At 71.5% G+C, this 54383-nt stretch carries 58 protein-coding genes and 1 pseudogene (2 of these 59 cut by a window edge); 24 read left to right on the top strand and 35 right to left on the bottom strand.

Translation table 11 applies throughout. The features are described from left to right. Together I8D64_RS06980 and I8D64_RS06975 are read right to left on the bottom strand one after the other, a co-directional pair. Nucleotides 1-332, bottom strand: partial view of a DUF2000 domain-containing protein gene (locus tag I8D64_RS06980; RefSeq protein ID WP_200501808.1) — the 5' portion only. It extends 118 nt beyond the left edge of the window; only the first 332 of its 450 coding nucleotides appear in the window; its start codon is at nt 330-332; its stop codon lies beyond the left edge, outside the window. A 49-nt stretch (nt 333-381) separates the two neighbouring features. Beyond that, on the bottom strand, nt 382-831 hold the full coding sequence (locus tag I8D64_RS06975; protein ID WP_200501807.1) for an Lrp/AsnC family transcriptional regulator: 450 nt from the start codon (nt 829-831) through the stop codon (nt 382-384). Between the two features lie 150 nt (nt 832-981). On the opposite strand from I8D64_RS06975, the gene I8D64_RS06970 reads away from it, so the two are divergent. From I8D64_RS06970 to I8D64_RS17575, 5 genes are all read left to right on the top strand, one after another. Further along, nucleotides 982-1572: a LysE family translocator gene (locus I8D64_RS06970; RefSeq protein WP_200501806.1), complete on the top strand. Its 591-nt coding sequence runs from the start codon at nt 982-984 to the stop codon at nt 1570-1572. Between the two features lie 314 nt (nt 1573-1886). Continuing rightward, the gene (locus I8D64_RS06965; protein ID WP_200501805.1) at nt 1887-2168 is read left to right on the top strand and encodes a type II toxin-antitoxin system RelE/ParE family toxin; all 282 of its coding nucleotides are present in this window, start codon (nt 1887-1889) and stop codon (nt 2166-2168) included. Then, nucleotides 2155-2457, top strand: coding sequence for a HigA family addiction module antitoxin (locus tag I8D64_RS06960; RefSeq protein ID WP_200501804.1), 303 nt, complete (start codon nt 2155-2157; stop codon nt 2455-2457). The genes I8D64_RS06965 and I8D64_RS06960 overlap by 14 nt, the downstream gene beginning before the upstream one ends. Beyond that, nucleotides 2454-2975 carry an AAA family ATPase gene (locus I8D64_RS06955; protein ID WP_200501803.1) on the top strand — a complete coding sequence of 174 codons (522 nt, stop codon included), beginning with the start codon at nt 2454-2456 and terminating at the stop codon, nt 2973-2975. Before I8D64_RS06960 ends, I8D64_RS06955 begins: the two co-directional genes overlap by 4 nt. 394 nt (nt 2976-3369) lie before the next feature. Beyond that, complete coding sequence (locus I8D64_RS17575) at nt 3370-3501, top strand: hypothetical protein (protein WP_267061898.1); 132 nt, start codon at nt 3370-3372, stop codon at nt 3499-3501. Nucleotides 3502-3562: 61 nt separating this feature from the next. On the opposite strand, the gene I8D64_RS06950 is transcribed toward I8D64_RS17575, so the two are convergent. The 4 genes from I8D64_RS06950 to I8D64_RS06935 are packed head-to-tail and all read right to left on the bottom strand — an operon-like array spanning nt 3563 to nt 5692. Continuing rightward, on the bottom strand, nt 3563-3760 hold the full coding sequence (locus tag I8D64_RS06950) for a VOC family protein (protein WP_200501802.1): 198 nt from the start codon (nt 3758-3760) through the stop codon (nt 3563-3565). Between the two features lie 26 nt (nt 3761-3786). Beyond that, entirely contained in the window at nt 3787-4359 is a 573-nt protein-coding gene (locus I8D64_RS06945; RefSeq protein WP_200501801.1) for a DapH/DapD/GlmU-related protein, read from the bottom strand. A 41-nt stretch (nt 4360-4400) separates the two neighbouring features. Then, nucleotides 4401-5258: an aldo/keto reductase gene (locus I8D64_RS06940; protein ID WP_200501800.1), complete on the bottom strand. Its 858-nt coding sequence runs from the start codon at nt 5256-5258 to the stop codon at nt 4401-4403. Then, nucleotides 5255-5692 carry a cupin domain-containing protein gene (locus I8D64_RS06935; RefSeq protein ID WP_200501799.1) on the bottom strand — a complete coding sequence of 146 codons (438 nt, stop codon included), beginning with the start codon at nt 5690-5692 and terminating at the stop codon, nt 5255-5257. The genes I8D64_RS06940 and I8D64_RS06935 overlap by 4 nt, the downstream gene beginning before the upstream one ends. A 153-nt stretch (nt 5693-5845) precedes the next feature. Here I8D64_RS06935 and I8D64_RS06930 point away from each other — a divergent pair, with 153 nt between their 5' ends. After that, a complete protein-coding gene (locus I8D64_RS06930) occupies nt 5846-6742 on the top strand; it encodes a helix-turn-helix transcriptional regulator (protein WP_200501798.1) in 897 nt (298 codons plus the stop codon). A 5-nt stretch (nt 6743-6747) separates the two neighbouring features. Here I8D64_RS06930 and I8D64_RS06925 read toward each other — a convergent pair whose 3' ends face one another. Continuing rightward, on the bottom strand, nt 6748-7182 hold the full coding sequence (locus tag I8D64_RS06925) for a hypothetical protein (RefSeq protein ID WP_200501797.1): 435 nt from the start codon (nt 7180-7182) through the stop codon (nt 6748-6750). A gap of 235 nt (nt 7183-7417) precedes the next feature. Here I8D64_RS06925 and I8D64_RS06920 point away from each other — a divergent pair, with 235 nt between their 5' ends. Further along, entirely contained in the window at nt 7418-7816 is a 399-nt protein-coding gene (locus I8D64_RS06920) for a cupin domain-containing protein (RefSeq protein WP_200501796.1), read from the top strand. Between the two features lie 130 nt (nt 7817-7946). Here I8D64_RS06920 and I8D64_RS06915 read toward each other — a convergent pair whose 3' ends face one another. After that, a complete protein-coding gene (locus I8D64_RS06915; protein WP_200501795.1) occupies nt 7947-8693 on the bottom strand; it encodes an SDR family oxidoreductase in 747 nt (248 codons plus the stop codon). Nucleotides 8694-8940: 247 nt separating this feature from the next. On the opposite strand from I8D64_RS06915, the gene sigJ reads away from it, so the two are divergent. Next, on the top strand, nt 8941-9963 hold the full coding sequence (gene sigJ, locus I8D64_RS06910; RefSeq protein WP_200501794.1) for an RNA polymerase sigma factor SigJ: 1023 nt from the start codon (nt 8941-8943) through the stop codon (nt 9961-9963). A gap of 135 nt (nt 9964-10098) precedes the next feature. Here the strand turns inward: sigJ and I8D64_RS06905 are convergent, their stop codons facing one another. After that, a complete protein-coding gene (locus I8D64_RS06905) occupies nt 10099-10959 on the bottom strand; it encodes an NAD(P)H-binding protein (protein ID WP_200501793.1) in 861 nt (286 codons plus the stop codon). A gap of 156 nt (nt 10960-11115) precedes the next feature. Here I8D64_RS06905 and I8D64_RS06900 point away from each other — a divergent pair, with 156 nt between their 5' ends. Continuing rightward, nucleotides 11116-11766, top strand: a complete 651-nt coding sequence (locus I8D64_RS06900; RefSeq protein ID WP_200501792.1) for a TetR/AcrR family transcriptional regulator — start codon at nt 11116-11118, stop codon at nt 11764-11766. Between the two features lie 37 nt (nt 11767-11803). Here I8D64_RS06900 and I8D64_RS06895 read toward each other — a convergent pair whose 3' ends face one another. Next, the gene (locus I8D64_RS06895; RefSeq protein WP_200501791.1) at nt 11804-12736 is read right to left on the bottom strand and encodes an NAD-dependent epimerase/dehydratase family protein; all 933 of its coding nucleotides are present in this window, start codon (nt 12734-12736) and stop codon (nt 11804-11806) included. 138 nt (nt 12737-12874) lie between these two features. Here I8D64_RS06895 and I8D64_RS06890 point away from each other — a divergent pair, with 138 nt between their 5' ends. Both I8D64_RS06890 and I8D64_RS17240 read left to right on the top strand, forming a co-directional pair. Beyond that, nucleotides 12875-13636: a TetR/AcrR family transcriptional regulator gene (locus tag I8D64_RS06890; RefSeq protein ID WP_200501790.1), complete on the top strand. Its 762-nt coding sequence runs from the start codon at nt 12875-12877 to the stop codon at nt 13634-13636. A gap of 37 nt (nt 13637-13673) precedes the next feature. After that, complete coding sequence (locus I8D64_RS17240) at nt 13674-14864, top strand: alpha/beta fold hydrolase (RefSeq protein WP_343068468.1); 1191 nt, start codon at nt 13674-13676, stop codon at nt 14862-14864. On the opposite strand, the gene I8D64_RS06875 is transcribed toward I8D64_RS17240, so the two are convergent. Next, on the bottom strand, nt 14861-15283 hold the full coding sequence (locus I8D64_RS06875; RefSeq protein ID WP_200501789.1) for a hypothetical protein: 423 nt from the start codon (nt 15281-15283) through the stop codon (nt 14861-14863). The genes I8D64_RS17240 and I8D64_RS06875 overlap by 4 nt on opposite strands. 70 nt (nt 15284-15353) lie before the next feature. Beyond that, on the bottom strand, nt 15354-15596 hold the full coding sequence (locus I8D64_RS06870) for a PspC domain-containing protein (protein WP_200501788.1): 243 nt from the start codon (nt 15594-15596) through the stop codon (nt 15354-15356). 153 nt (nt 15597-15749) lie between these two features. On the opposite strand from I8D64_RS06870, the gene I8D64_RS06865 reads away from it, so the two are divergent. Beyond that, a complete protein-coding gene (locus I8D64_RS06865) occupies nt 15750-16394 on the top strand; it encodes a dihydrofolate reductase family protein (RefSeq protein WP_200501787.1) in 645 nt (214 codons plus the stop codon). On the opposite strand, the gene I8D64_RS06860 is transcribed toward I8D64_RS06865, so the two are convergent. The 3 genes from I8D64_RS06860 to I8D64_RS06850 form a co-directional block, all read right to left on the bottom strand. Next, a complete protein-coding gene (locus tag I8D64_RS06860; protein ID WP_200501786.1) occupies nt 16391-17029 on the bottom strand; it encodes a class I SAM-dependent methyltransferase in 639 nt (212 codons plus the stop codon). The two genes, I8D64_RS06865 and I8D64_RS06860, sit on opposite strands and share 4 nt — an antisense overlap. Nucleotides 17030-17109: 80 nt before the next feature. After that, nucleotides 17110-17550: an alternative ribosome rescue aminoacyl-tRNA hydrolase ArfB gene (gene arfB / locus I8D64_RS06855; RefSeq protein WP_200501785.1), complete on the bottom strand. Its 441-nt coding sequence runs from the start codon at nt 17548-17550 to the stop codon at nt 17110-17112. Further along, a complete protein-coding gene (locus tag I8D64_RS06850; RefSeq protein WP_200501784.1) occupies nt 17543-18139 on the bottom strand; it encodes a 1-acyl-sn-glycerol-3-phosphate acyltransferase in 597 nt (198 codons plus the stop codon). Before I8D64_RS06850 ends, arfB begins: the two co-directional genes overlap by 8 nt. Before the next feature lie 175 nt (nt 18140-18314). Here I8D64_RS06850 and I8D64_RS06845 point away from each other — a divergent pair, with 175 nt between their 5' ends. From I8D64_RS06845 to I8D64_RS06835, 3 genes are all read left to right on the top strand, one after another. Beyond that, nucleotides 18315-18989, top strand: a complete 675-nt coding sequence (locus I8D64_RS06845) for a phosphatase PAP2 family protein (RefSeq protein WP_200501783.1) — start codon at nt 18315-18317, stop codon at nt 18987-18989. 187 nt (nt 18990-19176) lie between these two features. After that, nucleotides 19177-19809: a dihydrofolate reductase family protein gene (locus I8D64_RS06840; protein ID WP_200501782.1), complete on the top strand. Its 633-nt coding sequence runs from the start codon at nt 19177-19179 to the stop codon at nt 19807-19809. 206 nt (nt 19810-20015) lie between these two features. After that, nucleotides 20016-20801 carry a DUF899 family protein gene (locus I8D64_RS06835; protein WP_200501781.1) on the top strand — a complete coding sequence of 262 codons (786 nt, stop codon included), beginning with the start codon at nt 20016-20018 and terminating at the stop codon, nt 20799-20801. Nucleotides 20802-20814: 13 nt separating this feature from the next. On the opposite strand, the gene I8D64_RS06830 is transcribed toward I8D64_RS06835, so the two are convergent. Both I8D64_RS06830 and I8D64_RS06825 read right to left on the bottom strand, forming a co-directional pair. Then, on the bottom strand, nt 20815-21135 hold the full coding sequence (locus tag I8D64_RS06830; RefSeq protein WP_152351887.1) for a putative quinol monooxygenase: 321 nt from the start codon (nt 21133-21135) through the stop codon (nt 20815-20817). A 186-nt stretch (nt 21136-21321) separates the two neighbouring features. After that, complete coding sequence (locus I8D64_RS06825) at nt 21322-22050, bottom strand: hypothetical protein (RefSeq protein WP_200501780.1); 729 nt, start codon at nt 22048-22050, stop codon at nt 21322-21324. A gap of 376 nt (nt 22051-22426) precedes the next feature. Between I8D64_RS06825 and I8D64_RS06820 the strand changes: the two genes are divergently transcribed. The 3 genes from I8D64_RS06820 (at nt 22427) to I8D64_RS06810 (ending at nt 25615) form a co-directional block, all read left to right on the top strand. After that, nucleotides 22427-23293 (top strand): IclR family transcriptional regulator, encoded by an 867-nt coding sequence (locus I8D64_RS06820; protein WP_343068467.1) that lies wholly within the window; start codon nt 22427-22429, stop codon nt 23291-23293. A gap of 169 nt (nt 23294-23462) precedes the next feature. Next, entirely contained in the window at nt 23463-24050 is a 588-nt protein-coding gene (locus tag I8D64_RS06815) for a hypothetical protein (RefSeq protein ID WP_152351889.1), read from the top strand. Next, nucleotides 24050-25615 (top strand): GMC family oxidoreductase, encoded by a 1566-nt coding sequence (locus I8D64_RS06810; RefSeq protein ID WP_200501779.1) that lies wholly within the window; start codon nt 24050-24052, stop codon nt 25613-25615. Before I8D64_RS06815 ends, I8D64_RS06810 begins: the two co-directional genes overlap by 1 nt. A gap of 187 nt (nt 25616-25802) precedes the next feature. On the opposite strand, the gene I8D64_RS06805 is transcribed toward I8D64_RS06810, so the two are convergent. The 3 genes from I8D64_RS06805 to I8D64_RS06795 all read right to left on the bottom strand — a co-directional run bounded on the left by I8D64_RS06805 (nt 25803) and on the right by I8D64_RS06795 (nt 28573). Continuing rightward, nucleotides 25803-26432: a stage II sporulation protein M gene (locus I8D64_RS06805; protein WP_200501778.1), complete on the bottom strand. Its 630-nt coding sequence runs from the start codon at nt 26430-26432 to the stop codon at nt 25803-25805. Nucleotides 26433-26542: 110 nt separating this feature from the next. After that, entirely contained in the window at nt 26543-27382 is an 840-nt protein-coding gene (locus tag I8D64_RS06800; RefSeq protein WP_200501777.1) for an SDR family oxidoreductase, read from the bottom strand. A 240-nt stretch (nt 27383-27622) separates the two neighbouring features. Next, nucleotides 27623-28573 carry a LysR family transcriptional regulator gene (locus I8D64_RS06795; RefSeq protein ID WP_200501776.1) on the bottom strand — a complete coding sequence of 317 codons (951 nt, stop codon included), beginning with the start codon at nt 28571-28573 and terminating at the stop codon, nt 27623-27625. Between the two features lie 87 nt (nt 28574-28660). Between I8D64_RS06795 and I8D64_RS06790 the strand changes: the two genes are divergently transcribed. Further along, nucleotides 28661-30451 (top strand): L-aspartate oxidase, encoded by a 1791-nt coding sequence (locus I8D64_RS06790; protein WP_200501775.1) that lies wholly within the window; start codon nt 28661-28663, stop codon nt 30449-30451. Between the two features lie 49 nt (nt 30452-30500). Here the strand turns inward: I8D64_RS06790 and I8D64_RS06785 are convergent, their stop codons facing one another. After that, nucleotides 30501-32078, bottom strand: coding sequence for an AMP-binding protein (locus tag I8D64_RS06785; protein ID WP_200501774.1), 1578 nt, complete (start codon nt 32076-32078; stop codon nt 30501-30503). Nucleotides 32079-32171: 93 nt separating this feature from the next. Next, nucleotides 32172-33581, bottom strand: a complete 1410-nt coding sequence (gene xylB / locus I8D64_RS06780; RefSeq protein WP_200501773.1) for a xylulokinase — start codon at nt 33579-33581, stop codon at nt 32172-32174. A gap of 219 nt (nt 33582-33800) precedes the next feature. Between xylB and htpX the strand changes: the two genes are divergently transcribed. After that, on the top strand, nt 33801-34667 hold the full coding sequence (gene htpX / locus I8D64_RS06775) for a zinc metalloprotease HtpX (RefSeq protein ID WP_425490279.1): 867 nt from the start codon (nt 33801-33803) through the stop codon (nt 34665-34667). Nucleotides 34668-34748: 81 nt separating this feature from the next. On the opposite strand, the pseudogene I8D64_RS17765 reads toward htpX, so the two are convergent. From I8D64_RS17765 to I8D64_RS17570, 6 genes and pseudogenes are all read right to left on the bottom strand, one after another. Next, a pseudogene (locus I8D64_RS17765) lies at nt 34749-35501 on the bottom strand (VOC family protein); the annotation flags it as partial. 136 nt (nt 35502-35637) lie between these two features. After that, on the bottom strand, nt 35638-36432 hold the full coding sequence (locus tag I8D64_RS06765) for a helix-turn-helix transcriptional regulator (RefSeq protein ID WP_343068466.1): 795 nt from the start codon (nt 36430-36432) through the stop codon (nt 35638-35640). A 70-nt stretch (nt 36433-36502) separates the two neighbouring features. Next, a complete protein-coding gene (locus tag I8D64_RS06760) occupies nt 36503-37351 on the bottom strand; it encodes a sugar phosphate isomerase/epimerase family protein (protein ID WP_200501772.1) in 849 nt (282 codons plus the stop codon). Nucleotides 37352-37456: 105 nt separating this feature from the next. Then, complete coding sequence (locus tag I8D64_RS06755) at nt 37457-38662, bottom strand: Gfo/Idh/MocA family protein (RefSeq protein ID WP_200501771.1); 1206 nt, start codon at nt 38660-38662, stop codon at nt 37457-37459. A gap of 502 nt (nt 38663-39164) precedes the next feature. Beyond that, nucleotides 39165-40010 (bottom strand): SurA N-terminal domain-containing protein, encoded by an 846-nt coding sequence (locus I8D64_RS06750; RefSeq protein WP_200501770.1) that lies wholly within the window; start codon nt 40008-40010, stop codon nt 39165-39167. A 274-nt stretch (nt 40011-40284) separates the two neighbouring features. Continuing rightward, nucleotides 40285-41295, bottom strand: coding sequence for a transglycosylase family protein (locus I8D64_RS17570; protein ID WP_200501769.1), 1011 nt, complete (start codon nt 41293-41295; stop codon nt 40285-40287). Between the two features lie 552 nt (nt 41296-41847). Here I8D64_RS17570 and I8D64_RS06740 point away from each other — a divergent pair. The 4 genes from I8D64_RS06740 (at nt 41848) to I8D64_RS06725 (ending at nt 46172) form a co-directional block, all read left to right on the top strand. Further along, a complete protein-coding gene (locus I8D64_RS06740; protein WP_200501768.1) occupies nt 41848-42891 on the top strand; it encodes a tripartite tricarboxylate transporter substrate binding protein in 1044 nt (347 codons plus the stop codon). Further along, on the top strand, nt 42888-43574 hold the full coding sequence (locus I8D64_RS06735) for a tripartite tricarboxylate transporter TctB family protein (protein ID WP_200501767.1): 687 nt from the start codon (nt 42888-42890) through the stop codon (nt 43572-43574). The genes I8D64_RS06740 and I8D64_RS06735 overlap by 4 nt, the downstream gene beginning before the upstream one ends. A gap of 1 nt (nt 43575) precedes the next feature. After that, complete coding sequence (locus I8D64_RS06730) at nt 43576-45114, top strand: tripartite tricarboxylate transporter permease (RefSeq protein WP_200501766.1); 1539 nt, start codon at nt 43576-43578, stop codon at nt 45112-45114. A gap of 107 nt (nt 45115-45221) precedes the next feature. Beyond that, nucleotides 45222-46172, top strand: a complete 951-nt coding sequence (locus I8D64_RS06725) for a helix-turn-helix transcriptional regulator (RefSeq protein ID WP_200501765.1) — start codon at nt 45222-45224, stop codon at nt 46170-46172. Between the two features lie 260 nt (nt 46173-46432). On the opposite strand, the gene I8D64_RS06720 is transcribed toward I8D64_RS06725, so the two are convergent. The 7 genes from I8D64_RS06720 to I8D64_RS06690 all read right to left on the bottom strand — a co-directional run. Beyond that, nucleotides 46433-47113, bottom strand: coding sequence for an N-acetylmannosamine-6-phosphate 2-epimerase (locus I8D64_RS06720; RefSeq protein WP_200501764.1), 681 nt, complete (start codon nt 47111-47113; stop codon nt 46433-46435). 122 nt (nt 47114-47235) lie between these two features. Further along, entirely contained in the window at nt 47236-48309 is a 1074-nt protein-coding gene (locus tag I8D64_RS06715; protein ID WP_200501763.1) for an ROK family protein, read from the bottom strand. Then, nucleotides 48296-49255, bottom strand: coding sequence for a dihydrodipicolinate synthase family protein (locus I8D64_RS06710; protein ID WP_200501762.1), 960 nt, complete (start codon nt 49253-49255; stop codon nt 48296-48298). Before I8D64_RS06710 ends, I8D64_RS06715 begins: the two co-directional genes overlap by 14 nt. 47 nt (nt 49256-49302) lie before the next feature. Then, nucleotides 49303-50136, bottom strand: coding sequence for an ABC transporter ATP-binding protein (locus I8D64_RS06705; protein WP_200501761.1), 834 nt, complete (start codon nt 50134-50136; stop codon nt 49303-49305). After that, nucleotides 50133-52409: a dipeptide/oligopeptide/nickel ABC transporter permease/ATP-binding protein gene (locus I8D64_RS06700; RefSeq protein ID WP_200501760.1), complete on the bottom strand. Its 2277-nt coding sequence runs from the start codon at nt 52407-52409 to the stop codon at nt 50133-50135. The genes I8D64_RS06705 and I8D64_RS06700 overlap by 4 nt, the downstream gene beginning before the upstream one ends. A gap of 1 nt (nt 52410) precedes the next feature. Next, on the bottom strand, nt 52411-53376 hold the full coding sequence (locus I8D64_RS06695; RefSeq protein ID WP_200501759.1) for an ABC transporter permease: 966 nt from the start codon (nt 53374-53376) through the stop codon (nt 52411-52413). 51 nt (nt 53377-53427) lie between these two features. Then, nucleotides 53428-54383, bottom strand: the 3' portion of a protein-coding gene (locus tag I8D64_RS06690; RefSeq protein ID WP_200501758.1) for an ABC transporter substrate-binding protein. 658 nt of this gene lie beyond the right edge of the window; 956 of the gene's 1614 nt are visible here — the last part of the coding sequence; the start codon falls outside the window, past its right edge; the stop codon is at nt 53428-53430.

The following is a 54383-nucleotide window of genomic DNA, read 5'->3' as shown; positions in this document are numbered from 1 at the left end:
GCTTCGTCGTGGCCGGTGGCGAACAGCTCGCGGGTGTAGATCGTCAGCGTCACGTCGTCCCGGGCCGAGGCCTTGGCACGGGCTTTGCTCAGCAGCTCGGCGTCGGCGCTCATCACCATTACGGGCTCGCGGAGCATGGGCGTGTACTCGGTGTCGTCAGCGTCGCGGTAGGGCTCGCCGGTCAGGCCCTCGTCGCTGGTGGCGATGCCGGACATGAGGAACGCCGTCACGTTCAGCTCCTGCCAGGCGACCAAGCCCTCGGCGAGCACAACCACCACCTTGGTGTCGAACCGCACCGTGGCGGCCCCGGGGGCCGTTGTCCCTGCTGTCATCGTCTGTGCTCCTTCTTTCCGATCGGTCGTCTCATGGGTGGTTCGCGGATCAGATGGGTGCATGGTGGGCGACAACGGTCTTCATCACGAGCGTCGAGGTCAGCCGCTGCACACCGGGCAGCTGTGAAAGCTGCTGGTCGTAGAGCTCCTGGTAGTGCTGCTTCGAGGCGGCCGCGACAAAGAGCTGGTAGTCGGGCTCCCCGAACAGGCGGTGCGCCTGCACGACGTTCGGGATCGTCGACACGGCCTCCTCGAACGCTGCGACCGCGCTGGCGTCCCCTGCCTTCATCGTCACGAACACGAGCGCCTCGAATGGGACGCCGAGCAGGTCGAGGTCGAGGTCGATGCTGAATCCACGGATCACCCCGGATGCTTCCAGTTCGCGGAAGCGGCGGTGGCAGGCCGAGAGGCTGAGTCCCACCTTGGAAGCGACGTCGGTCATCGTCGCCCGCCCGTCCTGCTGGAGGAGGGAGAGGATCTCCCGGTCAAGTGCGTCCATACTGGAAGATTATCCTCGTCACCAAGGGAACTTGCAAGTGGCAACGGAGCACATTGCGCGCTGCCCCGAATAATCTTGTCCCATTTCCGAGGAGTGTAGGAGCGACTGCTGGTGGATGCTGGGTCAACTGCCGCGTTCTGGAGCGTGTCGATGCTGTTCGTCGTCGTCCCTGGCGTGGACTGGGCGTACGCGATCGCATCGAGCGTGAAGCACCATGCTGGGGTGCTGCCCGCGGTGTCGGGCATGCTCGCCGGGCATCTGACGGCGACGCTCGTCGTGGCCGCCGGGGTTGCCGCAGTCCCCGCTGCGTCGCCCGTCGCGATGACGGTGCTCACCGTCGCCGGGGCCCTGTACCTGATCTGGCTCGGCGTCGGCGCGCTGCGGCACCCCGCGGCCCCGGACCTCACCGGCGAGGAAGCACCCGTGGGAGGGCGGAAGCTGTTCGCCAAGGGCATCGGCATCAGCTTGCTGAACCCGAAGGTGTTCCTGCTGTTTCTGGCGCTGCTCCCGCAGTTCACGAGCGCGAACGCGCCGTGGCCGGTAGCTGCACAGATGGTTCTGCTCGGGGCGCTGCACGTCGCGAACTGCGCGGTCGTCTACTTCGCCGTCGGCTTTGGGGCGGCCGCGGTGCTGACCAAGCACCCGAAGGCCGCGAAGGTCGTGGGCATAGTCTCCGGCATTGTGATGATCGGCCTCGGTGTCGCGCTTGGCGTGGAGAAGGCCCTCAGCGGTGTCCACTGACCGCGGCGGGCCGGTCGCACGCCGCGTATCGGGTGTCGAGCTCACGCGTATCTCGCTCTCTTGATATTGATCGTGGGGGACCCGCTCACCGCCTGGTGACACGTCTGATGGACGTCAGGAATGATCCGCGCTCGCGCAGCTCGTGTACTCGATACGTGTTGCCATCGTGGACACGCGCCGGAGATGCCGTTGCTTGACCGCTGGTGCCCATGGCGGCTGACTCAGCGTAGCGAGAGGTTGTTTGGCTACGGAACGTGGTGGAGTTCCGGTTTAACGTCTAGCGTTATTGACGGACTCCGTCATACACTGGTCCCGTGATCAGATCGTTCGGCAGCAAGGAGACCGAACGGCTGTGGCGTCGTGAGCGCGTGCGCTCGATCGATCCGAGGATCCATCGTGTCGCGTTGCGCAAGCTTCGTCAGGTGGGTTCCGCGGAGTCACTGGAGGACCTCCGGGTCCCACCTGGGAACCGGCTCGAAGCGCTCAAGGGTGGCCGGGCCGGCCAGCACAGCATCAGGATCAACGACCAGTGGCGGATCTGCTTCGTGTGGACCGACGCCGGACCGGAGGAGGTGCAGATCGTTGACTACCACTGACAGGATCGAGCCGATCCACCCGGGTGAGGTCCTCATGGAGGACTTCATCGAGGGCTTCGGCCTCACGCAGAACAAGCTCGCGGTCTCGATCGGGGTTCCGCCCCGACGGATCAACGAGATCGTGCACGGCAAGCGAGGCATCACGGCGGACACCGCGCTCCGGCTCGCGAAGTTCTTCGGGACGTCGGCGGAGTTCTGGATCAACCTGCAGAGCCACTACGAGCTGGACCGTGCGGAGGACCTGGCGGGAGAGCAGATCGCCTCGATCACGCCGTTGGCTGTCGCGTGACCGGTCGTCTCGTCGTGCTCTCGGGACTCCCCGGTGTGGGAAAGTCGAGCGTTGCCGAGGCCATCGCTGCACGCACGGGGTCGGTCCACCTGTCCATCGATGCGGTCGAGGAGGCGATCCTCGCCTGCGGTCTGTCTTCAGGGTGGCGCGTCGGTGTCGCTGCGTACGAGGCGACGCGTGCGATGGCAGAGCAGAATCTGCGGCTCGGCCTCGACGTCGTCGTGGATGCAGTCAACGACAGCGAGGAGGCGCGGCAAACCTGGCGCACGGCGGCCGCGCGAACTGGCGCGCATCTCGACTTCGTGCACCTGGTGATCTCCGACGTGCAGGAGCATGAGCGGCGGATCGCCGACAGGGATCGCGGTCTCTCCCACGTCGGTGAGCCGACCTGGTCCGACGTATTGCGCCGGCGCACCGACTACGCGGCGTGGTCCGACGAGGTTCTGGAGTTCGACACTTCAGAGCAGTCTGTGGACGTGGTCGCAGCCGAGATCGCCGAACGTCTCGCCTCGTCGTGAGGGGATTTCGTCCGTGATGGTCGTACGTGCCGGAACGCGGTGGAGTTGAGATCTGCGCTCTCACTTCTGCTGGCGGTGATCGTCGCTGGTTCTTCAGTGCGCGCTCGTGCGACCGCACGATGCAGAAACTCTGTAGCGCAGGCCTGAGGCAAGATGGGGTTCTTTGAATTCGCGCCAGGGCAACGTGCTGCCACCGAGAATCCGACCGCTGGGCAGATTGCAGAGTCACCTGAGTCCTCAGCGCTCCCTTCCGGGAGCCTCTGACACACGACCCGGGTGCCGACGGCGCGGGCGGTGCCCGCGCACGCCGTCCGATCGGCGCGCACGCTGGGACGGTATCGCGCTGCGGTGGGGGCGCGTAGGGTCGGGACCCCGGTTCTTGAGGAGGTTGACGATGCTGAACTGGTTGCGGAAGCTGCGACGGGTCCGCGGGGATGCCCGGGCCGTCGAGCAGGGTCCCGAAGCCGTGGGCAAGCGTGCCGGACGGCGCGCGATCAACAAGGCGGCACGGCGCGCGCTGCGCTGAGCCTCCCCAGTGAATCGGATGCGCGAGGCATCCTGCACGCGCCTGGGGCGACACCAGCCTCTCAGCCCGTGTGCGTCCCGACGTTGACCACTGACCCCGCGGAATCCCGGTAGAAGAAGCGCGTGACGCCCCAGTCCTCACGGGTCAGGGGATGGACGATCTCCACGCCGGCGGCGATCGCCGCCGTGTGCGCGGCCTCGATGTCGTCGACGAAGATCGAGCATGCGGGATTCACCGTGGCTGTCGCGTCCCGGGTCATCAGGCTCAGCTGGTGCCATGCTCGGATCACTCGGGTTCGATCGCCCGGATCACCCGGGCCGGCACGCCCCCGACGATGGTCCGTGGCGGGACGTCCTTGGTGACGACCGCCCCCGCGGCCACCACCGCGCCCTCGCCGATCGTCACTCCCGGGAGCAGTGTCGCGTTCGCGCCGATCCATGCGCTCTCGCCCACGACCACGGGTCGGGGGATCGTGGTGGCGCGCCGGGAAGGCTCCAGGTCGTGGTTGAGGGTGGCGATGACGACGTTGTGGCCGATGAGGCAGTCGTCGCCCAAGGTGATGCCGCCCTGGTCCTGGAACCGGCAGCCGGAGTTGATGAACGCCCGCTCGCCGATGCGGGTGTTCTTCCCGCAGTCCGTCGTGAACGGAGGGAAGATCCGGAACGAGGCCGGCACGTCGCGCCCGGTGAGGCGCGACATGATCTCCACCCGCTCGTCGAGCGTGGTGACGCGGGTGTTCAGCTCCATGCACAGGGCGATCGCCTCGTCGGCGAGGTCGTCCATCATGCGTGCCGCCGGGCCGCCCGGGAGCGCGGGCGCGCCGGCGTCCATCTGCGCGAGGAACGTCTCGAGGTCCATGCGTCGTCCTTCTCCGTCGTCCTTCGTCGTCGCCATCCCGCTCACTTGCCGCTGAACACGGGGAAGGCACTGGACTCGCCGTAGTCCTGACCCTTCATGCTCCTCAGCGTCGTCATGTCCTTCTCCGAGATCTCGAAGTCGAGCTGCGCGTTGGAGCGCATGTGCTCCGGGTTCGCGGTCTTCGGCAGAGGCACGGTGCCCAGCTGGAGCGCGTAGCGGATGCACAGCTGCGGGACGCTCGCCCCGTACGTCTCAGCCATCTCCTGCACCTCGGCGTCGCCCAGGATCTCGCCGTGCGCGATCGGCGAGTACGCCTCCACGAGGATGTCCTTCGAGCGGCAGTACTCCAGCAGCTCGTGCGGGGTGTTCCCGGCGTGCACCAGCAGCTGGTTCACGTGCGGGACGACGTCCGCGGTCTCCAGAAGGCTCTCGAGGTCGGACTGCAGGAAGTTGGAGACCCCGATGGCGCGGATCCGACCGGACCGGTGCGCCTCCTCGAGGGCCTTCCACGCCTGACGGTTGCCCTCCGCGTAGTCGCCGCCGCGGAAGTCGTCCCAGGGCTGCGGGCTGTGGATGAGCATCAGGTCGATGCGGTCCAGGCCGAGCGTGCGCAGGGACTCGTCGATCGCGGCGACCGCGCCGTCGTAGTCCTTGATCTCGGCGGCGAGCTTCGTGGAGACGAACAGGTCGTCGCGGTCCGCTCCGGAGGTGCGGATGCCCTCCCCGACGCCCCGCTCGTTGCCGTAGGCCTGCGCGGTGTCGATGTTGCGGTAGCCGATCTCGACCGCGGATCGCACGGCCTCGGCGGCCTTGTCGTCGTCGATGAACCAGGTGCCCAGGCCCAGCTTCGGGATCTCGACGCCGTGGGCGAGGGGATAGGTCTGGTCGAGGATGCTCATGCGCGCTCTCCGTTCGTCGGCAGCTGGTCGTAGAGGTCGTCGGCGACGGGCTCCAGCCATTCGTTGGAGACGTCGTCGCCCGGGGTGATGAAGGCGAGGTGGGAGAACCAGGCGTCGGCCTTCGCGCCGTGCCAGTGCTTGGTGCCCGCCGGGACCCGGATCACGGTTCCCGGCTCCATGGTGATGGGCTCCTCCCCGTCGGCCTGGTACCAGCCGGAGCCCGCGGTGCAGATGAGCACCTGGTCCCCGCCGCCGCTGCGGCCGTGGTGGATGTGCCAGTTGTTCCGGCAGGCAGGTTCGAAGGACACGTTGCTCACCGGCGCGCTTCCCTCGGTGAGCGGAGCCAGGTAGCTGCGGCCGATGAAGTACTGCGCGAAAGCCTCGTTCGGTTCCCCGAGCGGGAACATCTGGTCGAATCCGTCGTTCGTCGTCATGGGTGCCTCCTCATCATGGATCGCGCGGCCGAAGGGGCCGCGCCGATCGTGTGGTCCCCACTCCAGCACTGTTCCGGCGCGCGGGGGAGTCTCCCGCGAGAGGGGTTCTGCGGGAGACTCCTTCGGTGCATCGCCCGCGCGTACCCTCGCCCCATGGACAATCGAGCCGAGGTGCGCGAGTTCCTGACCTCGCGCCGCGCCCACGTCTCGCCCGAGCAGGTGGGACTTCCCGCCGGGAGGAACCGGCGGGTGGCGGGCCTGCGCCGCAGCGAGGTCGCGGCGCTCGCAGGGGTGAGCGTCGAGTACTTCACGAAGCTCGAGCGCGGCGCGATCAGCGGCGCCTCCCCGGAGGTCCTCGACGGCGTCGCGAGGGCGCTGCTGCTGGACGACGCGGAGCGCGCCCATCTCTTCGATCTCGCGCACGCCGCCAGCCCCGTCGCGCGTCCGCCCAGCAGATACCCCTCCCGGAGCTGGAGGCCGCACGAGAGTCTGCAGTGGATCCTCGACGCCGTGACCGCCGGCCCCGCGTTCGTGCGCAACGGCCGCATGGACATCGTCGCGACCAACACGCTGGGCCGGGCGTTCTACCAGGACGTCTTCGACATGCCGGGCCAGGCCCCGAACATCGCCCGCTTCACGTTCCTCGACCGGCGCGCCCTCGATTTCTACCCCGACTGGGACTTCTTCGCGGGCGTCACGGTGGCGATCCTGCGCACCGAGGCGGGCCGCGACCCGCACAACAAGGAGCTGCACGACCTGATCGGAGAGCTGTCCACGCGCAGCGACGAGTTCCGACGGCTCTGGGGCGCGCACGACGTCAGGCACCACGGCACGGGCTCGAAGACCTTCCACCACCCTGTCGCGGGCGAGATCACCGTCGCGTACGAGGGGATGGGGATGGAGTCCGAGCCCGGCCTCACGCTCACCGTCTATGCGGCTGAGCCCGGATCCGTGTCCGCCGAGCGCCTGCAGCTGCTGGCCTCCTGGGCGGCGAGCGAGGTCGGGGAGGACGGCGCCGTCATCCCGTCGGGCGGGGGAGCCGGGGGCTGAGGGGATCAGCTCCGCTGATCCCGCAGATTACGCAGATCCCGCCGATCTCGCTGATCCCGCACGATCACCAGGAGGACCACTCCGATCCCCAGCAGAGCGACGATCGCGTTCGCCGTGGTGAGGCCGACGGCCTCGGCGGGAGAGGCGCCCTCCAGATGCATCAGGTGGAAGATCGCGTGCGGAACGGCGAACACGGAGAAGGCCAGTGCCGCGGGGATCGCGAAGTGCGCCGTCGGGCGCACCAGCGCGATGCCGAGCAGCAGCGCGATCCCCAGGGTGGCGCCGCCGAAGTCCCGCGCGTAGTGCTCGCTGAACGGGGGCGTCAGGTCCACGGTCGGGAAGTGCCGGTAGAAGCTCGCGGGCACCAGCGCGTTCGATGCCCCGACGACGAGCTCGTCGAGGAACAGGATCGCCAGGGCCAGGCGGATGACGACGTTCACGGTGGAATCCTCTCGATGCGCCGCGGGCCGGCAGGCCGACCCGATCACCGCGACGGATGCGCAGCTCACCCCCCTTGACCGCGCGGAGGCTCGTGATGTGAGGGCGGATGCCGGCCTGCGTCGCCACCCCGCGACGCCACCCCGCGTCGCCACCTCGCGGGGCCGCCTCACACGGGCGGCTCGCCCCCGGTCGTAGGGGCAGGGGACGGAGCACCCGTCCCGAGAGGAGAGCACCATGGACGCACCCACCCCTGATATCCGACTGCTGGATCAGGCCCACGTCGCAGGCGGCGTCGGACCGTCGCATGTGATGACCGTGAGCATGACGCTGGAGCCGGGATCACCGGGATCGCCCCCGCACCGCCACTCCGGCCCCGTCTTCGGCTACCTCCTCGAGGGCGAGCTCGTCTTCGAGCTCGAGGGGGAGCCGGAGCGCATCATCCGCACCGGCGAGGCCTTCTGGGAGCCCGGCGGCGACCTCATTCACTACCAGGCCGCCAACCATCTCGCCGAGGCCCCGACCACGTTCATCGCGGTCATGGTCTGCGCGCCCGGCGAGGAGATGATGACGTACGTGAGCGAGCAGGAGCTCGCCGAGCGCGCGCATCTGCGCCATCCCCGCTCCGGCAGCTGACCAGGCGGCGGGGGTGGATGCGGATCCACCCCCGCCCGGCCGGCCTCGACCGCGCCCTGCCGGGCCCGACCGTCCTGGCCCGGACCGGCCCGCGCCGGAGCTCACCGGATGTCACGCGGGGCGGAGGCGATCAGGTGCGCCGACGGGCGAGCCATTGCGCGAAGCTCATCTCGCCGCGCCGGGTCCCCGGGGCGGGGAGCAGCGACCCGTCGCGCATGCCGCGACCCCACGCGCCGGGCAGCGGGATCTGGATCACGGGGCGTCTGCGCCCCTCGGATGCGAGCAGCCGCCGCACCAGATCGGCCATGTTCTCCTCCGTCGGCCCCGCGAGATCCGGCACGACTCCCTGCGGCGCCCCGGTCGCGATCCTCACCAGTTCGGCGGCGACCTCGCTCATGGCGATCGGCTGCGAGCGCATCGTGGGGACCACCTGCAGGGGACCCACCGCGCCGTGGCCGATCAGCTGCTGGGCGAAGTCGTGGAACTGGGTGGTGCGCAGCAGCGACCATCCGCCGTCGCGGTCCCGGAGCAGATCCTCCTGGGCCGCTTTGCCCGCGTAGTAGTTCGCGCGCACCCGTGCAGCTCCGATGATCGAGATCGCGACGTGGTGCGGCACGCCAGCGGTGCGCTCGGCCGCCAGCAGGTGGTCGGTGACCGTGGTGAAGAAGTCGACGGAGGTGGACGTCGAGGTGCTGCTGGTGGCCGAGGCGTCGATGACGGCCGAGGCGCCGTGCAGGGCCTCGACGAGCCCCGCGCCCGTGACGAGGTCGGTGCCCGTGCTGCGGCTCAGGGGCACGGGCTCGCAGCCCGCATCCCTCACCGCGGCGACGACATGGCGACCCAGCGTGCCGGTCGCTCCGGCGACGACGATCTTCATCGGACGTCCCCCTTGGTGGTGCCGATGATCGTGCACGGGGTCCCGGTGAACGGGGTGTCGTGGTCCTGTCGGCGGGATCGTGCCTGCGGTGTGCTGAGTAGTCTTCGCGTCATACCCCTGTGACCGGATGCGAGGCGGCGATGTGAGGCGGCGACGTGCCGACGACGGCGGAGTGCAGTCCTCGATTCCTCGTTGCGGCTCACATCTCGAGGCGCTGCTCGGTCCTGTGGGGTGAAGGGAGCTCGCCATGACACCGCTCGAGGACGATCACCACTCCACGCCGCCGGGACCGCACGGTCACGACCCCGATACCGCAGGCGCGGATGCCCCGGGCCCGGAAACCCGGGACCCGGATCCCCAGGGCCCGGATACCCAGGGCCCGGATGTCCAGGCCCCGGACGCCGAGGCGCTGGGGGAGAGGCGCCACCTCCTGTCCCTCGCCTTCCGGATGCTCGGCACGGTCGCCGAGGCCGAGGACGCCGTGCAGGAGACCTACATCCGCTGGTACCGGCTGCCCGAGGAGGAGCGCGCGGCCATCCGGGTGCCCAGGGCGTGGCTGACGCGCGCCGCCAGCCGGATCTGCCTGAACGTCCTGGGCTCCGCTCGCCGCCGCCACGAGAGCTACGTGGGTCCCTGGCTGCCCGAGCCCGTCCCCGCCTTCGCGTTTCCGACCGGGACGGCGACGGAGGACCCGCTGGACCGGGTGACCCTCGACGACTCGGTGAGCACCGCTCTGCTCGTGGTCCTGGAGTCGATGACGCCCGCCGAACGGGTCGCGTTCGTGCTGCACGATGTGTTCGCCGTGCCCTTCGCCGAGGTTGCGGAGACCGTGGGGCGCACCACTGCCGCGTGCCGTCAGCTGGCCACCTCGGCCCGGCGAAGGGTCCAGGCGGACCGTGGTCGGCGCGCGGACCGCAGCGAGCACGACGACGTCGTCCGGGCATTCGCCGCCGCCGCGCGCAGCGGCGACCTCGCGGGGCTTGTCGCCGTCCTGGACCCCGACGTCGTGCTGCGCTCCGACGGCGGCGGCCGGGTGACGGCTGCGCGCAGACCCGTCCTCGGTCCGGACCGGGTCGCGCGATTCCTCTTCGGGGCGCTCACCAAGAATCCGAGGGCGACCGTCCTCGAGCAGGACACGCCCGACGGCCTCGGCTTCGCGCTCTGGGACGAGGCGCGGATCTTCGGCGTGGTCACGCTGGAGGTCGTCGACGGCGCCGTGAGCGAGGTCCGACTGATGATGAACCCCGAGAAGCTCACGCTCTGGAACTGAGCGCATTGCGCGCGTCGCCGATCAGGACGCCGCCGCGCCCCGTCCGACGTCGGCGGAGCCCTGAGCGGACCCGGCTCCGAGCGGATCCGGGTCTGGCGGACCCAGGCCCTGAGCGGACCCGGGCCCCGGTCGCGCTCACGCGCCGAGATGGTCCGCCATCATGTCGGCAGGAGTGCGCGCCTCCCTGCCCAGCAGGCGGGTGAGCGTGGGGTCCGGGCCCGAGAAGTGCCCCTCGCGGGTGGCCCGGAACATCGACAGGCTGAAACGTGCTGCCGCTTCCGGCATGCCGGCATCGACCTCGCCGGCGACCCACTCCTCGTCATCGACGACGACGCGCTCGACGGGCTCGCCCGTGACATCGGATGCCGCCGCCGCGAAGTCCGCGAGCGTCACGGGACGGCCCGGGACGAGGTCCACGACGCCGTCGAAGTCGCCGTCGCCGTCGCCGAAGAGGATCGCCGCAGCCGCCTCCGCGGCGTCGCGGCGGTCCACCCAGGCGAACGGCCCGTCGGTCGGCCGGGCGATGGTGCGGGTGGTGCGCCACAGGCCGAGCAGCTGGTCGAGATCGCCGTAGAAGCCGTTGCGCAGCGAGGTCCAGGCGGCGCCGGATTTCGCGAGGTGCTGCTCCGTGGCGGCATGGAGCGCCAGCGGCGGGTAGGGGGTGTCGAAGCCGGCGCCGAAGGCGCTCGTGTAGAGGATCCGCCGTGCGCCCGCATCGACGGCCGCGTCGATGGCGCGGCGGTGCTGGGCGAGGACGTCGGCCGTCAGGTCGCTCGAGGAGACCAGGAGCACCTGGTCCGCCCCCTCGAACGAGCGCCGCAGGGCGTCGGGATCGTCGTACGTCCCCTGGCGCACGCGCACCCCGCGGCGCTCGAGGTGGGCCGCGCGCTCGGGGTCCCGCACGCTCACGCCGATCTGCTCGGCAGGAAGCTTCTCGAGGAGCCGTTCGACAGTGGCGCCGTTGAGGGTGCCTGTTGCTCCGGTCGCGATGATCACGTCGGTCGTCCTTCCGTCGGCGGTGCGCCCCTCCCGGCCGGAGGAGACAAGTTGACTCGCGTGGTCAACTTCCTGTGGGATACGATCCTCGACGAAGTTGACCACGTAGGTCAAGTTCTTCAGGCATCAGGAGTGACGAAGGACGGAGGAGCCTGGATGGAGTCCCTGGATCCCGGTGCTCTGCGGGCCGATGCGCGCCGCAACCGCGACCGCATCCGCGCCGCAGCGGTGGAGGTGTTCCGCGATCGCGGCCTGTCGGCTCCCCTCGAGGACATCGCCGCCGCGGCCCACGTGAGCAAGGCGACCGTGTTCAACAGGTTCGGCGGTCGGGCGGGCCTGATCGACGCCGTCATCGACGAGGTCGGCGCGCAGGAGCTGCTCGACGTCATCGAGAGGGCGCGGGCGGTCGACGACACCGAAGAGCGGATCCGCTGGTACGTCGTGGCGCTGCGCGATCTGCAGTACCGACTGTCGGCCGTGAACGGCGTGATCCTGCGGCAGGTGCCCGGCTCCCGCGAGCTCATGGAGCTGTGCAGCCAGGGGGAGCGCTTCCACGACGAGCTCGCCGCCCAGGGTGTCGCGTCCGGGGTTCTCGCCGAGACCTTCGAGCCGGAGGACTTCCACGCACTCGCGATCGAGACGGCGCTCGTGCTCGAGCAGCGCGGCAGACCGCCGCGTCCCGGCTACGACCGACGCACGACGTTTCTCCTCGACGGGATCGCCCGGTCCGCCCGGCCCGGCCGGCCGGACCGGCATGCGTCCCGCGACGGATCGGGCGAGAGGACTGATCCAGGCGACGAGGCCTGACGGCGGCGGGCGGTCGACGTCCGCCCGCCGCCGCGGGTCAGCGCTGCAGCGACGAGAGGATGATCCGGTCCAGATCGGTCGGCTGCAGACCGAAGTCCTTGGTCAGCGTGCCCGGGTGGATCACGGCGCGGCGGCGCCACAGGTACAGCTGGTGCGTGAGCTCGCGGAACGTGGGCGAGAAGAGGCCGATCGCGCGCAGCAGCGGCGAGGGGATGCCCGTGGCCCCGTGCGAGCGCTCGCCGACCAGCGCCGCCGTGCGCTCCGCCAGCTGGCGCTGGCTCAGAGGTTCCGGTGAGGGTGCCATGAGGATCGCGTCGCCGTGCGGTGCGAGCTCGTCGGCGTGCTGAGCGGCGAAGGCCATCGCTGCCGTCATGTCCGGGATGGACGTGAGGGTCCGCGGCACGGACGGGTCTCCGAGCGCCCACGCGCGCTTGCCCGCGGCCGCGGGCTGGAGCACGAGCTGCAGGAAGACCGAGGTCTCGGGCACCGCCGTCGGCCCGAGAAGATCGGCCGCGACGACGGACAGCGTCGTGGCCGGGTGGGCGGCCCGGGTGCGCAGCAACTCCGCGCGGACCTCGCCGAGCGGCGAGGCGGGAGCCAGGGGTGCGCCCTCGTGGAGATCCGCGGCCCCTTCGCCGAAGGCGTAGACGGACTCCGGGAAGACGATGGGGATGCCCGCTTCGGCCGCCGCATCCATGACCGCGCGCTCGCGCTGGGGCAGGTCCCGGCGCCACGCGGAGGCGTCGTAGCTCGAGTGGATGCAGTGGAGGATCGCATCGGCGGTGGCACCGTCCGCATCCGTGAGTGCGGAGCGGAGAGTGTCCGGATCGCCCGCGTCGCCGCGCACCAGGCGGGCGCCGGGCTCCACGTCGGTGCCGCGCCGCAGCACCGTGACGTCGTGGCCGGCGGCGAGGAGGTCGCGGGCCAGCTGGGTGCCGATCTGGCCGGCTCCGGTGATGAGGTATCGCATGAGGAACTCCTTCTGTGAGCACTGCTCGCTATATGACGAGGACGACGCTAGACCGGTGTGCGCAGAAAAACAAGAGCAGTGCTCACAGAATTGCCTCAACCGGCGTGCGGTGCGAGACTGACCGGCATGGAGAAGCCGATGAGTGCGACGAGTGCGAAGAGCGCGCGACCGCGCCGCAGCCACGCCCAGGCGCGCGCCGAGATGCGCGAGGGCATCCTCCGCGTGGGCGGGGAGCTGCTGGAGAAGGACGGGCCCGCTGGGCTCTCCGTCCGGGAGATCGCGCGCGGGCTCGATGTCGCCTCGTCGGCCATCTATCGCCACGTCTCCAGCCGTGACGACCTGCTCACGCTCCTGTTGGAGGACGCCTTCACGGACCTCGCGGACCGTGTGGACGCGGCTCTCGCAGATGCCTCGACACAAGGGGGTGCCGGGAAGGCGGCTCTCGCGGCGCTCGCCGGGGCGATGCGGGGGTGGGCGATCGAGCAGCCCCAGCGCTGGGCGCTCGTCTACGGGTCGCCCGTTCCCGGGTATGCGGCGCCGGCGGAGCGGACCACCGGGCCGGGCACGCGCGTGATGGCGAGGTTCATGGAGATCCTGGTGGGAGGCGAGAGCGCGTCCGGCTCGTCGGTGCAGGAGGGGGCGCCATCAGGCGGCCCGGGCTCCGTCCTGGCGAGCGCGCCGGGGGAGGGCTACTCCGCGGTGCTCGCGGCGGGAGCGGGTGAGCTCGGGGTGGATGCGTCGCCCGCGCTCGTCGCGGCGAGCGTCCTGGCATGGACGGGCCTGGTCGGGTTGATCTCCGCACAGCTCTTCGGGCAGCTCGGGGCAGATATCGCGCCGCACGGCGACGAGATGCTCGCACAGTGGGTCGACGTCACGGCACGAGCGTTCGCACTGCGCTGATCCCCGCCGTGACCGGGCCGTTCGCTACTCTCGCACCGTGACTGTCCAGCCCCACCTCGTCCGACGCGGCTCCGGAACGCCCGTACTGTTCGTCCACGGCAACGGCCTCGACCATCGGCTCCTGCTCGACCTCGACGACGTCTTCGCCGCCGACGGCGCCTGGGAGCGCCTCTATCCCGACCTCCCCGGATTCGGCGGCACCCCACCGCTCGAGGGCCGCGGAGGACTGCCGGACCTCGCCGATCGGCTCGACGAGATCGTCGGCGAGCTGCTCGGCACGCGGCCGTTCGCCGTCGTCGCGAACTCCCTGGGCGGACTCCTCGCCCGCGACCTCGTCGCGCGCCGCAGCGGCCAGTGCCTCGGCATGGCGCTGCTCGCCCCCGTCGTCGACCCCGTGCGCGAGCACCGCACGCTGCCCGCGCGGACCGTGCTCGCGGAGGAGCCGGGACTGCTCGCCTCGCTCGATCCGGCCGATGCGGAGACCTACGCGGAGATGGCCGTCGTCCTCAGCAGGGAGAACTGGGAGCGCTTCCGCGAGTCGGCGCTTCCCGGCGTCCGCGGGGCCGACGTCGAGGCGATGCGCCGGCTCGGGGATCTCTACGAGCTGGGCTCCCTGCCCGACGCGGCGCTCGCGGCGGATCCTTCGATCCGCGACCTTCCGGTCCTCGTCGTCACCGGCAGGCAGGACGACGTGGTCGGCTACGAGGACCAGGACGCGCTCGCGCGCCGCTTCCCCCGTGCGACCTTCGCCGCGCTCGACGGCGCGGGCCACAACGTCCATCTCGACCAGCCCGATGCGGTGCGCGCGCTCCTGCGCGCGTGGCTCACCGCGGTGCGGCGCGGGGCCGAGGAGCGCAGTGCAGCCGAGGAGCGCGGCGGCGCGCCGACGCGGAGCACGCCGGCTCCGGGCCGTGTCGAGCTGCGCGGGACCCTCGTGTGCGCCGACGACCAGGAGGCGGATCTGGTTCGCCGCCACCTCGCGCGGCACGTCGAGCTCACGCGTGCCGAGCCCGGCTGCCTCGCTTTCCATGTGGAACCGACGGAGGACCCGCTGGTCTGGACCGTCGCCGAGACCTTCGTCGACCGTGAGTCCTTCGCCGCGCACCAGGCGCGGGTGGCGGCGAGCGCGTGGGGCCAGGCGACAGAGCGCATCCGACGCGACTACAGGGTGAGCGGAGCGAGCGAGGACCCGCCGCAGCCGCCCGCGGGCGGACCGACCTCTCCCTAGTCCCGAGGAGCCCGGTCCCGGGCGTCGGGCATCCCCCGCAGCCATCCGACCCTCCGCACCTCGCCGCCGGCCGCCTCGATCCGTGCGCGCAGCTCGCGATCGTTGGTGACCGCGAGGACCGTGGAGCCGTCAGCGATCCGACGCTGGACCTCGGCGACGATCTCGTCGTCCCCGGATCCGGGCGCGCGCACCACGCGCACGGTGCCGATCTCGGGGATGTCCCGCGCCTTGCCCTCGACGACGAGCGCGACGAGCGGGCGGATCGTCCCCGCCGGATCGGCGGGGATCTCGAGCCCTTCGAGGCGATCGCGCAGGCGGACGGCGGCTCCGGCGCGATCGCACCACCAGCCGTCGGGCACCGAGCCGACGACGTTCGCCCCGTCGACCACGAGCACGATCCCCTCCGCAGCGTCCGTCATCCCACCACCGTCGCACAGCAGGGACGGTCTGACCGTGTCACGCGCGCAGCAGACTGCTCCCGAGCTCGGATCACCCGCGCGTGAGCAGGCGCTCGAGCGGGATGGAGTCGTCCTGCCAGGGCAGCAGCAGCCAGGCGACGGCGTACGCCGCGAAGCCGACGAACGGCAGCAGGAACGCGATGAGCAGCAGCAGGCGCACCAGCCACACGTTCAGACCGGTCCTCGCGGCGATGCCGCCCGCGATGCCTGCGAGCAGGCGGCGCGGACCGCGACGGAAGCCGAGGGAGCGCACGGTGTCGAAGAGGGGTCTCATGCCCCGAACGCTATGCACCGCGCCTCCGCGGGTCACGGGGGATAGCCCCCGCGCGTAGAATCCGTGCACCCTCGGCCGCACGCGCCGAGGGGCGATCGAAGACGATCCGCATCGCGGGCGGCGCCGAGGGCGCACCGTGGAGAGGCGCTCATCATGGGGACACTCACCTACACCGCCACGATGTCGCTCGACGGCTATGCGGCCGACGCCGACGGGGACTTCCAGTGGTCAGCGCCCGGCGACGACGTGTTCGCCGTCCACGTCGAGCGCCTGGCCGAGGTCAGCACCGAGGTCATGGGCCGGCGCACCTTCGAGCTCATGGAGTACTGGGAGGCGGATCCGGAGACCGGGCCCGACGGCGAGGAGTGGGACGAGGCCGAGCGCGAGTTCGCCCGCCGCTGGCAGCGCATCGAGCGCATCGTCGCCTCCTCGACGCTCGACGAGAGCCGCGTCGATCCGGCGCGCGCCCGACTGCTCCGGCACCTGGACCTCGCCGGTCTGCAGCGGATCGTCGACGAGGCTCCCGGGCAGGTCGAGATCTTCGGGCCGACGACGGCGGCCGACGCGATCCGCGCCGGAATGGTCACGGACTTCCACCTGTTCGTGGTCCCGATGATCGTGGGCGGGGGCCTGCGAGCTCTGCCCGACGGGGTACGTCTCGATCTCGAGCGCGTCCACGAGCGGGCGTTCGCCAGCGGTGCGGTGCACCTGCACTATCGCGCCCGCGGTGCGGGCGGGGCCCACGAGATGGGTGCGCCGGGCGGGCAGGCGGTCGCGGAACCGCCGGAGCGCGCCTAGAGACCCCGCCGGAGCACGAGGACGTTGTCGGTGACCTCGGCGGTGCTCGCACCGTCGGGAGCGGTCGCGGTGCGTCGTCGGGGCTCGACGACGAGGCGGTCCCAGTCCCCGGTGAGTGCGAAGGCATCGAGCGTCTGCTCGGGCGAGGGGAACTCCATGTCCTGGTCCCAGGACCAGGGCGCGACGGAGGCGTGGTCGATGACGAGCAGCAGCCCGCCCAGGGTGACCTGTCGGGAGGCCCGGGCGATGATCGCGTCCCGGTCGATCTCCACCGGCGACTGGAAGTGGCAGGCGAAGACCAGATCGAACGACCCCTCGGGGATGTCCCGCGCGAGATCCGCCTGAACGGCGCTCACGCGATCCGTCAGGCCCTCCGCGCGGGCGGTCTCCTCGATCCGTCGTGCCGCCGTGGTCGAGGCGTCGGCGGCGGTGACGGTCCATCCGCCTCGGGCGAGCCAGAGGGCGTCCCCGCCCTGACCGGCCCCGAGCTCGAGCGCCGCGCCGGGCTGCCGCGCGAACTCGCCGATCAGGTCGACCAGCATGGGGCTCGGGGATGGGGCGTTCGTGGGAGCGCCGCGCTCGGCGTAGTGCGCCTCCCAGAATCGCTCGCTCTCGGTGGAGTGGTCCGCGTCCATGCGGACATCATGGGCGAGCAGGGCGCGGCGGGCCAAACGGGGTCACGGGGCCCGGGCCTGACCGGAACGGCCCGGGCGGGCTACTCCCGCTCCGGCCGGCGGCGCGTCGCCTTGGTCTGCGACCGCTGCCTCTTCGCCTCGAGCCGTCGACGCTGGGAGCCGCGGGTGCGGCGCGTCGGTCGACGGGGGACGGGAGGGGCGACGGCCTCGCGCAGCAGCTGGGAGAGGCGCTCCCGCGCGGCGACGCGGTTGCGCCGCTGCGCACGGTGCTCCGCGGCGACGACCGTGAGCACCGAGCCGGCGAGCCGGGGCGCGAGGTGCTCCAGTACGCGCTCGCGCTGCGCCCCGTCGAGCGCGGAGGTCGTGGCGAGGTCGATGCTCAGCTGCACACGGGAGTCGGCGGTGTTCACGCCCTGCCCGCCCGGGCCGGAGGCATGGGAGAACAGCTCGACCAGATCGGAGGCGGGCACCACGAGCCCTCGCGGGGCGCCGGGCCCCGGCGGCACCTGCAGATCATCCACGGGGCGCGTCCCCGTCGAGTCCCTCGCTCTCCTCCGCGAGCCGCGGCTCGACGCGGCGCTCGGGCCGGACTCCCGACTTGTCGGCGTAGAACGCCCTGATCACGTCCATGTCCGCGGCGACGTCCCCCGTGAGGTCGATCGTCGGCCCGAGCCCCGCCGTCATCGTCGTGCGATCCACGAAGCCGAGCGTGACCGGCATCCCCGTGCGCCGGGCGATCCGGTAGAAGCCCGACTTCCAGTGCGTGTTCCCTCCGCGGGTGCCGTCGGGCGTGATGACCAGTCCGAACACGGAGCCGCCGTGGACCCGCTCGACGACCTCGGCGACCACCCGCCGAGGATCCGAGCGGTCCACGGGGATACCGCCGAGCGCGCGCATGAGCGGTCCCCGCCAGGAGCGGAAGAGCGTGTGCTTGCCCATCCAGTGGACCTCGATGCCCAGGCGCCAGGCGATCGCGAGCATGAGCACGAAGTCCCAGTTGGAGGTGTGCGGGGCGCCGAGCAGCACCGTCGGGCGCGTCGGCACCGGCCGGGCCACGAGGCGCCAGCGGCTGATCGCCCAGAAGGCGCGGGCGAGGAGTCGGCGGATCATGCGCACACCGTAGAGGATCCGCATCCGCGTTCCTGTGCCTCCCGCGACACCGAGGCGCCGGGGGAGTGCGCTCGGGTCGACGAGACCCCTACTCTGAGCGGCAATGGTCTTCGACGCACGCCCCACTCCCGAGGACCCTCTGGCATCACGCCTCGGGACGTCCGGGACGGCGCGCGTGACGACGACTCCCGGCACGGGCCGCGGGCTGCGGCGGTGGCGCCGCCTGACCTCGGTGCCCGTGCTCGCACTCGCCCTCCTCGCGACGACGATCGCCGCGGCCGGCCCGATCCAGGGGCTCGACGGCATGCTCGACCGTCACTGGCTCTACCACCTCGCGCCCCAGCTGTTGCCGTTCGTCCAGGGCGTGCTGGACCGGATCGCGGGGCAGGCCGTGTGCCTCCCCGTCCTCGCCGCGGTCGCGATCGTCCTCGCGGTGCGACGCCGCACCTGGCGACCGCTGCTGGTCGCCCTCGCGGCCGAGCTCGCCTTCCTCGTGGGCATCGGCGGCCTCAAGCTGCTCATCGCCCGCCCCTCGCCGACCCTCGACGACGCGGACCTGCTGGCCGGCGGCATCCAGGAGTTCGGCGAGAAGGGCATCAGCTTCCCCTCGGGGCACGCCTCCGAGGCCGTGCTCATCTACGGCGTCGTCGCGTACCTCATCGCCCGCTACGCGCACGTCGCGCCGCGCACGCTGCGCCTCGTGCGCATCGGCGTCGTCCTCCTCGTGCTGAACTCCGTGGTCACCTCGCTGCTGCTGGGCTGGCACTGGGCGAGCGACCTGCTGGGCGGCGTGCTCGCCGGGGCGCTGTGCCTGCGGCTCGTGATCCTCGGTGATCAGCGCTGGGGATGACGGGATGAGACCGGCGACGCCGACGCGCCGGATGCGCCGCAGGACGCACAGGAGTAGGTTCCCAGCACACGCGCGCCACACGCCGGCGGTCTGAACTCGGCGGCCTGACACCGGCTGGCTCACGCCGGCTGCCTGACGCCGAGAGCCCCACGTCGACACCCTCACGCGCCGAATCGAGGAGCCCGCGATGAACGGTCCCGACACGCAGCCCACCCGCACCGAGCAGTCCCTCACCGTGGGCCTGATCCTCTCCCTCGACGGCTGCGCCGCGGGGAAGGGCTGGCCCGGATGGTGGGGGCTCGAGAGCCCCGAGTACCTCGACTGGCTCGCCCAGCAGCCCGACTCCCTCACCCTCATGGGCGCGAACACGTACCGGGTGATGGAGGAGATGTCCGAGCAGGCCCAGCAGATCGACGTCTCCGAAGACGAGAAGGCGAGCTTCGCCCAGCTCGCCGACGCCGACCAGATCGTCTTCTCCGCGACCCTCAGCGCGCCCCTCGCCTGGCCGGGCACGCGGCTGATCAGCACCGACGCCGTCGAAGCGGTGCGGGAGCTCAAGCGCACGTCCGCCAAGCCCCTGGTCACCATGGGCAGCATCGACCTGGGCTGCTCCCTGCTGCGCGCCGGAGTCGTGGACCGCTTCCGGGTGGTCCTGTTCCCGGTCATCACCGGACGCACGGGGCTCGAGCGGATCTGGGAGCGGTACCAGGACGTGGCGCTCGGCCTCGTCGAGGCGCGCACCTTCGAGGGCGGTCTGCAGCTCCTCGAGTACGTGCCCACGCCGCTCGACGCGCCGCCCGGCACCGCCTGGGAGCGCTGAGCCGGTCTCCGTCCCCGGGCCGCGCGGAACATCACCGCCGACCGTGCCGCGATGACCGCCGCAGGATCGGACATTCCCTCGCGCAGGCGTCGGCGTAGCGTCTGGCGCATATCCGGCCCCGCGAGGAGGGGCCGGAGACCTCACGGGCTGTCGGCGACCGGCACACGGCGCCCCGGTCCGCGACGTCCTGCGAAGGAGGCTCGAGGATGAGCAGCACAGCGGAGAGCAGAAGCACGGCGACGGGGCGCGCACTGCCGCCGGTCGTCGACATGGACACCTGGCAGGCCCGGCGCGACGAGCTGCTGGTGCGGGAGAAGGCGCACACCCACGAGGGCGACGCGATCGCCGCGGCGCGTCGGCGCCTGCCGATGGTCGAGGTCGACGGGGCCACGCCGGTGGTCGGGGCCGACGGTCCGGTGCCCTTCCTCGACCTCTTCGAGGGCCGCGACCGGCTCGTCGTGTACCAGCACATGTGGCACGACGGCGCCCCGCACCAGGGGCAGTGCGAGGGCTGCACGGTCTCCGCCTGGCACCTGCAGGATGCGACCTACCTGCACCAGAACGGCGTCTCGCTCGCGATCCTCACCGTGGGCGCGTGGGACGAGGTCGCCCCGTTCACCGAGTTCATGGGCTACGACACCGTGCCCTGGTACTCGGTGCGCGAGGCGCCCGCGCCGATCGGCGGCGACATGGGGTACGTCGCGAGCTTCGTGCGCGAGGGCGACCGCGTGTTCCTCACCTATCGGACGACGGGCCGCGGCGTCGAACGGGCGAACCCCACCATGGGGCTGCTGGACATGACGGTCTGGGGACGGCGCGAGGACTGGGAGGACAGCCCCGAGGGCTGGCCCGGGCAGAACCCCGCGTGCTGGAGCTGGCGCAGCGACGAGAACGGCACCCCCACCTGGGGAGAGGACAGCCGTCCCACGCCGCAGTGGACCCGCCCCGGCGCCGGGCCGGTCACGACCCTCGGACGCCGCGGCGGGCACTGAGCACAGGGCTCGATCAGTCGACCTGCAGCTCGCCCATCGGGCCCCAGTCCTCCACGTCGACCTGCTGGGAGACGATCTGCGGGGTCGCGCTGAGGTACTGCGGGAAATCGCCCTGCATCTTCTTGAAGTGCGGGGAGTTCACGTGCGGTCCCGCGCCCTCGTCGGTGAAGGCCTCGATGAGCACGTAGGTGTTCGGATCCTTCACGCTGCGGGACCACTCGAACCACTTGTTGCCCTCCTCGGCGAGGGTGGCCTCGGTGAACTCGCTCGCGATCTCGGGCCACTGATCGGCGAACTCGGGCTTCACCGGGAACTTGACGTTGATGAGGATCATGACGGTCCTTCCGCTCGATCGGGTGCGGGCCGGGGACGGTCCGCTCGCGTCCCAGCATGATGCCCGATCGGCCGACGGGGAACCGCGCTTCTTGCAGGGCGAGAAGCGCGGTTCCCCGTCGGGAGGCTGAGGGCGGGGTCCTGCCGAGCAGCGGTCTGCTCCGACGGGTCCGACGCCGCCGACCGCTCAGCGCTTGACGGTGCCTGAGGTCGCCCCGGTGCGGGTGGCCGTCTTGGGGTAGGTGAAGCGGTACTGCTTCTTGGCGCTCGAGGTGACCTTCACGGTCGCCTTCCCCTTCGAGAGCTTGACCCTCTTCACCGTCTTCCAGGTCTTACCGGACTTCACCTGCAGCTTCGCGCTCGCGGGGTTGTAGGCGCGGTACTCGTCCCAGTCGAGGTTGAGGCTCGTGGCCTTGGCCGAGAGGGTCACGGTGCGGCCCTTGCGGCTGGAGCTGAGCGAGGCCTTCGACTTCGCCCGCACGTAGAAGGACTTCTTGGTGTGGTCGGTGTAGTACCTGTAGTCGGTGTACGTGCCCCACGTGTCGCGCTTGGTGTATCCCGCGTCGACGTCGGCCGGGCCCACTGTGTACTTGCCCAGGCCATCGAGCCACGGGCAGATCTGCGGACGACTGAGCGTCTTGCCGTTGGTGGACGACGCCCAATCGACCAGGTCGCGCCCGCGCGTGATGTCGACGTCGATCCAGGACTCCTTGAAGTCCTTCTGCTTCTTCGTGTTCATGGAGATCGTGATCTTCCGGCAGGAGTAGCCAGAGGTGATCACCTGATCGGAGACCTTGTAGCTGGTGATGTCGATCGGGTGCGTGCTCGCGCTCGCCGCGGGGGCGAGGGCGACGGACGCGAGAAGTGCGATCAGGACGGCGACCACCGGCGCCATCAGTCGCTGGATTCTGGACACAGGACCTCCCAGGGAAAAGGGCAGCAGGAAAAGGGGGGTGATGCAGGTGGGGCAGGAAAAACTGCGAAGGAGGATGTCGTGCGGCGCCCACCAGCGGACGCGGCATCCAGGGCTCCCTCCGACCCTCGATGGCAGGAAGATAACCCGAGACGGCGACATTCGAGAAGAGTCCGACCGATGTGACGTGACGCGACCCGTCGTGACCGCACGGGTCGCCCGTCGTGAGCATCGTGGATCCGGCGCGTTCACGCTCTCCCGGCCCCTGCGGGGCGAGCTCCGGCGAGCGCTCAGGACGCAGCTCTCGGGGATCACGGCTCGGGGGCGGGGTCCACGCTCCCGGTATGACAGTGGCGAGCGGACCTGAGAGGATGAGCGGGTGACGACGGTGTTCAACCCGAAGCGGGGCGACGAGGCCCCGGAAGGTCGGAGCGACGCTCCGGAGCGAGTGGGCGAGGACGTCTCGCTGGACCCCCACGAGGACGCTCCCGCAGGTCAGATCCCCCGCGCGTTCGCCGTGCTCGAGGCCGTGGCGGCCGGCGGCAGCAGCACGGCACGCGCGATCGCGGATGCCACGGGCATCCCCCTGCCCACCGTGTACCGCCTCGCCCAGGAGCTCATCCGCGCCGGCTACCTGGTGCACCTGAAGGACGAGAAGCGCTTCGCGCTCGGCTACCAGCTGCACCGCCTCGCCGTCGGCCTCCACGAGGACCTCGGGATCCCGCGCGCCGTGCGCAACGAGGTCTGCGCGATGCACCGCGACCTCGGGATGGCCTCGTACCTCGCCATCCACCGCGGCACAGACTTCGTGGTGGTGTTCGTGGCCGATTCCCCGCAGGCCCCGCGCCTGAGCCCCATGGGCTTCGGATTCCACGAGAGCCCCCACGCGACGGCCTTCGGCAAGGTGGGGCTCGCGGCCCTCAGCATCGAGGAGCGCGACGACTACCTCGCCGGCCGCACCCTCCTCGCGCACACCGATCGCACCCTCACCGATCCCGTGGTCCTGCGCCGACAGCTCGACGAGATCTCCGAACGCGGCGTGGCCTGGGAGCACCAGGAGTTCCAGAGCGGCACCGACTGCCTGGCCGCGTCCTTCAAGGCCGACGACGGCATGCTCATCGGCACCGTCGCCGTCTCCGCGCCGGTCCGCGCCTACGAGGGCCGCACGCGCCACATCGAGGACCGCGTGCGCGCCTGCGCCTCGCGTGCGGGCCGCGCCTACCGCCTGGGCGGTCACCAGGGCTGAGGGCGGGTCCCCGCCGTCCGCACCCGGGGATCGGGGCCCGACGCACTCGCCCGTCGGCCCCCGTTCTCGCCCGACGAGAACGCCCGTGGCCCGGGGTCATGCCGTCTTCCTAGTGTGTGTCTCGGATCACCGACGATCACCGGCGACGACGCCGGAGGAAGGACACGTCATGAGCACATCGGACTGCGGCGAAGCGGTCAACGACGTCGAGGGGACCGCGGAGGCCCATCGCACGCTCGTGGCCCTCATCAAGGCCGCCTTCCCCCACCAGAAGACGGTTCCCGACTCGGCGTACGAACGGGTCGCCGACACGGTCCTCTCCCAGGCCGAGGAGAGCGCCTGGCTGCGAGCGAAGGTCGCCCAGGGCCTGGACTCCCTGCAGGGCCTCGCCGACGGGCGCTTCCACGAGCTGCCCCAGGAGCAGGCATACCTGATCCTGCTGCGCATCCAGCACACGACGTTCTTCGGCTTCATCCGCCAGACGGTCGTCGTGAACCTCTACGAGGACGAGGAGCTCTGGGAGGCCGTCGGCTACGAGGGGCCCTCGTTCGAGAAGGGCGGGTACATCGACCGCGGCTTCGACGACCTCGACTGGCTGCCCGACCCGCGCATCGAGGAGTACGACGGCGAGCCCCTGCAGGAGGTCGTCTCCGACCTGCCGACGGCGGCGTCCACCCGCAGCACGCGCGGCGCGGCCGTCCCCGCAGGACAGAGCAAGGCGCGCTCGACGCGCGTGGGATCCGGGAGGAAGAACTGATGACCAGCATCGACCACGACGCGAAGCCCGTCGTCATCGTCGGCTCCGGCGCCGGCGGCGGCACCCTCGCCTACGAGCTCACCAAGCAGGGCATCGAGTGCGTGCTCCTGGAGGCCGGCCCCTACCTGCGCAACGAGGACTACATGAACCTCGAGTGGGAGGCCTTCAACCAGATGGCCTGGACCGACACCCGGACCACCTCGGGCTCCTGGCGGGTGGCGACGGACTTCCCGAACCTCCCCGCCTGGATCGTCAAGGCCGTCGGCGGCACCACCACCCACTGGTCGGGCGCGACCCCTCGCTTCAAGGCGCACGAGTTCTCGCCCCGCAGCACCTACGGCCGCATCGACGGCGCGAACCTGCTGGACTGGCCGATCACCCTCGAGGAGCTCGAGCCGTACTACACACGGGCCGAGGACGCGATCGGCTCCACCCACCGCGGCGGACGCAAGGCCCTGCCCGCGAACAACAACTACAAGGTGCTCGCGGCCGGAGCCGAGAAGCTCGGCATGAAGCACTACGCGACCGGCCCCTACGGCACCAACGCCGAGCCCTACGACGGCCGTCCTGCCTCCATCCAGGACGGCTTCAACTTCCAGGGCGACAAGAACCGCTCGAAGTGGTCGACGATGGTGCGGGAGATCCCGCGGGCGCTGGAGACCGGGAAGCTCGACCTGCGGCCCGACTCGCACGTCGCGCAGATCCTCCACGACCGCAGCGGACGCGTGGACGCGGTGCTCTACCTCGACTCCGAGGGCAAGCTGCACCGCCAGTGCGCCTCCGTGGTGTGCGTGGCGGGCAACTCGATCGAGACCCCGCGCCTGCTGCACATGAGCTCGTCCTCGATGTTCCCCGACGGACTCGCGAACTCCTCCGGGCAGGTGGGCCGCAATTACATGCGCCACCTCACCGGCAGCGTGTACGCGCAGTTCGACAAACCCGTGCACATGTACCGCGGGGAGACCATGGCCGGGCTCATCGCCGACCAGTCGGTGCACAACCCTGCCCGCGGCTTCGCGGGCGGCTACTACATCGAGACCATCTCCCTGGGTCCCGCCTTCATGGCGAGCTTCGTGGAGCCGGGCGCCTGGGGGCCGGAGTTCACCGCGCTGCTGGACGGGTACGAGAACACGGCCGGCTGCTGGATCGTGGGCGAGGACATGCCCCAGGAGTCCAACGCGATCACGCTGAACTCGACGGTCACCGATCAGCACGGCCTGCCGGTCGCGGACGTCCACTACGACGACCACGCCAACGACCTGGCCATGCGCGAGCACGCGTACTCCACGTCGCAGAAGCTCTACGACGCGGTGGGCGCGGTCTCCAGCCACCGCACCCCGCCCTATCCCTCGACGCACAACCTGGGCACCTGCCGCATGAGCGAGCGCCCCGAGGACGGCGTCGTGGACAAGTGGGGCAGGGCGCACGACGTGCCGAACCTGTTCATCTCCGACGGCTCGCAGTTCACGAGCGGCGCGGCGGCGAACCCGACGCTCACGATCGTCGCGCTCGCGATCCGCCAGGCCGAGTACCTCGCCGACGCCCTGAAGAAGGGCGAGGTCTGAGGGTGAGGCCGCGCGGCCACCTGGCCGCGTGGGCACGTGGCCACCGGGCCGCGTTGCCGATGAGAACGGTCGACGTGAGACTCTGACCAGAGCGAGCGGCGGGCCCGCGCCCCGGGAGGAATCCCGGAACGCGGGCCCGTCGCTCGGCTTGCTCTCCGTTCCCCGTGGCCGCTCGTCCGCGCCGAGGTCACCGGCCCAGCATCAGCGGGACCAGGTAGGCGAGCGAGAACGCCTCGTAGAGGGCGCCGATCACGAGCAGGACGAGCGCCGGGAGCAGGAGCACGCCGAGGGTGCGCAGCCCGCGCAGGTAGCCGTCGCGCCGGCGCTCGGCCCCGACGCTCGCGGGGCGCAGCCATGCCCTGCCCAGCACGAAGGCCCCCAGCATGACCAGCACATAGGCCTGCACCTCGAGGAGCAGTGTCAGCGAGTGCGGGACGAGAGTCGTGCGCACGGTGGGGTCGACGGGGGCGAGGGAGGTGCCGATGGTCAGCGCGCGCACGGCGAATATCGCGATGCCCGCGAAGGGCACGATGAGGGAGGGCACGGAGATCGAGGCGACGACCACCGTCCCCACGTTGATCGCGAAGATGACCAGGGCGAACAGCAGGGGAGTGGTCATCAGCGAGCTCGCGAGGGCCGTCGATCCGTTGGAGTCCATGTCGGCCAGGCTCGCGGCGTTCAGCCCGGGGAAGAGTGCGCCGGCCGCCATGCCGGCGAGCACGAGGCCGTAGGCCAGGAGATTCAGCAGCAGGTAGGCGCGCCGGTGCTCCCGGATGATGTCGAGGACGGGGACGAAGGGGGTGTGCAGGGACCGCATGGTGCTTCCTCCTGGGGTGAGGGGGCCGGTTTCCGGCTCGGTCCCCTCACCCCAGACCATGTGGTCACCACAGGGTCAAGGAGGGGCCTGCGCCCCTGGAGAAGGCGTGCTCAGCTGAACTGGATGCCGCCGTCGACCAGGATCGTCTGGCCGGTGACGTAGTCCGAGTCCTCGCCGGAGAGGTAGGAGACCAGGCGCGCGATGTCGTCGGGCTCCGAAACGCGGCCCAGGTGGATGGACTTCGCGTTCTCCGCGAGCGCCTCGCCGCGCTGCTGTCCGTTCTTCGCCGCGAGCTTCTCGTCGATGAGGTCCCACATGGCGGTGCCCACGATGCCGGGGCCGTAGGCGTTCACGGTGATGCCGTGCTCGGCCCACTCCATGGCCGCCGCCTGGGTGAGGCCGCGCACGGCCCACTTGGTCAGCGAGTAGGGGCCGAGGAACGCGAACGGGCGGAAGGCCACGATCGAGGCGGCGCCGATGATCTTGCCGCCGTGGCCCTGGGCGACCATCTGCTTCGCGGCCTGGCGGTACGAGTTGAAGACGCCCGTGATGTTCACGTCGAGGATCTTCTGGAAGTCCGCGGCGTCGTAGTCCAGGAGCTCCTTGACCTGCGCGATGCCGGCGTTGGCGACGAACACGTCGAGGTGTCCGCCGGCGGAGACCGCGGTCTGCACGAGCGCGGCCACCGAGTCCTCGTCGGAGACGTCCACGGTGGTGCCGGTCGCCGTGCCGCCGGCCTCGGTGATCGCGGCGACGGTCGCGTCGATGCCCTCCTGCATGCTCGGCAGGTCGGCGACGACGACGTGCAGGCCGTCGCGACCGAGGCGCTTCGCGATGCCCTCGCCGATGCCGCGGGCCGAGCCGGTCACGACGGCCACCTTCTGCGCGTCAGGTGCCTTCGCACGGGCCTTCTCCACGGTCGAGAGTTCCTGGGATCTGGTGCTGCTCATGGCGTCTCCTCATCGAGTCGTTCTCGGGGTCGGAGTCCGGGAGTCGGGTGCGGCGTGATCGGCCGGTCGACGGGCGGGCTCCTCGTGGCCTGCGACTCAGGTCACGCTCTCAGCAGACCAAGCGCGCGGACCGACCGGCAACGCGTGTTCTCGCGCCGCGAGAAGCAGGCGAGACGCCGTCCCCGACGCGTCGACGGGCCGACGGCCGACGACCGACGGGACGACGGGCCAGCGGGGCCGTCAGGGCAGCAGCGGCACGACCCCGGACCCCGCCATCGCGGGAACGCTCGCGAGCACCATCTCGTGCATCGCCGCGGCCGCCGCGCTCGCCTGCGCGTCACGACGCAGCGCGAGGTTGACCGTCCGCTCGAGCGCCGGGAGGACCAGTCGGGCCGAGCGCAGGCCCGCGCGCCCGCGCACGACCATCGCGGGCACGACGGCGACACCGATCCCGCGCTCGACGAAGCGCAGCACGGCGTCCATCTCCGCGCCCTCGACGGCGATCCGCGGGGTGAGGCCGTGGGCGGCGAAGGCCGCGTCGGTCGAGGCCCGCAGCTCGTAGGAGCGGTTGAAGGCGACCTGGGGGAGCGCGGCGAGCTCGGCGAGGGTGACCTCGTCCGGCAGCGTCGTCCCGTCGTGCGGGCGCTGCGCGGTCGCGACCACCACGAGCTCCTCGCGCAGCAGCGGGACCAGCCGCGCCTCGTCGGCCACGAGCCGGGCCCCGTCGGCCCCCGGGCGGTCCTCGCGGGTCACGGTGAGGGCGAGATCGAGGTCGCCCGCCTCGAGGGCCTCGGTGAGGGTGTGCGCGCCGGCCTCGAGCACGTGCAGCTCGATCTCGGGATGGCGCGCGTGGAAGGCGGCGAGCACGTCCGCCACGAGCGAGACGCACAGCGTGGGCGGGGCGCCGATCCGCACGAGCCCGCGGCGCAGGCCGGCGAGCTCGTCGAGGGTCCGACGGGCGGAGCGCTCGTCGGCCAGGATCCGGCGGGCGATCGGCAGCAGCGCCTCGCCCGCCGCCGTGAGCGCGGCCCCGCCGCGGCCGCGGTCGAAGAGCGCCGCCCCGAGCTCCGCCTCGAGACCCGCGATCTTCCGGGAGAACGAGGGCTGGGTGAGGAAGAGCTCCTCGGCAGCGCGCGTGAAGGTGCCCTGCCGCGCGGCGGCATCGAAGGCCTGCAGGTGATCGATCCTCATGGTGCCCACGTTATATGCGACTCACGTATCGAAGACAGGCCAGGGTTGCATTAGCGCTATGGAATCTGCGTCCGTAGCGTCGGCCGCATGAGCGATGACGCGACCACCCCCGAAGACCAGGCGCAGAGCGCGAACCCCACGGCACCTCCCACCCGACTGCTCTCGACCTCGGTCCTCGTGATCGGCACCGGCGGCGCCGGACTGCGCGCCTCCATCGAGCTCGCCGAGCGCGGGGTCGAGGTCCTCGCCGTCGGCAAGCGGCGCACCCACGACGCGCACACGACGCTCGCCGCCGGCGGCATCAACGCGGCACTGGGCACCATGGACCCCGAGGACTCCTGGCGCCAGCACGCCGCCGACACCCTGCGCGAGTCCTACTTCCTCGCCGACCCCGAGATCGTCGAGACCATCACCCGCAGCGCCGCCCGCGGCATCGAGGACCTCGAGCGCTGGGGCATGCCCTTCGCCCGCGAGGCCGACGGCCGGCTCTCCCAGCGCTTCTTCGGCGCCCACACCTATCGCCGCACCTGCTACGCCGGCGACTACACGGGCCTCGAGATCCAGCGCACCCTCATGCGCCGCGCACGCGAGCTCGACGTGCCGATCATCGACACCGTCTACATCACCCGCCTGCTGGTCGCGGACGGCGCCGTGTTCGGCGCCTACGGCTTCGACATCGTCACCGGCCAGGAGGTGCAGATCGACGCCGACGCCGTGATCCTCGCCGCCGGCGGCCACACCCGGATCTGGCGGTACACCTCCTCGCGCCGCGACGAGAACACGGGCGACTCCTTCCGCCTCGCCGCGCTCGCCGGCGCCCGCATCCGCGACGCCGAGCTGGTCCAGTTCCATCCCTCCGGGCTGCTGTCCCCCGAGGACGCCGCGGGCACCCTCGTCTCCGAGGCGGCGCGCGGCGAGGGCGGTGTGCTGCGCAACGTGCGCGGCGAGCGCTTCATGGAGCGCTACGATCCGGCGCGGAAGGAGCTCTCCACCCGCGACCGGGTCGCGCTCGCGAACTTCACCGAGATCGCCGAGGGCCGGGGCACGGAGAACGGCGGCGTGCTCCTGGACGTCTCGCACCTGCCGCGCGAGCAGATCCTCGAGCGGCTCCCGCGCGTCTACCGGACCCTCATCGACCTGCAGATGCTCGATATCACCACCACACCCATCGAGGTCGCGCCCACCGCCCACTACTCGATGGGTGGGGTCTGGGTGCGCCCCGAGGACCACGGCACCGGGGTCGACGGGCTGTACGCGATCGGGGAGGCCTCCTCGGGGCTGCACGGCGCGAACCGCCTGGGTGGGAACTCCCTCATCGAGCTGCTCGTCTACGGGAGGATCACCGGCGCCGAGGCCGCCCGGTACGCCCGGGCGCGCACGCGCATCGAGCGCGATCCGCGGGCCGTCGAGATCGCCCACGAGGAGATCCGCGCCTTCCTCACCGGCGACGGCATCGAGGTCCCGCGGCGCCTGCAGCGCGAGGTGCGCGACGTGATGAGCGCCCATGCGGGCGTGGTGCGCACCGAGGACGGGCTGCGCGAGGGCCTCGAGCGGATCCAGGAGCTCGAGACGCGGGCCCTCGGGGTCACCGCGCACCCCGACATCGCGGGCTTCGACGACCTCGCCCACGCCTTCGACCTGCTCGGCTCCCTGCTCGCCGCCCGCGCCACGCTTGAGTCCGCGATCGAGAGGCGCGAGACCCGCGGCTGCCACAACCGTGCGGACTTCCCGGAGCAGGATCCGCAGCTGCGCGGGAACATGGTGTGGAGCCCCGACAGCGGGGTGGTGTTCGAGCCGCTGCCCGAGGTGCCCGAGGATCTGCGCGATCTGGTCGAGGCTCCGGCCGACGACTCCTCGGAGGGCAGGCTCGTCGAGTGAGAGCGGGCTGCGGTGCGGCCCCGTGGGCCCCTCGGGCCCGCACCGCTGCTCAGGCGCCCCGCAGGTTCCGGCGGAGGATCTTGCCGCTCGAGGACTTCGGGATCGCATCGATCATCACGACCTGCCGGACCTTCTTGTAGGGCGCGACGCGGCCCGCGACGAAGTCCATGACGTCCTGTTCCGTGAGCTCGGCGCCCTCCTGGAGGACGACGAAGGCCTTGGGGATCTCCTCGCCGGCCTCGTCCCGGCCGCCGACGACGGCGGCGTCGGCGATCTGCGGGTGGGCGAGCAGGGTCGCCTCGAGCTCGGCCGGCGCGACCTGGTAGCCCTTGTACTTGATGAGCTCCTTGAGGCGGTCGATGAGGGAGACCACGCCCTCCGCGCTCACGGTCGCGATGTCGCCGGTGTGCAGCCAGCCGTCCTCGTCGATCGTCAGCGACGTGGCCTGCTCGTTGTTGAGGTAGCCGACCATGACGTTGGGCCCCTTGCAGCACAGCTCCCCGGGCTCGCTCACGCCGGTGGCGGGCACCGGGATCTCCTCGCGCGTGGCCGGGTCCTGCAGCATGCACTCCATGTTCGGGACGGTGATCCCGACGCTGCTGAGCGGCAGGTCGTCCCTCCCGGCGGGGATCAGCTGCGAGACGGGGCTCATCTCGGTCATCCCGTACCCCTGGCGCACCGAGCAGCCCAGGCGGCGGGCGACGGCGCCGCCGACCTCCCCGTCCAGCGGCGCGGCGCCGGAGAACACCGTGGTGACGGCCGAGAGGTCGAATTCGTCGACGAGCGGATGCTTGGCCAGGGCCACCGCGATCGGCGGGGCGATGAACACGAACGTGCAGCGCTGGTCCTGCACGATCCGCAGGAACTCCGGCAGGTCGAACCGCGGCATCGTCACCAGGGTCGCGCGCTGCAGGAGGGCGAGGTCCAGGAGCACCGTCATCCCGTAGATGTGGAAGAAGGGCAGCACGGCCAGGACGCGGTCCTCGGGCCCGACCCCCACGAGATCGGCCGACTGCGCGACGTTGGCGACGAGGTTGCGGTGGGTGAGCATCACGCCCTTGGGACGTCCCGTCGTGCCCGAGGAATAGGGGAGCACCGCGAGATGCGTCGACGGGTCCACGGACACCTCGGGGGCGGGGGCGCCGCAGGCGAGCAGGTCGGCGAGACTCTCATGGCCCTCGGCGCCGTCGAGCACGATCACCCGCTCGGAGGCGATGCCCGCCGCGGCGGCGCCCTCCGTCGCGGCGGACAGCAGCGGGGAGACGGTCAGCAGCGTCCTCGCCCCCGAGTCCTCGAGCTGGGCGGCGACCTCATGTCCCGTGGCCAGGGCGTTCACCGTGGTCGCCGTGGCGCCGGCGCGCAGGATCCCGTGGAAGACGGCGACGAAGGCGGGGGAGTTCGGCGAGTGCAGGGCCACCACGTCCCCGACGCCGACGCCGCGCGCCGCGAGCGCGCCGGCGATCGCATCGACCTGGTCCCGCAGGGCGGCGTAGGTGGTCTCGGCCCCCGAGGCGCCGTCGACGACGGCGACCTTCTCGAGGTCCTCCGGGGAGAGGGAGGTGAACAGCAGGTCGTACAGCGTCAGATCGGGGATCTCGACGTCGGGGCGGGGGCTGCGGAACGGCATGGTGTCTCCTTCGACGACTCATCGCACGGACGGTGCGAGGAGTCTATGGGCGCACCCCCGCGCCCGGTGGGAGATCCCGGGGACGAGCCGCCGTCACGACCACTCGGAGGTGCGCTCCTTGAGCTGCCGGTAGGCGTCCATGACCTGGGGCGTGGGCTCCGCCGTGAGAGTGCGGCCGCCGGCGATCTCCCAGGCCGGCGGCTCCTCGTCGCCCGTGAGCGCCCACGCCGCCTGCCGGGCCGCGCCCAGCGCCACGTACTCGCCCTCCGGGGCGATCGTCACCTCGCGGCCGAAGACCGCCGGCGCGAGGCGGCGCACCGCCTCGTTCTGCGCGGCGCCGCCGATCAGCACGATCCTGCGGGCCCGGCCGCCCGGCAGCGAATCGCCCAGGAGGTCCTCGAGCGCCGAGATCCCGTCGGCCAGGGAGCACAGCAGTCCCTCGACCGCGGCGCGGGCGATGTCCGCGCGCGTGGTAGCGGTCGACATGCCCTGGAGGGTGGCGCGGGCCGTCGGGCGGTTGGGCGTGCGCTCGCCGTCGAAGTACGGCAGCAGGGTGACGCCGCCCGCTCCGGGCTCCGAGGCCAGCGCCAGATCCGCGAGCCCCGCGAAGTCGACCTGCAGCAGCTCGCGGGCGAAGTCGAGGATGCGGGCCGCATTGATCGTCGTGGCCATCGGCAGGAAGCGGCCCGTGGCATCGGCGAAGCCCGTGACGGTGCCCGAGGCGTCCGCGGGTCGAGCGTCGCTCACCATCGCGCACACCCCGGAGGTGCCGATCGAGACCGAGACGTCGCCGGGGCCGAGCGAGAGCCCGAGGGCCGCGGCCATGTTGTCGCCGGTGCCCGCGGCGATCGCTGCGCCGGAGGCGGTGCGGGCCATGACCTGCTGGGGCGCGGCCGGCAGCTCGGGGAGCGCGAGGTCGCGCCCGCCGGTCGCCAGGCGCAGGAGCTCATGGTCCCAGCCCTCCTCGCGGGTCGAGTAGTAGCCGGTCCCGGAGGCGTCCCCGCGGTCGGTGAAGAAGGCGTCGCCTCCCGCGGAGAGACGGCGGGAGACGAAGTCGTGCGGCAGGAGCACGCGCTCGGCCCGGTCCAGGGTCGCGGGCTCGTTCTCGGCGATCCAGCGCAGCTTGGTCGCGGTGAGGGAGGCGACGGGCAGGGACCCGATGCGGTCGACGGTCGCGGCGGCGCCCCCGATGTCCTCGATCAGGGCGGCGGCCTGCGGGGCGGAGCGGGTGTCGTTCCACAGCAGCGCCGGGCGCACCACCTCGCCGGCCTCGTCGAGGAGCACCATGCCGTGCTGCTGGCCGCCCACGGAGACGGCGTCGGCCCGCTCGAGCAGCCCTTCGCAGGCCGTCCCGAGGGCGTCGATCCAGGCGCGGGGATCGACCTCCGTGCCTCCGGGATGGGGCGCGCGCTGCTCGGCGAGGACCTCGCCGCTCTCCGCGTCGACGAGGACGGCCTTGGTCGCCTGGGTCGAGGAATCGATGCCGAGCACGGCGGTGGGCATGGGGCCTCCAGGGAGCGCTGGTCGGGGAGCGGCACGCGGACGCGCCCCAGCTTACGGGGCGTGATGTCGCCCGCATCACGGCACGGACGGGGAACGCGGCGGCCGCGTGGAGCGTTCCTCCAGCAGACCCCCGCCGCGCCTCCAGGGGACGCCCATAGTGTGGCGGGGCGGGAACGCACCTCAGCCAGCACACCTCTCGAGGCCGACGAAGGAGAAGCCGTGGGACGCAGCGTCATGAACATCGTGAAGACAGCGCTGCTGTTCGGCGTGCTCTGGGGCGTCCTGCTCGCCGTCGGCTACATGCTGGGCGGGAACTTCATCTGGATCTTCGCGCTCATCGGCCTGGTCGGCACGTTCATCAGCTTCTGGAATTCCGACACCATCGCGATCCGCTCGATGCGCGCCCGCGCGGTGTCCGCGCAGGAGGCGCCCGGGCTCCACCGCATCGTGCGGGACCTCGCGGACCAGGCCGGGCAGCCCATGCCGCGCCTGTACATCTCGCCCACCCAGCAGCCCAACGCCTTCGCGACCGGCCGCAGCCCGAAGCGCGCGGCCGTGTGCTGCACCGAGGGCATCCTGCAGCTGCTCGACGAGCGCGAGCTGCGCGGTGTGCTCGGCCACGAGCTCATGCACGTGTACAACCGCGACATCCTCACCAGCTCCGTCGCCGCGGGCGTCGCGGGTGTGATCACCTCGCTCGCGCAGATGGCGCTGTGGTTCGGCGGCGGGCGCGACCGCCAGGGCGGCGGCGGGATCATCGGCGCCCTGCTCGCGATGATCCTCGCGCCTCTCGCCGCGACCCTCATCCAGCTCGCGATCTCCCGCACGCGCGAGTACTCGGCGGACCACGACGGCGCCGAGCTCACCGGCGATCCGCTCGCCCTCGCCTCCGCGCTGCAGAAGATCTCCGGCGGCGTCGCCGCGCACCCGCTCCCACAGGAGCAGGAGCTGCAGGACGCCGCGCACATGATGATCGCGAATCCCTTCCGCGGCGGAGGCATGGGCCAGCTGTTCTCGACCCACCCGCCCACGGAGCAGCGCATCGCCCGCCTCCAGCGCCTCGCCCAGGAGATGGGCCGGGCCTGACGTGGAGTGCGGGCGTGCGGCACGCCCCGCTCTCACCCCCCCCCCGGGGACGGCCTCGCTCATCGCGCTGATCTGGAAGGTCGCGCCGTCCGGGTCGGCCACGGTCGCGATGCGGCCGAAGGGGGAGTCGACGGGGCCGTCGAGCAGGCTCCCGCCGAGCTCCTGCACCCGGGCGACCGCGGCGTCGGCCGCTTCGACGCCGAGGTAGATCCGCCAGCCGGTCGCCTCCTTCGGCATCACGCCCGTGGCGTCGCAGATGCCCCACCCGTTCTTCCCCTCCGGGCCGTTGGTGACGTACCGGAAGGCATCGTCGTCCATCGACTCGCTCATCGGGACGAGGTCCGCGTCGACCACGCTGCGGTAGAACGCGCAGGCGCCGTCGAAGTCGTGCGTCATCAGCTCGAACCAGACGGGCGAGCCCGGCGAGCCGGTGAAGTCGAAGCCCTCGAGCGTGCCCGCCTGCCAGAGGCCGACGCCCGCCTGCGTCGAGTCGAGGACCACGGCCATGCTGCCCTGGTCGCCCACGGGGTGGGGGCCGGAGACGATGATCCCGCCGTTCTCGGTGACGCGGCGGGCGCGGGCGTCGATGTCGTCGACGAGGAGGTACACGCTCCATGCCGCGGGCAGCGGGTCGCCCGCCGGGCAGGTCATGCCCGTGACGTCCATGAGCCCGCCGACGAGAGCGCCGTCGTTGCGGATCAGGTGGTAGTGGTTGAAGTCCTCGCCCATGTCCTCGAACTCCCAGCCGAACAGGCAGGAGTAGAACGCGATGGCGGCCGGGACGTCGTGGACGCTGACGTCGAGCCAGGTGGTGCTTCCGATGCTGCGTGTCATGGTCTGCTCCTTCGTCCAGGTCGCAGGGAACGCGACCGTGCCCTGCGCGAAAGCCCGGCTCGGGCGATCGGTGGGGGCACCACGCTAGATGTCCGCGCGGTGCGCGGTATGTCCGATCGTGCGCGGAAGCCCCTCGTCACCGGCGGAGCGACGGCAGCGCCGAGAGCAGTGGGACCGGGCTCGACCCGTCCTGCGGGCCGAACCGCAGGGTGACGGCGCCCGCCGCCAGGAGCGGGGCGGGATGCACGGCGACCACGGGGGCCGCGGGCACCAGCTGCTCCTCGACGCTCGCGTGCGCCGGCACCGCGAAGCCGAGCAGGAACGGCGCGCCCGCGCAGAGGGGCAGGCGCGCATCGAGTCGTCCCCGCAGCAGCATCCCGGCGCGCGGGAGCCCGATCGGCGCGGGATGCGGATACCAGCCCACCCACACCGAGGGATCCCCACGCGGGCTGAAGCCCGCCGGCAGGACGAGCCGGACATCGATCGCGCCCGCGCCGTCGCCCGTGATCGCGAAAGGACGCACGGGACGGCCGGCGACCTGGTCCGCCAGGCGCCGCAGGGATGCCGGCGGCAGGCCGACGCCCGCCCGGAAGCGCCGGGAGAAGCTCGAGAGGGAGTCGAAGCCGACCTCCGTGGCGACGTCGACCACGGGGAGCGTCTCGTCGGCCAGGAGCATGCGCTTGGCCGCGTCGATCCGCAGCGCGGTGAGGTAGCGGCCGGGGGAGACGCGGTAGCGCGTCGTGAACAGCCGCGAGAAGTGGAACGGACTGTAGCCGGCCTGCTCGGCGAGGTCCTCGACGCCGAGCTCCGCCGAGCGGCCGCGCGCCAGCTCGAGCACGGAGGCCCAGCGGGCCGCCGTGCGCTCGTCGTCGCTCGTGGCCGTCACCAGGGCACGGGCCGGGGGTGCACCCGGGGGCGTGATCGCAGTCACGTCGGAGAGTATACGGAGGGGGCCCGACACCGTCCCATGCGGCGGTGCCGGGCCCGGGATGATCCCGGAGTCAGTATCCGATCGAGCGCAGGTACTCGCGGGAGTCGCGGATCGCGTCGATCGGGTCGCGGCCGTAGGTGTCGTCCTGCTCGATGAGGAAGTACTCGGCGCCCGCCCTCTCGGCGGCGGGCAGCAGATCGGGCCAGTTCATATTGCCCCGCCCCACCTCCGCGAACTGCGTGAGGGAGAGGAAGTGCTCCTGGAACTCCTTCATCGAGATCTTGTTGGTGGAGAACTTCTCGTACAGGTCCTTGCTCAGCGGCGCGATGCGGAAGTCCTTGACGTGGATCAGCTTGCAGGCGCCCGCGTAGGCCTCGAGCATGTCCAGCGGGGCCATGCCGCCGCGCTGGACCCAGTGGAGATCCACCTCGAACAGCAGCGACGGCGCGACCCGGCGCACGATGTCGAAGATCCGCTCGCCGTCGAACTGGATGAGGTCCACGTGGTGGTTGTGGTAGCACAGCGTCACGCCCTGCTCCGCGAGGCGGGCCGCATAGGGCTCGACCTCGGCTGCCCACGCCTCGCAGGCCTGCTTCGAGACCATCGCGGAGAACGGCATCATGCCGATGCGCAGGAAGCGCGATCCCGTGCGCCTGCACGCCTCCACCGCGCGGTCGAACTCGGTCTCCAGGGCGAAGCCGTTGCCGCCGGGCGCGATCGAGGCGCTCATGGCGGCGGTCTCGACGCCGAAGTCCTCCTTGCCACGCACGAGGTCGTCGATGAGCTGGTCGGTCATCTCGACCTGGGACACCTCGACGGCGTCGATGTCGAGGTCGCGCACGCTGCGCAGCACCTCGTACATCCCCTTCTCGTTGATCTGGTCCTTGAGCATCATCAGCTGCAGTCCGAGGACGGGCATGGTGGTCTTCTCCTTCGACATCCGGTGGTGGCTGGTGAGCGCCGTGCGGGGACGGCGGGTGACGGGCCGGGGCGCGGCGAACGGCGCGGGCGCCCCGGCGAGGGGTCAGGAGCGTGCGGGGAAATCGCCTTCGTCCGCGATGCGGGCGTTGAGCTCGAGGAGGTATTCGTCGGACGGGAAGTCGGCGAGGTCGATCTCACGGCCGGTCCACGCCGAGAGCTGCATGCCCGAGGCGAGACGCACGCCGTTGATCCCCTCGGCGCCGTCGGCGATGAGCGGGGTGCCGTGGTTGATGTGGGCCGCGAAGTTCGCGAGGACCTGGATGTGCTGACTGCCCCAGACGGACTCGTAGTCCTTGACCTCCGTCGTGTAGAGCGAGCCGGTGTCGATCTGGCCCTGGAAGAGCCTGCGCACGTCCTCGGCGCTCATCCCGTCGCTCAGCGTGCGCTCGTCCTGCGTGAGCCGCGTGATCGTGACCTTCTTCGAGCCCTCGACGACGATCTTCCCGGCGTCGAAGAGCATCTCGAGGCGGTCGGTGCCGATGATGTCATTGGTGGAGGTGAGGAAATGGCCGGTGGCGCCGTCGCCGAAGTCGACGAGCGCGTTGACCTCGTCCTCGGTGGCGATGTCGCGCTGGAAGCCGAAGGCGAGCTTCGCGAAGACGGACTTCGGGATGCCGCAGAGCCACTGCCACAGGTCGAGCTGGTGGGGAGCCTGGTTCACCAGGACGCCGCCTCCTTCACCGCCCCAGGTGGCCCGCCAGGCCGACTGGTCGTAGTACGCCTGCGGGCGCCACCAGGTCGTGATGATCCACGAGGTATGTCGCAGCCGTCCCAGCTCCCCGGAGTCGATGAGGGTCTTGAGGTCCGTGTACACGGGATTCGTGCGCTGGTTGAACATGATCGCGAAGGTCGTCTCGGGATGCGCGGCGGCGACATCGTTCATCTCCTGGACCTGCTTCGTGTACACCCCCGCAGGCTTCTCGGTGAGAGCATGCACGCCTCGCTCGATCGCCGTGATCGTCATCTCGGGGTGCAGGTAGTGGGGGACCGTGGTGACCACGGCGTCCACGGCGCCCGCGTCGAGCATCGAGACGTAGTCGTCGAAGACCGGGACCCCCGGGTGCTCCGTCGCGGCGCGCTCGCGCTTGGCGGGGTCGTCGTCGCAGATCGCCCCGAGCGTCATGCCCTCGACCTTGCCGTCGGACACGAAGCGCGCATACGTCCCGCCCTGCGCTCCCAGGCCGATCACGCCCAGGCGGACGACCTTCTCGGCGTGGGCGGTCTGCTCCGGCTCTGACTGCTCTGTCATGTCTCTCCTTGCGTCGATGCGGTGAGGTCGGTGTGCGGTGGAATCACGGGGAGGGCACAGACGCGTGCAGGTGGGAGGGCTGAGTTCGACCGTCCCCGCCGGGGGGTCGTCGGCCGTCGGCCCGGAAGGTGCTCATGCGCGTCTCCTTGTCTCGTCCTCGAGAGGGGAAGAGGAGCTGCGAGGCGCGCCGCCCACTGCTTCGTCGGCATATGGCGTGGGGAGGACGGGGATGGGCCCCGTCACGCCGGTCCGTCGATGATGGACGCCGCACGGCGATCGGCCACGTTGTTGCCGTGCATTGCTCCGCGCCGCCCTCCGTGGGGCGCGCGACGAACCGGGGCGCCGTACCCGGCACCACGTGAGCGTCGTCCCTGCGGAGGGTCGTGACCGGGACGCGGGAGCGCCGGCGGGGGCGCTCGTGAGCACCCGCCGCCGGCGCGTCGGGACCGGGTGAGGAGAGGGGCCCTCGGCAGCATCCGCGGTCGGCCCTGCGGGATGGACCTCAGAGGTTGATGGTCACGTCCGCGTCCTTGCGCAGGTCCTGGGCGATCTTCGTGGCCGCTTCGCCCTCCTGCTGGGTCTTCGCCTGCTGGGCGAGCTGGTCCTTGACGTCCTTGTAGGCGGGCACCTGCGTGGAGCCCCCGCTGTCGCTCGCGCCGGAGGAGCCGCCGGACTGGCTCTGGGCCTGGCCGGCCTGCTCGTACTGCTTCTTCAGCTGCGCGTACTGCTGCTTGAGCTCCTTCTCGCTGGGATCGGAGATCTTCGCCTTCTTGTCGATGTACGCGGTCAGCTCGAACTGGGAGGCGGCGTCCTGGCGGACCTGCTTCTCGCTCGAGCCCTGCTGCTCGAGAGCCTTGACGACCTCGTCGCCGGACTTCATGCCGTTCTGCTGGGCGATGGTGTCCAGAGTCTTTTCGATGTCGTCGTCCCCGGCCTTGATGCCGGCCTTGTCGGCGGCCTGGGTGAGCAGCTGGTTGTCCACGAGCTGGTCGGCGACCTGCTTCTTGAGCGAGTCCTCGTCGGGCGCCTGCCCGCCGGACTGCTGCGACATGGCGGCCTGCTGGTACTGGGACTCGTAGGCCTTGCTGAACTCGTCCTTGCTGATCTTCGTGCCGTTGACCTCGGCGACGGGATCGGGGACGCCGGAGAGGTCGGGCTTGCCCTGCTCGCCCTGCTGGGACTGCAGGCCCTGCTGGCCTCCGTCGCTCGCGGACTGCTGGGAGCCCTGCTGCTGCCCGGAGCCGGACTGGTCGGCCCCCTGCCCGCCGCCGCAGGCGGCGAGGGCGAGGACGGCGGTGAGGGAGACGGCGCCGAGGGCGCGTCGGGCGGTGGTCCTGATGGTGGTCATGGATCCTCCTGGGGTGGACGGCTCGGGCGACGGTACAGGTCGAACCCTGGGGCCGTGTTCGTGGAGTGTTCAGTGCCCGCCCAGCCCCGGATGGGAGGGACCGACGGCGGATCGACGCCGGGCGGATGCTGAGCTGGTGCGGGGAGCGCGGGGCGCCCTTGCTGCGGGGCGCAGGGACTGCGGGGAACGCAGAAGACCGCGGCGGCGAGGCACGAGTGCTTCGCCGCCGCGGTCTTCGGATCCGCGGAGTGCGGGAGGGACTCCCGAGTCCGGATCAGTACAGGTTCAGGAAGGCCTGCAGGGTCTTGACGCTGCCCGAGTCGAGCTGGTCGCCGCCGTTCTGGGTGGCGCCGACCTGGTGCTCGATGCCCTTGACGGTCGCCGAGCCGAGCTCGCCGTCCTGGGTGTTGCCGGTCCAGGCCTGGACGGCCTTGACGGTCTGGGCGTCCATCTTGCCGGTCTGGTCGATGTTCAGCCAGTCCTGCAGGGCCGAGACGGTCTTCGGACCCATCTTGCCGTCGACGTCCAGGGTGCCCGCCACCGAGATGCCGGGGGCCGAGGAGTTCGAGGAGGAGGACTGCGAGGTGCTCTTCTTCGCGGTCTCCTTGGTGAAGCCGTTCTCGGTGCAGTTGTCGGCGATGCCGTCGCCGTCGCAGCTCCAGTCGCCCTGCTTCTCGCTGGACTTCTTGGTGCCGGAGGTGGACTGCGAGGTGCTCTGCTTCTTCTCGGTCTTCTTGGTGAAGCCGTTCTCGGTGCAGTTGTTGGCGATGCCGTCGCCGTCGCAGCTCCAGTCGCCCTGGGGCTTGCTGGACTGCTTCGAGCTGGTGCTCTTGGAGGAGCTCGAGGAGTTCGAGGACGACGAGTTCGAGGAGGAGCTCTCGTGGCTCGAGCTCGAGGAGCCGCCGCTGGGGATGGAGGCGTTGGAATCACCCGAGCCGGAGAGGCCCTTGCCGCAGACGGGCCATGCGCCCTTGCCCTGGCCGGCGAGCACGCGCTCGGCGACGGCCTTCTGCTGCGCCTTGGAGGCGTTCTGCGGGCTGCCGGTGCCGCCGTACGCCTTCCAGGTGGAGTCGGTGAACTGCAGTCCGCCCTTGAAGCCGTTGCCGGTGTTGGTGGACCAGTTGCCGCCGGACTCGCACTGAGCGACGGTGTCCCACTGGTCGGCGTGGGCGTCGGTGGTGCTGGTCGCCATCATGCCGGTGGCGACGAGGGCGCCGCCGGCGATCGCGATGGCGCCGCGGCGGAGGTATGCGTTGAGCGTCGAGGTGCTCTCATGGGTCGACATGGGAGATGGCTCCTTCGAGAGTCGTCGATAAGGGGGAAGTCCTGGAGCAGCTGCTGAACCGCCGGGGTTGCAAGCGAACCGGGGTGCATCTGCGTCGGCCAACGTACGGGCGGGGCAGGGGCGCGCCTCAAGGCCGGTGAAGAAGAGTTGGCAGAGCTTTGACCTTGAATGCCGGGTGGCTCACACGACACGCCGTTACCTGCGCGTGACCTGAATGTTGAGGGAACGAAGTCTGGTCGTCGCGCCAAGGATCCGGGGCCCAGCACGTGACGTGGCGCGCTCCCGGCGGCGTCGGCCCAGGTCATGTCCGTAAAGAATCGCCGCTTCAGGTAAAAGTGCATGGTGCGACCGTGTGGGGGCCATGGTGCGGCCGCGCGCGAGTCCGGGCGAGCTCCCGCCACGCGGGCAGGACGCGCGGAGCACGGCCGTGCCGCGCTAGGGTGTCGGCTCCTCCCTCTCCGGCGCGGACCCTGTGCGGTCCGGACCGGGCCCGCTCGGCATCGCCGCCGCGCACCTCCTCACGGTGGCGCGATGCCCCGTCCCAGGAGTCCCATGCCCCCCGAAGAACCACCGAACGACCAGCCGCCGGCATCACCACCGGACTCGGGATCGGCCCCGCCGCGCCGCACGGCCCTGAAGGCGCTGGGCGGCATCGTCGCCGCAGGCGCCATCGGCACCGCCACCTACGGGTCGATCGCCTCCGCCTCCGGCGGCGAGGACCTGCGCTCCTCCCTCACGATCATCGCCCCCGCCGCCGCCGGCGGCGGATGGGACACCGCGGCGCGCTCGATGCAGCAGGCGCAGCGCGCCGGCGGCATCGTGAACAACACGCAGGTCGTGAACATCCCCGGCGCGGGCGGCACCATCGCACTGTCCAGCCTCGCCAGCCAGCGCGGTCACGCCGAGACCCTCATGATCGGCGGCACCGGCCTGCTCGCGGCGACCATCCAGTACGGGTCCTCGACCACCCTCGAGGACGTCACGAACCTCGGCGTCGTCGTCGAGGAGAACGACGTGATCGTGGTGCCCGGCGATTCCGAGTTCGAGAGCCTCGACGACCTCGTCGAGGCATGGACGAACGACGTGGGCGGCATCCCGTGGACGGGCGGCGGCTCCTTCGACCAGCTCGTGGTCACCCAGCTCGCCGTCGCCGCCGGCGTCACGGGCTCCGACGTCAACTACATCTCCTCCGACGGCGGGGGAGAGGCCACCCAGGCCCTGCTGAACGGCACCGCGAAGGCCGCCTCGAGCGGCTACCCCGACTCCGTGGACATGATCGAGTCCGGGAGGCTGAAGGCCCTCGCCGTCGTCGCCGAGAAGCCGATCGACGGCATCGACCTGCCCACCACCGTGGACCTCGGCTACGACGTCACCCTCACCAACTGGCGCTCCATGCACGCCCCGGCGGGGATCAGCGAGGACGAGATCTCCCAGCTGCTGGCGATCATCGAGGAGACGATCGCGACGCCGGACTGGAAGGAATCGGTCCGCCACTACCACTGGGCGGAGAACATCGTGGACCGCGACGAGGTCCAGCACTACCTGGACGAGCAGGCCAAGCTGATCCGCTCGCTGTACGAGGAGCTCGGCGTATGACCACCGCACCGCAGACCCCTGACACCCCGTCGGCCGACGGGCCGGCCCTCGACGCGGCCGACGGCACTGCCCTCGACGCGAACGGCGGCACGACGCTCGATCCGGCCGACGGCACGACGCCCGGCACCGCCCTCGACCCCGACGCCTCGTCGGCCGAGCCGGAGACCGGTCTCCTCGCCGAGCTGTCCGTCCCCATCGTCATGGCCGCCTTCGCGATCTACCTGTTCGTGGGCCTCGTGACCATGAAGCTGCCCGAGGGGACCTCGTTCCCCGGTCCGCGCTTCGTCCCCGAGATCCTCGCCGCGGGCATCGCGCTGCTCGTGGTCGTGCAGGTCATCAGCGTCGTGCGCCGTCACAGCCCGCTCGCGCCCGACCGCACCCGCCCCGCCGGGCGCGACGAGACCGAGGGCATCGCGGGCACCGTCACGCGTCGCCTCGGCATCGCGTGGGGCCCCTTCGCCTGGGCAGTGGGCGGCTTCGCCGTGTTCGCGGTGACCCTGCCCTACCTCGGCTGGATCCTCGGCGGCGGACTGCTGTTCTGGTGCGTCTCGCGGTCCTTCGGGTCCCGCCGCCCGCTCATGGACGTGGTGGTCGCGCTCGCGGTCTCCTCCGTCGCCTACATCTGCTTCGACATGGCGCTCGGGCTCGCGCTGCCCTCGGGCCTGCTGGGAGGGAGATTCTGAGATGGATTCGATCAGCATGCTGCTGGGAGGGCTCGGCGACGCCCTCAGCGTCACGAACCTGCTGTGGGTGCTCATCGGGTGCCTGCTGGGCACCGCGGTGGGCGTCATGCCCGGACTGGGGTCCTCGATGGCGGTCGCGCTGCTGCTGCCCGTCACCTTCGCCCTGGATCCGACGGCGGCGTTCATCATGTTCTCCGGCATCTACTTCGGCGGTCTCTTCGGGGACTCGACGATGGCGATCCTCATGAACACCCCGGGCCAGGCCTCCGCGATCGCCTCGACCTTCGAGGGCCACGCGATGGCCCGCGCGGGACGCGCGCCGCAGGCCCTCGCGACCGCCGCGATCGGCGCCTTCGTGGGCGGCATGGCGGCATCGGTGCTCGTGGTGTTCTTCGCGCCGTGGCTCGCGGCCTTCTCCACGAGCTTCGGTCCCGCGGAGTTCTTCGCGCTCGCCGTGTTCGCCTTCTTCGCGACCAGCTCGGTGCTCGCCGACTCCGCGATCAAGGGCCTGCTGGCCCTGCTGCTGGGCATCGGCATCTCGGTGATCGGCATCGACGGCGTCAGCGGCGCCCCGCGCTTCACCGCGGGCTCGCCGCTGCTGTTCGACGGGATCTCGCTGGTCACCGTCACGGTGGGGATGCTCGCGCTCGCCGAGGTCATCTACGTGGCCTGCCGCGAGCGCTTCGACCCCACGCGCGCACCGATGAAGGCCTCCGGCCGTCCGTGGCTGAACCGCGCAGAGCTCAAGGAGGCGGCCCCCGCCTGGGCGCGCGGCACCATCATCGGTCTGCCCTTCGGCGTGGTCCCCGCCGGCGGGTCCGAGCTGCCCACCTTCCTCGCCTTCGGCCTCGAGCGCCGCCTGGACGCGCGGCGCAGGAACCCGCGCTTCGGCAAGGGCGCGATCCGGGGCCTGGCCGCACCGGAGGCCGCGGGCAACGCGACCACCGGCATGGCGATGGGCGCTCTGCTGGCCCTCGGTCTGCCGGTCTCCGCGACCGCCGCGATGATGCTCGCCGCCTTCCGCCAGTACGGGCTGCAGCCCGGTCCGCTGCTGTTCGACCGCTCCGCGGATCTGGTCTGGACGCTGCTGGCGAGCTTCTTCCTCGCGATGATCGTGCTGCTGGTGATCAACATGCCCTTCGCCCAGCTCTGGGCGAAGCTGCTGCTGATCCCCAAGCCGTACCTGTACGCGGGGATCGCGATGTTCTGCGGGCTGGGCATCTACGCGACCAGTCCGTCGGTCGCCGATCTGCTGATCCTGCTGGTGATCGGGCTCATCGGCTTCCTGATGCGGCTGGCCGACTACCCCCTGGCCCCGCTGATCATCGGCATGGTGCTCGGACCGCTCGCGGAGACCAATCTGCGCGATGCGCTCATGAGCTCGGACGGAAACGCCCTCGCGCTCCTGGACGGGCCCATCGTCTGGCTCATCTATGCGCTGCTGCTGGGGGCGATCGTGCTGACGGTCGTCTCCGCGGTGCGGCGCAGCGCGGCGGCCAGGCGGGCCGCGCGGGACGCGCCGACGGACGTCATCGTCTGAGCGGTGGACGGCCGCGACCCTCCGCCGAGGGGCGCGGACGGAGCGCGAGGACGTGAGGGGCACTGGCAGGGTCTGGCACCCTGCCGGTGCCCCCGTAGTCTTCGAGCATGGATCCGATCACCGAGCTGCGGGAGTTCCTCGCCTCGCGCCGTGCCCGCGTGCGCCCCGAGGATGCGGGCCTGCCCGCCTTCGGCAGCCACCGCCGGGTCGAGGGGCTGCGCCGCGAGGAGGTCGCCCTGCTCGCGGGGATCAGCGTCGAGTACTACACCCGCATGGAGCGCGGGCGCGTCGGGTCCGTCTCCGAGGAGGTCCTGCGCGGCATCGCCCGCGCCCTGCTGCTCGACGACATCGAGTCCGAGCACCTGGGGCGGCTGGTGCGGGCCGCGGGTGCGCGCCGCGGGCCCGCGGCCCGCTCCCCGAGACCGGTCGGCGCTGCTCCCTCGCGGGTCTCGGACACCGTCCACCGGATGCTCGACATGCTTCCTGCGCCCGCCTTCGTGCGCAACGGCCGCTTCGATGTGCTCGCCGCGAACGCGATGGGCAGGGCGCTGTACAGCCCTGTGATCGAGTCGATGAGCGAGCCGAACACGGCGCGCTTCGCCTTCCTGGTGCCCTCCGCCCAGCAGTTCTTCGTCGACTTCCCCGGCGCGCAGCGCGACGTGGTCGCCTTCCTGCACGCGGAGGCCGGTCGCGACCCCTTCAGCAAGGACCTCCAGGACCTCGTCGGCGAGCTCTCCACGCGCTCCGACCGCTTCCGCGAGCTGTGGGCCGAGCAGGACGTGAAGCTCCACCGCGCCGGCACCAAGCATCTCCGCCACCCGCTCGTGGGGGAGATGGTGCTGGACTACGAGGCCTTCGAGATCTCCGCCAGCCCGGGCCTGCGGCTGAACGTGTACACGGCCGCACCCGGCTCGAGCGCGGCCGACGCGCTCGCGGTGCTCGGCAGCTGGGCGGCGAGCACTGCGGACGGGGCCGACGGGGCCGACGGACGGGATGCGGCCTCGGACGAGGATCCGAGCGCGGGCGCCTCGCCCCGGAGCCTCCGCCGCGAGTCCTGACGGACGGGTCCTGACGGCCAGGTCCCGACCGACGGTGGGTCGCGACCTCAGACCCGCTCGGTGAAGGCGACGGGCGTGCCCGTCGCCCGCGCATGCGCGATCTCCCGGCGCGTGGACTCGCCGAGGTACCCGTCGGGGTTCACCACGAGGACACGATCGGCGAGGTCGATCTTGCCCAGGTGCAGACGATCTCGGGACGATCTGACGGAGCCATGGTGTCCCCGAGCGCGTCCCGGACCCTATGCTCCCGCCGGTCCATCTCAGGACTCGACCGCGTCGCGGAACCAGGTGGTGAGGGTCGTGGGGTGAGTGATCGCGGTGCCGACGACCACGGCGAACGCCCCGGCATCTGCGCAGGCCGCGGCCTGCGCGGGCGTGTGCACACGGCCCTCGGCCACGAGCACGGAGGTCGCGGGCAGCGCTCTTGCGAGCTCGCCCAGGAGCTCGAGGTCGGGGCCCTCGGTGCGGGGACGCGCATCGGTGTAGCCGGCCAGCGTGGTGCCGATGACGTCGGCTCCCGCCCCTGCCGCGGCGAGGGCTGACTCCACGCTGTCGCAGTCGGCCATGATCGGACCGGAGAAGCGCTCGCGGACGGCGGCGACGGTCTCGGCGAAGGAGCGGCCGTCGGGGCGGGGGCGCGTGGTGCCGTCGAGCGCCAGGACGTCCGCGCCGGCATCGAGGACGGCGAGGCAGTGATCGAGGGTGGGCGTGATGAAGACGCCCTCCGTGCCGTCCTTCCAGATCCCGATCACGGGGACGTCCACGGCCTCCTTCACCTGCCGGATGTCCTCGAGGCCCTGGGCGCGCACCGCGGCCGCGCCGCCGCGCTCGACGGAGGCCGCGATCTGCGCCATGGTGCCGGGGTCGCGCATCGGCTCTCCGGGATAGGCCTGGCAGGACACGATGAGACGGCCCTCGAGGGCGGAGACCAGGGGATGCATGGCGGGATCCTTCCGGGAGCGGGAGCGGGAGCGGGAGCGGGAGCGGGAGCGGGGACTGAGGCTGCGCGTCGGGGACTGGAGGACAGGCGGACCAGACGGGCGCCGGGGCGCAGGATGCCGGGTCAGGAGATCGCCCAGGCCGCCGCCCCCAGCAGTGCCGCGCGCGAACCGGCCCGCGCGCGGACCACGGGGGTGGCCGCGACGACGTCCATCGCCTCGCGCGCGACGCCCTGCCTGAGGGCATCGTCCCAGACCTCGCTCGCGCCGACCACGCCGCCCGCGAGGGCCACGGTCTCGGCGTCCAGCACGTTCAGGAGCGAGCCGATGACGCGGCCCGTGGCCAGACCGGCCAGGCGATAGGCCTCGCGGGCCGGGCCGTCTGCGGCGCGCGCGGCGGTGGCCAGGGCGGGGCCGTCGGCGCACTGCGCCGCGTTCGCGCCGAGCCGTCGGGCGAGGTCGAGGATCCCGGGCCCGGAGGCGAGTCCCTCGAGGTGCCCGACGCGACCGCACGTGCAGGGGACGGACGCGGCCTCGGGGACGGTCACGTGGCCCACGTGGCCCGCGGCGCCGCGCACGCCCACGACCGGCCTGCCGTCGACCACCTGGGCGCCGCCGATGCCCGTGCCGACGGCCACGAGCAGCAGGGAGGACGCGTCCCGTCCGGTGCCGAACAGGGCCTCGCCGAGCCCGTGCGCGTGGACGTCGTTGAGCGCTCGCGCGGGGAGTGCGAAGCGTTCCGTGAAGGCGGCGGCCACGCGCGTGCCCGGCCACCCCGGCAGCGAGGAGGTCGCGTGCGTGATCTCCCCGCGCGCGACGTCGACGACGCCGGCGGTCGAGATGCCGACGGCGGAGAGCCGGTCATCCGCTGCGCCGGCCCTGCTCGCAACGCCGGTCCTGCTCACACCGCCGGTCCTGCTCCCACTGCCGCTCGGGTCGCCTGTCACGTGCGATGCGGCATCGAGGGCCGCCTCGAGCACGGCCCGGGCCCCTTCGCGCGCGGGGGTCGGGACGGTCGCCTCCTCGAGCACCTCGGCGCGGGAGCGGTCCGGGGCGATCCTCACCCGTGCGGCCGTGATCTTGGTGCCGCCGATGTCGAGCGCGAGCACCGTGAGCGCAGCGCCGCCGGCCGCGGCGGCCTCCGAGCCATGGTCCGTCGCCGTGGGCTCCGTGCGCTCCGCGTGCTCAGCGGACGGCATCCAGCAGTCCCGCCTGGTCGAGGATGGCGCGGATGCGGTCGACCGCCTCACCCTCGATGGAGGTCATGGGCAGCGACATCGCGTTGGTCGAGATGACGCCCAGCTCGCGCAGCGCGGTCTTGAAGGCACCCACGCCGGCGGCGGGGCCTACCTTGTCGGTGGGCTGGAAGACGATCTCGAACAGCGCCGCGAGGCGATCCTGCTCGGCGCGCACGGTGTCCCAGTCGCCCGCGCGGGCCGCGCGGTCCATGCGCACGTATCCGGCGGGATCGACGTTGCCGAGCCCCGGCACCGAGCCGTCGGCCCCCGAGAGGTAGGCGCCGTCGACGACGACCTCGTGGCCGGTCAGCAGCGTCAGCGGGGACCCTGCCGCGCGGTTCATTTCGGCGAGGCGGCGGAAGGCCACGTCGTCGCCGCTGGAGTCCTTGACCCCGGCGATCGCGCCGTCGGCCGCGAGCTCCATGAGCTGGGCGGGGGCGAGCTTGACGTGCACGCAGACGGGGATGTCGTAGGCCCACACTGGCACGGAGGAGGCCGCGCCGATCGCCCGGAAGTGGGCGCCGATCTCGTCGGGACCGGTGATCGCGTAGAACGGCGCGGTCGCGACGACACCGGCGACGCCGTGCTTCTCGGCGGCCCGCACGTGGGAGATCACCCGGTGGGCCTGCATGTCGATGACGCCCGCGAGCACCGGCACCTGACCGGCGACCTCGCCCACGACGGCGTCGAGCACGCGGTCGCGCATGGCGTCGTCGTGGTAGGCGACCTCGCCGCTCGAGCCGAGCGCGAAGATGCCGTCGACCCCGGCCTCGACGAGTCGGCCGACGAGCCGGCTCAGGCTCGCCCGGTCGAGGTCGCCCTCGGCGGTCAGCGGGGTCAGCAGCGGCGGGACGACGCCCCGCAGCGCGGTCGATCCGTCGGTGGTCTCGGGTGCGGTGGTGGTCATGGTGTCTCCTCCGAGAAGTTCGTGCGCAGTTTCGATGATTCCTGTGCTCAGAGCAGCGTGGGAGCCGCGGCGAGTAGGGAGCGGGTGTAGGGGTCCTCGGCGTCGGCGAAGACCTGTGCGGCGGGGCCGTGCTCGACGGCGCGTCCGCGGTTCATCACCAGGATCTCGTCGGAGACGAAGCGGACCGTCGAGATGTCGTGGGAGATGAAGACGAGACCCAGGCCGAGCTCGGCCTTGAGGTCCATGAGCAGGTTGAGCACCTGGGCGCGGACCGAGACGTCCAGGGCACTCGTGGGCTCGTCGGCCACGATCACGTCCGGTTCCAGGGTGAGGGCCCGCGCGATCGCGACGCGCTGCCGCTGGCCGCCGGAGATCTGGCGGGGGAGAACGTCGAGCGCGGAGACGGGCAGGCCGACCTGGTGGACGAGCTCGGTGACCCGATCGAGGCGCTCCTTCTCGGTGCCGATGCCGTGGACCCGGAGGGGGTCCATGAGCGCCTCGCGGACGACGAGTCGCGGATTGAGGGCCGTCGCCGGGTCCTGGAAGACGACCGAGATGGTGCGGCCGAGGTCCCTGCGGGCGGCGCGGGAGCGTCCCAGCGCCGAGCCGTGGAAGAGGACCTCGCCGCTGGTGACCTTCTGCAGTCCGGTCATCACGCGCGCCAGGGTCGACTTGCCCGAGCCGGATTCGCCGACGATCCCGAGCACCTGTCCGCGGTCCACGCTCAGGCTGATGCCGTCGACCGCGCGGATGGTGTCGGGGTGCAGGAGCGAGCCGGTGCGCAGGCGGTGCACCACGTGCACGTCGCGCAGCTCGATCACCGGGCAGTCGCTCCGGTCGTCGCGTGCGGCGCCTCTGGGGCGGGCATCCTGGGCGCTCATGAGCGGACTCCTCGGTCGTCGGTCTGCGATGCGGGGCGAGGGGACCCGCCGGTGGTCGGGGCCGTGCGCTGCGCGGACGGATCCGGGGCGCCGTCGAAGGACAGCGCGGCGGGGACCCGGTCGATCGTCGCCACCAGGTGCTCGCCGGCCCGGGGCCCGGCGGAGGCACCTGCGAGCTCGCGCTCCTCGATCGCGACGAGCCGCGGGCGCACGTCGGGGCGGGCCGACGGATCCTGCGAGCGCGGGGCGAAGCGGTCCCCGGTCGCGAACTCCCGCGGCGAGGGCACGGTCCCGGGCACCTGCAGCAGGCGCTCGGCACGGGCCTCGATCGAGAGCACGGAGCCCAGCAGGCCCCGCGTGTACTCGTGGCGGGGATCGGTGAGGATCTGGGCGGTGCTGCCCTGCTCCACGACCTGGCCCGCGTACATCACGGTGATCCGGTGGGCGAGCTGGGAGACCAGGGCGAGGTCGTGGCTGACGAAGACCATCGCGAAGCCCAGCTCCTCGCGCAGCCGCTCGAGCAGCTCCACGACCTGCCTCTGCACGGTCACGTCGAGTGCCGTCGTGGGCTCGTCGGCGATCACCAGGCGGGGGTCGCGGGTCAGCGCCATCGCGATCAGCACGCGCTGGCGCTGCCCGCCCGAGAGCTCATGCGGGTAGGAGGAGAGCGTGCGCGCGGGCTCGAGGCCCACGAGCTCGAGCAGCTCCTCCGCGCTGCGGGTGCCGCCGCGAGAGGTCAGCTGCTTCATCTGCGAGCGGATCAGCATCGAGGGGTTCAGCGAGCTGAGCGCGTCCTGGTAGATCATCGCGACGTCGTGGCCGCGCAGCGCGTTGAGCTGCTTCGATCCCAGGTCCAGGACGTTCCTCCCGTCCAGGAGCACCTCACCGCTCACCCGCGCCGTGCGGGGGAGCAGTCCCATGATCGCGAGGCTCGTGACGGACTTGCCGGACCCCGACTCGCCCACCAGTCCCATGGTCTCGCCGGGGCGCACCGAGAACGAGACGTCGTCGACGATGTCGACGTCGCCGTGCGCTTCGGGGAAGGCGACCCGCAGGTTGCGCACCTGGAGGATCGGGGCGCCGCTCGCGGGCTCGGGACGCTCGCCCCGCGCCTGCTCGGCCTCGCGGAGCCTGCGCAGCGAGTCGTGCAGGACCTGTCGGGCGGTGTCGGCGTCGGTCGCGCCGAGCACGTCCTCCGCAGGCACTGCGCCCTCGTCGACCGACGGCTCGGCCTCGGAGCGCTCGACGACTGCGCCTCCGGCCCGCTCCGCCCCGGCCCTCTCCGCCCCGGGCTGCTCGTCCGCGGCGGGGCGCGCGACGGCTCGGGCGTCCTCGACCACGGGGCTCTGCTCGGCCTCCTCCAGGATCTTCTCCTGCGCGCGCTCGTCGGCGTCGACGTCGACCGACGCCTTGATGCGGGGGCTCGCGAGGGTGTCGGTGAGGCCCTCGGAGAGGATGTTCAGGGCGAGGACGGTGAGCAGGATGGCGACGCCCGGGAAGAACGTCGGCCACCAGTAGCCCGCCAGGAGCACGGCCTTGCCCTCGCTCATGATGTTGCCCCAGGAGGGCGAGGGCGGCTGCACGCCCGCGTTGATGAACGAGAGCGAGGCCTCGAAGACGATCGCGTCGGCCACGAGCACGGTCGCGAAGACCATGATCGGCGCGAGGCAGTTGCGCGCCACGTGCTTGAACAGGATCCACGCCGTCGAGGCGCCCATGACCTGCGATGCCGCGACGTAGTCCTCGCCGAACTGGGCGAGCACGTTCGCGCGGACCACGCGCGCCAGCTGCGGCACGTACAGGAAGGCGATCGCGAAGATGATCACCGGCAGCGAGGTGCCGAAGACCGCCACGAAGACGGCCGCGAGCGCGATGCCGGGGAACGCCATGATCACGTCGAGGATGCGCATGACGACCTCGGAGGGCAGCTTCGCCGCGGTCGCGGCGAAGGATCCCAGGACGGCGGCGACCACGAGCGCTGCGGCCGTGGCGCACAGACCGATCAGCAGCGAGGAGCGGGCGCCGTGCAGCAGTCGCGAGAACACGTCGCGGCCCACGCTGTCGGTGCCCATCCAGTGCTCCGCGCTCGGTGGCTGCACGGGGGAGCCGGTCGCGAGCGGGTCGAAGGGGCTGATGACGGACGCGAGTGCGGCGGCCAGGATCAGCACGGCGAGGAAGCCCAGGGCGATCTTCGAGGGCAGGGGGAGGGAGCGCAGCGCGCCCGGGCGGGCGCCGCTGACGGAGGCGAGGCGGGAGCCGAGTCGTCGTCGCATGTCAGATGCTCCTGATCCGGGGGTTGACGAGCACGTAGAGCAGGTCCACGAGGATGTTCACGACGATGAAGGCGATCGCCACGGTGAGCGTCACGCCCTGGACGAGGAACACGTCGTTGCGCTTCACGCCGTCGAGGATGAGCTGGCCCATCGCCTGGATGTTGAAGATGATCTCGATGATCACCGCGCCGCCCATCAGATAGCCCACGCGCAGGCCGAGCACCGTGATCGGGGTGATGAGCGCGTTGCGCAGCACGTTGCGCGCGACCACGACCGGGTAGGGGACTCCCGCGCCGACCGCCGTGCGCACGTAGTCGCGGTCCAACTCCTCGACCATCGCCGTGCGCACCACGCGGGTGAGGGAGCCCGCGACCGGCACTCCCAGGGCGATGGCGGGGAGCGCCACGTTGTGGGACCAGGCGGCCGGGTCCGTGAGCGGACCGACCCACTGGCTGACCAGGGCGGGGAAGGCGCCCCAGCCGCCCGGGACCTCGCCGAGCCACTGGATCAGCAGGATCGCGAGCCAGAACGACGGCGTCGCGAGGGCGGCGACGGACAGCACGCGGATGAGCTGGTCGGGCCAGCGGTCGCGGAAGAGGGCGGCGAGCACGCCCAGGATCGCGGCCAGGACGATCGCGAAGGCGAGGCCCAGGAAGGTCAGCTGCAGCGTGATGGGGAAGGCCTTGGCGACCACGTCGGTGACGGGAGTGTTGCCACTCGTGGTGCCGAGGTCGCCGTGGAGCATGCCGCCGAGGAACCGCAGGTAGCGGATGACCAGCGGGTCGTTCAGCCCGTTCGCCTCGCGGTACTGGGCGAGGGCGGCGGGCGAGGCGGACTCGCCGAGTGCGAGGCGCGCCGGGTCCGACGGCGAGAACGACATCACGACGAACACCAGCAGGGTGACGCCGAGGATCATGAGCGGCAGCGAGACGAGTCGCCTGCCGATCAGACGGACGAGTGAGGACACGGATCCCTCCAGGCGGGCCGGGGGCGGACGGGCGGTGCGGGGCGGCGGGCGTCACTGGGTGCTGCCGACCCCGACGAAGCTCAGGCCGGTCAGCGACGTGGGCTCGAAGCCGACGAGAGTGCTCGGGTCCCAGGCCGAGGGGGCGTTGCGGTGGAAGAGCGGGTAGAGCGGGACGTCGTCCGAGATGGCGTCGAAGGTCTGCTGCCACAGGGCCTTCTGCTCGTCCTCGTCGGTCTCCGACATGGCCTCCTTGAGCAGGTCGGTGACCTTCGTGTAACCCTCGGAGCCCTTCCAGTGCATGCGGGTGTCGGTCCAGGTGTCGGCGAAGTACCACCAGCGCATGAGCAGATCGGGGTCGTCTCCGAACACCGAGGGATCGCCGGGCGCGATCACCACGTCGTAGGCATCGGGCTTGCCGTCGATCGAGTTGTAGACGTCCGCGGACTGCTTCTCGGTGAACTCGACCTTCACACCGGCCGCCTCGAGGGACTGCTGGATGATCGGCGTGCACTGCTTGACCCAGTCGTGGTCCGTCGCCATCAGTCGGAAGCTCGTGAGGCCGGTCTCCTGGAACAGGGACTTCGCCTTGTCGAGGTCGAGCGAGTAGACCGTGGACGCCTCCTTGTAGTCCGGGTGGTCCTTCTGGACGAAGCAGGTGGCCGCCTCTGCCTGGCCGGACAGCCCGTCCTCGATGACCTTCTCCATGTCGATCGCGTACAGGAGCGCCTGACGGTTCTTGCGGTCGTGGAAGGGGTTGTCCTCGCTGTTGTTGAACATCGCGAACAGCAGCCCGAACCCGAGCGGGGACTCGACGGTCGCCGAGCCCTTGAGCTGGTCGATCGAGAGGTAGGGCACGGAGTCGATCGCCTGGGCGGTCTTGGACTGCATGGCGTTGGTGCGCGTGGAGGCGTCGGGGATGATCTGCCAGGTCATCTTCGCGGCCTTCGCGGGCTGGGGGCCGTTGTACTTCTCGAAGCGCTCGAACTCGACCTTCTTCGAGGCGGCCC

Source organism: Brachybacterium halotolerans (assembly GCF_016623465.1).
Classification (GTDB): Bacteria; Actinomycetota; Actinomycetes; order Actinomycetales; family Dermabacteraceae; genus Brachybacterium; species Brachybacterium halotolerans.
Note: the sequence above shows the minus strand (reverse complement) of the source record. Positions and strands in the feature narration are given on the sequence as shown.

Coding starts and splice junctions, on each gene's coding strand:
- I8D64_RS06975 (WP_200501807.1), bottom strand. CDS start 831: ATGGACGCACTTGACCGGGAGATCCTCTCCCTCCTCCAGCAGGACGGG.
- I8D64_RS06970 (WP_200501806.1), top strand. CDS start 982: ATGCTGTTCGTCGTCGTCCCTGGCGTGGACTGGGCGTACGCGATCGCA.
- I8D64_RS17575 (WP_267061898.1), top strand. CDS start 3,370: ATGCTGAACTGGTTGCGGAAGCTGCGACGGGTCCGCGGGGATGCCCGG.
- I8D64_RS06950 (WP_200501802.1), bottom strand. CDS start 3,760: ATGACCCGGGACGCGACAGCCACGGTGAATCCCGCATGCTCGATCTTC.
- I8D64_RS06945 (WP_200501801.1), bottom strand. CDS start 4,359: ATGGACCTCGAGACGTTCCTCGCGCAGATGGACGCCGGCGCGCCCGCG.
- I8D64_RS06940 (WP_200501800.1), bottom strand. CDS start 5,258: ATGAGCATCCTCGACCAGACCTATCCCCTCGCCCACGGCGTCGAGATC.
- I8D64_RS06935 (WP_200501799.1), bottom strand. CDS start 5,692: ATGACGACGAACGACGGATTCGACCAGATGTTCCCGCTCGGGGAACCG.
- I8D64_RS06930 (WP_200501798.1), top strand. CDS start 5,846: ATGGACAATCGAGCCGAGGTGCGCGAGTTCCTGACCTCGCGCCGCGCC.
- I8D64_RS06920 (WP_200501796.1), top strand. CDS start 7,418: ATGGACGCACCCACCCCTGATATCCGACTGCTGGATCAGGCCCACGTC.
- I8D64_RS06915 (WP_200501795.1), bottom strand. CDS start 8,693: ATGAAGATCGTCGTCGCCGGAGCGACCGGCACGCTGGGTCGCCATGTC.
- sigJ (WP_200501794.1), top strand. CDS start 8,941: ATGACACCGCTCGAGGACGATCACCACTCCACGCCGCCGGGACCGCAC.
- I8D64_RS06900 (WP_200501792.1), top strand. CDS start 11,116: ATGGAGTCCCTGGATCCCGGTGCTCTGCGGGCCGATGCGCGCCGCAAC.
- I8D64_RS06895 (WP_200501791.1), bottom strand. CDS start 12,736: ATGCGATACCTCATCACCGGAGCCGGCCAGATCGGCACCCAGCTGGCC.
- I8D64_RS06890 (WP_200501790.1), top strand. CDS start 12,875: ATGAGTGCGACGAGTGCGAAGAGCGCGCGACCGCGCCGCAGCCACGCC.
- I8D64_RS06875 (WP_200501789.1), bottom strand. CDS start 15,283: ATGACGGACGCTGCGGAGGGGATCGTGCTCGTGGTCGACGGGGCGAAC.
- I8D64_RS06870 (WP_200501788.1), bottom strand. CDS start 15,596: ATGAGACCCCTCTTCGACACCGTGCGCTCCCTCGGCTTCCGTCGCGGT.
- I8D64_RS06865 (WP_200501787.1), top strand. CDS start 15,750: ATGGGGACACTCACCTACACCGCCACGATGTCGCTCGACGGCTATGCG.
- I8D64_RS06860 (WP_200501786.1), bottom strand. CDS start 17,029: ATGGACGCGGACCACTCCACCGAGAGCGAGCGATTCTGGGAGGCGCAC.
- I8D64_RS06850 (WP_200501784.1), bottom strand. CDS start 18,139: ATGATCCGCCGACTCCTCGCCCGCGCCTTCTGGGCGATCAGCCGCTGG.
- I8D64_RS06840 (WP_200501782.1), top strand. CDS start 19,177: ATGAACGGTCCCGACACGCAGCCCACCCGCACCGAGCAGTCCCTCACC.
- I8D64_RS06835 (WP_200501781.1), top strand. CDS start 20,016: ATGAGCAGCACAGCGGAGAGCAGAAGCACGGCGACGGGGCGCGCACTG.
- I8D64_RS06830 (WP_152351887.1), bottom strand. CDS start 21,135: ATGATCCTCATCAACGTCAAGTTCCCGGTGAAGCCCGAGTTCGCCGAT.
- I8D64_RS06815 (WP_152351889.1), top strand. CDS start 23,463: ATGAGCACATCGGACTGCGGCGAAGCGGTCAACGACGTCGAGGGGACC.
- I8D64_RS06810 (WP_200501779.1), top strand. CDS start 24,050: ATGACCAGCATCGACCACGACGCGAAGCCCGTCGTCATCGTCGGCTCC.
- I8D64_RS06805 (WP_200501778.1), bottom strand. CDS start 26,432: ATGCGGTCCCTGCACACCCCCTTCGTCCCCGTCCTCGACATCATCCGG.
- I8D64_RS06800 (WP_200501777.1), bottom strand. CDS start 27,382: ATGAGCAGCACCAGATCCCAGGAACTCTCGACCGTGGAGAAGGCCCGT.
- I8D64_RS06795 (WP_200501776.1), bottom strand. CDS start 28,573: ATGAGGATCGATCACCTGCAGGCCTTCGATGCCGCCGCGCGGCAGGGC.
- I8D64_RS06790 (WP_200501775.1), top strand. CDS start 28,661: ATGAGCGATGACGCGACCACCCCCGAAGACCAGGCGCAGAGCGCGAAC.
- I8D64_RS06785 (WP_200501774.1), bottom strand. CDS start 32,078: ATGCCGTTCCGCAGCCCCCGCCCCGACGTCGAGATCCCCGATCTGACG.
- xylB (WP_200501773.1), bottom strand. CDS start 33,581: ATGCCCACCGCCGTGCTCGGCATCGATTCCTCGACCCAGGCGACCAAG.
- I8D64_RS06760 (WP_200501772.1), bottom strand. CDS start 37,351: ATGCCCGTCCTCGGACTGCAGCTGATGATGCTCAAGGACCAGATCAAC.
- I8D64_RS06755 (WP_200501771.1), bottom strand. CDS start 38,662: ATGACAGAGCAGTCAGAGCCGGAGCAGACCGCCCACGCCGAGAAGGTC.
- I8D64_RS06750 (WP_200501770.1), bottom strand. CDS start 40,010: ATGACCACCATCAGGACCACCGCCCGACGCGCCCTCGGCGCCGTCTCC.
- I8D64_RS17570 (WP_200501769.1), bottom strand. CDS start 41,295: ATGTCGACCCATGAGAGCACCTCGACGCTCAACGCATACCTCCGCCGC.
- I8D64_RS06740 (WP_200501768.1), top strand. CDS start 41,848: ATGCCCCCCGAAGAACCACCGAACGACCAGCCGCCGGCATCACCACCG.
- I8D64_RS06735 (WP_200501767.1), top strand. CDS start 42,888: ATGACCACCGCACCGCAGACCCCTGACACCCCGTCGGCCGACGGGCCG.
- I8D64_RS06730 (WP_200501766.1), top strand. CDS start 43,576: ATGGATTCGATCAGCATGCTGCTGGGAGGGCTCGGCGACGCCCTCAGC.
- I8D64_RS06725 (WP_200501765.1), top strand. CDS start 45,222: ATGGATCCGATCACCGAGCTGCGGGAGTTCCTCGCCTCGCGCCGTGCC.
- I8D64_RS06720 (WP_200501764.1), bottom strand. CDS start 47,113: ATGCATCCCCTGGTCTCCGCCCTCGAGGGCCGTCTCATCGTGTCCTGC.
- I8D64_RS06715 (WP_200501763.1), bottom strand. CDS start 48,309: ATGCCGTCCGCTGAGCACGCGGAGCGCACGGAGCCCACGGCGACGGAC.
- I8D64_RS06710 (WP_200501762.1), bottom strand. CDS start 49,255: ATGACCACCACCGCACCCGAGACCACCGACGGATCGACCGCGCTGCGG.
- I8D64_RS06705 (WP_200501761.1), bottom strand. CDS start 50,136: ATGAGCGCCCAGGATGCCCGCCCCAGAGGCGCCGCACGCGACGACCGG.
- I8D64_RS06700 (WP_200501760.1), bottom strand. CDS start 52,409: ATGCGACGACGACTCGGCTCCCGCCTCGCCTCCGTCAGCGGCGCCCGC.